We start from the raw sequence: 44,208 nt of genomic DNA, 5'->3' as shown, positions 1-44,208 counted from the left end.
TTGGATGGGCTCCTCAAATCAACGCTTTAGTTAGTCGTCGCGCTGACGTCCGCTCGAGGTATTTCAGCGGCCTGCTAGGGAGGCGAACAGCTGTCTCATGGCATCATGAGTCGAACGATTGATCCGAAACCCATACGAGTTCGGATCGCTCATCCCTTCAGACACCGGTTCCAGCGCCAGCAGATACAACGCTTGCATGGCTCGGTCCAACATGGTCGGAATGCCCAGGGGGCGCTTCTTACCGTTGGCTTTGGGGATGTAGACCCTCCGTAATGGCAGTGGCCTGTACCCCCGGCGCTTCAACCGTCCAATGGCTTCCCACCGGACTTCAGGCGTTTCCCACTTCACGCGGTCGACTCCCGCCGTCCGCGCACCTTGGTTCATCGTCACTCGCCGTACCGCCGATGCCTTGGCGGAGAACGAGCGGGTCAAGGACCTTTGCAGGGCTTTCACCCTGCGCCAATCCCCTTCCTGTGTTGCCTTCGCAATTCGAATCTGCATTACTCGAACATTCCGTTCAATGCGGCGCCAATCGATGTCGCCCCATTTTTGCGGAACGCCGGAAGGCGCAGATTCATCCTCGCGGATAAATGCTTCCATGCTGCCCTCCTATCTTGAGGATCTTCCCAAGATTGAGAGACAACTTGCCCCTTGCGGGACAGGCTGTCCCACAAGGGAAGAAAAGTTTAAACAAGCGAGTTCAGTCAGTCGTCTTGCGACGAGTAGACCAGTTGGAAGTCTGCCCGCTTTCGCGTGGGATGATGTTTCAATCCCTATCCGGACCATTACAGCCCAGCATTCGCTTTTTCCAACCTCCCATACCCGCACAGCCAACAGCGTTCCTTGCGGTTCGCCTGCCTGAGCCAAACGGCGCTCGGGCAGCCATACGGGCTTACCACGTTCCCTACGCATTACACGACTGGGTTAGGGCCTGCCTCTTCGCCGGTGGTCTGTATGACGACGTATCCCGACCACTCAGCGGGATAACCGACCACGTACCGTTTGGTTAATGCCTGTCAGCAGCTTTGGCATCGCAATACTCACGGCGTTTATCAGCAGTTCACATATGTTGCCCATACCAGCCAGCCTGGCTCCTCGACCCCATTGCTGCTCGGAGTCTCTGCGTTCCTGCCTCACGGCCGGGACGCACCCTTACAGGGGCTACGTTGTCAGGAGAGCTTCGCACCCCACCGTTACCAGTGACGCACGTCTCCCTAGGCTACTGCTAGTCGTATAGCAGGTTCGCTGCCCAAGGTCGCCTCTCGGCGGTGCTCGGGTTGAACCATAACGCGTAGAGCTCTACGCTCCGAGACCTCAATTCGTCTCTCATCGGCTCCTGGACAAGCGAGCTCCTGACGGATGGTGAACAGAATCCATTCCGCCCCTAAAGGCAAGGTGATGAAATTGAACGCTCGCATGAGAATGGAGCGCGCAGGAAAACTCGCCCATAGGCGAGCTTGTCCGCCCTTGGGCCGTGGCTGAAGCATTGTTCAGCAGATGGCAGGACCATGTGACAACCGGTACTTTGGCTAACACACAGCGATGTGGACCTTTCCTTTGCCCGTTAAGGCCATTCCCTTATACACAAGTCATGACTCTTCCCGCAGTGCTTGAATCGTGAGCGCGGCGTCCATGGTTCGCTGCATGCCGATCCAGATTGTCTTGGCGCCGGGCTCGCCGTCGCTCTTCCGCCCAAGGAAGCCACCCAGGGAAGCAACCAACCGAATCATCTGATTGAGTGTGACCGGTGTCTTCGGGCGGGCCTTCTTTGCGAGCACGTATGCTCCCCGAATCTCGTCGGCGTCGAAGAATAAGGACGCATCCAGATCCGGACAGGTTCTACCCAGTCGCATCAGGCGGGCAATGCGCCACGCCACCACCATATACAACGCCAAGGCCCGCTCCACACGATCCATGTGCGATAGCTGCAGCGCTTCGACCTTGCAGCCGGTCTTCAGGACATGGAAAAACATCTCCACCTCCCATCGGGCTCGGTACCATTCGACGAGTTCGATGACGGCATCGGCATCCTGCGCTTCTCGGTTGGTCAACAACCGCCAAACCACTGGCTTGAGGCCTGCGGGCGCTCCGATCTCCCTTGCCTCTACACAGGTGATCTCCGCGCCGACCAGACCCGGCAGCTTCACACGTTTTGCGCGTAGCTCCTGTTTGACCTCGCGCGCCTTCTGCCCTGCACGCCCTGGCAAGATAAAGGTGATTTCCCGGAGTACCGGGCTGGCGCCGACGCTATCCCACAACTTGCCGCTCTCAGCAAGGTTGCGGTTGTGTTGGCTGCGGATCAACCAGTCGGCTGGCTGGCCGAGGTCCTGGGCGCGCGCCATCAACTCGGCAATATCACCCTCGCGGTCAGTCACATACACCAGCCGTGTCTGGGGCAATAGCGCGGCTTGCTCCGCAACCCGTTCATACCCTTCAATCCAGCGTACGCTTTCCTTGATCCCGCCGCGGTTGCCATCGGCGTCCTTTGGCTCCCGAGCCCACATCCAGGCATCGATCACCCCAAGCGGTTCACGGTCAGGCGTCACCGCGTAGGTCGGATGCAAAAACATGCCCCGCTGGGCTTCGTAGCTCAGCGGCCCCAACCCCTCCATCTCCTGGCCATTGAAGTTCAACTCGGTCGAATCAGCGATGCACAGCACTACCGGAAACAGCGCGGCTCTGTCCGCCGTGCGTTCCCAATGCGGCTGCATCACGTCCCGCCAATCGATCTGCTCATTGCCGAGAAACCGATATGCCCCAATGGTTTGCGACCAGTCATCGCATGCGCCGGGGATGCTCGCCGTAGGCAGGGCCGCAAACCGCTTGAGCAACTCCTTGGCACGCCGATCCCGCCGCGGATCACCAAGATCCAGACTCTCAAATTCCTCGTCCACCCATGCCCCCGACTCGTTGCTCATTGCTGCGCGAAAATCCAAGAGTAAACGCGAGTCTGGCGAAGTTAACAACCGCTTACCTCGAAATTTCGCAGCCTCAGGCTACATGCTCCGCTGCCGACACGGTCCTACTTGTGTATAAGGGAATGCGTTAAGGCACGATTGGTCAGAGAAGAATTTGTCGGATTTTCACAACATTCGCCAGTGGCTGTCGTCGTGTTCCGACTAAGGTCGATGCCCCAAGAGGGACTACTATTTCACACACGACCGATCCAAAGCTTCAGATCGGTCCACCGCCATTGCATGTGCTGAGCGGTGTTTTAGCGGCCGACCGGAAGGCCTGCCGTCCTCTGGCTACTGCGACCTTAGAATCGAGGCTATTCAAGGTCTGAGGGTTCAGGTTATTTTAAGAGGGCCTGTCCCTCTACACGGAGCGTGCCGTGTCCGCCTTGCGCACCGGCTCCCTCCGATTCCTGCACAGATGATCCCAACGCCACCCCGCACCCTGACCATCGCCGGTTCCGACTCCGGCGGCGGCGCCGGCATCCAGGCCGACCTGAAGACCTTTTCCGCGCTGGGCTGCTTCGGCATGAGCGCCATCACCGCGATCACCGCGCAGAACACGCTGGGCGTGAGCGGCGTGCACGCCATTCCCGCCGACATGGTGGCCGCGCAGATCGATGCCGTGGCCGGCGATATCGGCGTGGACGCGGCCAAGACCGGCATGCTGGGCACCGCCGCCATCGTCGAGGCCGTGGCCGCGGCGGCGGACCGGCACGGCATCCGCAAGCTGGTGGTGGACCCGGTGATGATCTCGACCTCGGGCGCGACGCTGTCCGATGATGCCACCACGCAGGCCATGGTGCGGCTGCTGTTCCCGCGCGCGCTGCTGGTCACGCCCAACCTGCCTGAGGCTTCCTACCTGCTGGGCCGCAAGATCACGCGCCGTGCAGAGATGGAGCAGGCCGCCGCCGAGCTGATCGCGATGGGCTGCCCCGCGGTGCTGCTCAAGGGCGGCCACCTCGAAGACGGCGCCGCTGCCGGCGGCCTGGATGACCTGCTGATGCTGGCCGACGGCAGCGTGCGCGTGTTCACGCATCCGCGTGTCGATACCCGCAACCTGCACGGCACCGGCTGCACGCTGGCCGCCGCGATTGCCGCGCAGCTGGCGCGCGGCGATGCGCTGGAGGCGGCGGTGGGCACGGCGCTGGACTATGTGGCACAGGCCATCGCCGCGGGCGCGGGGCTGCGGCTGGGCGCCGGCAACGGGCCGCTGAACCATTTGTTCGCGCCGCGCGCGCTGGGTTGACAGACATGACGATGCTGGCCGATATCGACCTGCGCAGCGACCCGGCTGCCGCGTTCTACCTCAAGCATGAAGTCGTCGACGTGGTGTTCGCCACCGAGCCCGGCGAGCTGATCAGCCGCGAGGGACCCAACCGCTACCAACCCGGCGATGCACTCATCACCAGCCGCGGCGGCGACCGCTGGTGCGTATCGCGCGACCGCTTCGACCCCAAGTACGAGGCCGTGCCGCCGCTCGCGCACGGCCAGGACGGCGCCTACCGCAACAAGCCGATCCCGGTACTGGCGCGCGAGATGCACGAGGCCTTCAGCATCGCGCGCAGCGCCGGCGGCGACGTGCTGCACGGCAAGCCGGGCGACTGGCTGATGCAATACGCGCCCGGCGACTATGGCATCACCGAGCGCGCAAGATTCGAACAGGTGTATCGGCCGCTGCAGGACTGAGCGGCTGGCCGTTAGGAAGGAATCAGTTGCCGCCGCTGGACAGCGGTACCAGCTTGAACGCGGCCCGCGCCACGCACACCACGGTGCCGGCCGCGTCCTTCACTTCCCCCTCGCAGAATGCGATGCGTGCGCCACGGCGCAGGCAGCGCGCCTCCAGCGTCAGCTCGCCGCGCGCGGCGGCGAGGAAGTGGGTCGACATGTCGATGGTGATCACGCCGGTTTCCGTGGGCGCATGCGAGCGCGCCGCACCGCTCAGCGTGAAGTCCAGCGTCGCCATCAGCGTGCCGCCATGCACATCGCCACGGCTGTTCACCAGCTGCGGGTGCGCCGGCAGGCGCGTGCGGCAATAGCCCTCCTCGATAAGCTCCGGCTGCAGGCCGAAATAGCGCATCAGCGGCACGTCGATGCCGAAGTAGGGCTTCTCGGGCGTGCCGGGGGCGACGGGGACGATTTCGGGGGCGGGCTGGCTGGACATGATGGGGGATTCTGGGTGGTTGGCGGGGAATGCTGCCCAACATCATAACGGCGGGGTCCCGTTCGGTTCCCGCGGCTGGGCGAATGTCGCACAAATCCTGGAAACGCCGCGCGCGCCCTTCAGAGCACCTGCCGCATCGCCACCCGCTGCCGCAGCCCCGCAGCACGCTGCGCCGCCAGCGCATCGGCCAGCAACGGACACAGCTCGTCGTCACGCAGCTGGCGAAACCCGAGCGACGCATAGAACGGCGCATTCCAGGGCAGGTGGGCAAAGGTGGTCAGGTTGAGCGAGTGCGATCCCCCCGCCCGCGCCCAGCCCTGCACCGCCCCTACCAGCGCCCGGCCAATGCCGCGGCGCCCGTGGTCGGGGTGCACATCCATTTCATCGAGATAGGCGTACTCGCCGTTACGGCTGGCCAGCGCAAAGCCGGCCAGTTCCCCATCGCGCTCGGCCACCCACAGGCGCGCTTCGCGCTGCGCGGCGGCCAGCACCGGCTCGGGCGTGCTGACCAGGCGCAGCAGCGCCGGCAGGTCCGCGTCAGGGAAGAGCGCCGCGGCGGCCAGTTCGATATCGGCCAGGCGCGGCAACTCGTCGGCCGCTGCCAGGCGGATGTGCGCAGCAGCAGCCATGGCTGGCTCCGCGCTCAGGCAGCGGGGAACAGGCTGACCAGGTGGGCCACCGCGGCCGGCACGTCATCAGCCTCGGTCACCGCGCGCACCACGGCGGCGCTGCCGACGCCGACGGCAAGCACCTCGCGCATATTGGCCGCGTTGACGCCGCCGATACCCACCAGCGACGGGATCACCGGCTGCATCAGCTTCACGTAGGCGCGGAAGCGGCCCATGCCCTGCGGCTGGGTCGGCATCACCTTGGTGGTGGTCGGGAAGATCGCGCCCAGCGCCAGGTAGCTGGGGCGGATCGCGGCCACGCGCAGCATCTCGGCATAGCCATGGGTGGAGACACCCAGGCGCAGGCCCGAAGCGCGGATCGCATCGAGGTCGGCATCATCCAGGTCTTCCTGGCCAAGGTGGATGCCGTAGATGCCGCTCTGCTCGCCACCGTTGGCCGCGCGATAGTCGATCGCGGCCTGCCAGTGGTCGTTGACGAACAGACGCGAAGACGAGCCCTGCATGGCCTTCGCCGCGCGTGCGATCTCGGCGCGCACCGCGGCCGGGTCGTCGGACTTGAAGCGCAGCTGCACCGTCGGCACGTTCAGCGGCGCCAGGCGCTCGATCCATTCGGCGCTTGGCACCACCACGTACAGGCCCAGCGCGGGGCACGGGGCGAACGGCGCCGCGGCCTGCTCGGGGGCCACCAGGGCGGCGTGCCGCACGTGCGGGAAGCGGGCAAAGTCAGACGGCCAGTCGGCCGAGCCCGGCTCCCAGGCTCGCGCCAGGCACAGCGCGTCGTGCGCGGGGAAATGCAGCGACAGGCTGGCCAGAAGCACCGCGACAAAGGCGGGCGAATGCGGCTGGTCGGTGTCGGCGGCAACGGAGAAGACCCACGTGCCCATCGGCGAGCGCACGGTGTCGATCCACTGGCCACCCTCCCGGTCGGTCTCGATCAGCGTGGCGCCCGCGGCGGCGACGCGCGCGATCGTGCCTGCGTCGGCTTCGCCGTCGAACAGCAGCACGTCGTGGGCGCCGGGTTGCGCGGGCGCGTCGGCCAGGCGCCAGGCCTGCCACGGCTTGTCATCGACGCCGAAGGTCTCGCCATAGTGTTCCAGCACCGCCTGGCGCAGCGGGCCGTCGGCGGGGGCATGCACGGGGCGGCGGGTCATGCGCGCTGCTCCGTGCTGTCGGCGTGCCAGAATGGCATGCCGACGACCGGGGTGCTGGCCTGCGCCACCTCGCGCTCGGGCATCGGCCCGGCCAGGTAGGCGGTGCGGCCGGCCTCAACGGCCTGCGCAAAGGCGCGCGCCATATTGACCGGGTAAGCGGCCTGCGCCACCGCGGTATTGAGCAGCACGCCGTCGTAGCCCCACTCCAGCACCTGCGCCGCGTGCGACGGCAGGCCCAGGCCGGCATCGACGATCAGCGGCGTGTCGGGCAGGCGCTCGCGCAGCACGCGCATCGCGTGCGGGTTGACCGCGCCGCGGCCGGTGCCGATCGGGGCCGCCCATGGCATCAGCGCCTGGCAGCCGACGTCGAGCAGGCGGCGGCACAGCACCAGGTCCTCGGTGCAGTACGGCAGCACCTTGAAGCCTTCCTTGATCAGGGTCTCGGCCACGGCCGGCAGGTTCAGCGTATCGGGCTGCAGCGTGTAGTCATCGCCGATCAGCTCCAGCTTGATCCAGGGCGTCTCGAAGACCTCGCGCGCCATCATCGCGGTGGTGATCACTTCCTGCGCGGTAAAGCAGCCGGCGGTATTGGGCAGCACCGGCACGTCCAGCGCCTTGAGCATCTGCCAGAAGGCCTGGCCGCCCTCGCCGGCGCCCACCGCGCCCTGGCGGCGCAGCGCGACGGTGATCATGGCGGGCCTGGAGGCCTGCACGGCCGCCTCCAGCGTGGCCGGCGACGGATAGCGCGCGGTGCCCAGCAGCAGGCGCGAGCCGAACGACTCGCCATACAGCACGAACGGGTCGCGCAAGGTTTCGGAAGGTTCGAATGTCATGGGTCAGCCTCCCGTCACGGGTTGCACGAGGTCGATGCGGTCGCCGGCCGCAAGCAGGGTGTTGGCGTGGGCGCCGCGCGGCACGAACTGGCCGTTGACCGCCGCGGCAAAGGGGGGCGCGATCTGCGCCGCGCTCACCGCGTCCGCCAGCGTGGCGGAATCGGCAAGGGCGAGCGGTCGGCCGTTGAGCAGGATATCCATGTCTGTCATGCGTTAGTGCAGCAGTCCGCCGGGTGCGGCCATGGTGGTGGTGGCGGGCGCTTCGGTCACGGCCTCGATCATGCCAGGCCAGCGCAGCGCGGCCGGCACCGCATGGGCCGCGGGATCGCCCTTGAGCAGCGCGCCCACCACCGCGCACGCGGCCTCGGTCACCGCCGGCGCAATCAGAAAGCCATGCCGGTACAAGCCGTTGACGCGCACCACGCGCGCGCGCTGGTCCACGCGGATCGCCGGCAGGTGGTCGGGCCGCGTCGGGCGCCGTTGCACGTTCAGCTCCAGCACGCGCGCTTCGCCGAAGGCGGGATGCAGCGAATGCGCCGCCGACAGCAGCTCCAGCGCGGAACGCACGCTCATGGGCGAATCATCCTCGCTTTCCAGCTCGGTGGCACCGATCACGTACAGGTCGTTGGGCTTGGGCGCGATATAGATCGGGTAGCGCGGATGCAGCAGCCGCACCGGCCGGTGCAGCCTGACGTCGGGCGCATGCACGCGCACCACTTCGCCGCGCAGGCCGCGCAGCCCCGGCTGGGTGCCGCCGGGTTGCGCCGGCCAGGACGCGCGCGCGCCCAGGCCGCGGCAGTCCAGCACCACGTCGGCACGGATGCCGAGTTTGGGCAGCGATTCGGCATCGACCTCGCCGGCCTCCCAGACGCAATGCACGCCTTCGCTGACCGCGCACGACAGCAGCGCGCGCAGCGCGCCACGGTTGTCGAGCTGGCCTTCGCCGGCCAGCAGCAGGCCCTGCGGGAAGCGGCCCGCCAGCGCGGGCTCGACTTCGCCCACGCCCTTGCCGTCCAGCGCGCGCAGCCGTTGCGACACCAGTTCGGGCGGCGCCACCGCGCGCACGCGGCTGGTGAACAGCGACATCTCGGCGCGGTCGCGCGCATGCCAGACCACCAGCGTGCCGTCCTCCTGGAAGAAGACCGGCTCAGGCAATTCGGCCAGCCACGCGCGCCACAGGTCGACGCTGGCGATGCCCAGGTCGACGATGCGGCGCTCGGCAATGGCCGATTCCGCCAGCGGCGCCAGCATGGCCGCGGCCACATAGGCGGCCGAGCCCGCGCCGTCCGGACCGGCCCGCTCCACCAGCGCCACGCGGGCGCCGCTGCGTACCAGTTGCCAGGCGGCCAGGCGGCCGGCAAGACCGGCCCCGAGAATGGCGACGTCAAACGACTGCACTGCTGTCATGAGGGGTGTTGTGCCGGACGGGGCGTGCGGCCGCGCCGGCCTCCTTGTTGTCGGTGCCGCCGCGCGAGGCGCTGCGCGACGGCGAAACACGAGCGGGCATGGGTGCGAAGCCACGCCCGTACTGCCTGTCACTGCATCACGAGTAGATCTTGCTGCCCTTCTTCAGGAACTCGATCGACTTTTCTTCCATGCCCTGCTTCGCTTCCTTGGGCAGCGACGCCGCGTAGTCGCGCACTTCCTGCGTGATCTTCATCGAGCAGAACTTCGGCCCGCACATCGAGCAGAAGTGGGCGATCTTGGCGCCTTCGGCCGGCAGCGTGGCGTCGTGGTACGAACGCGCGCGTTCCGGATCCAGGCCCAGGTTGAACTGGTCTTCCCAGCGGAACTCGAAGCGTGCCTTGGACAGCGCGTTGTCGCGCAGCTGCGCGCCCGGCCAGCCCTTGGCAAGGTCCGCGGCGTGCGCGGCGATCTTGTAGGTGATGATGCCCTCGCGCACATCTTCCTTGTCCGGCAGGCCCAGGTGCTCCTTGGGCGTGACGTAGCACAGCATGGCGGTGCCCATCCAGCCGATGTTGGCCGCGCCGATGCCGCTGGTGATGTGGTCGTAGCCGGGGGCGATGTCCGTCACCAGCGGTCCGAGGGTGTAGAACGGCGCTTCATAGCAGTGCTTCAGCTCTTCATCCATATTGGCCTGGATGCGCTGCAGCGGCACGTGGCCCGGGCCTTCGATCATCACCTGCACATCGTGCTCCCACGCCTTGGCGGTGAGCTCGCCCAGCGTGCGCAGCTCGCCGAACTGGGCGTCGTCGTTGGAGTCAGCGATGCAGCCCGGACGCAGGCCGTCGCCGAGGCTGAACGACACGTCATAGGCCTTCATGATTTCGCAGATCTCGTCGAAGTGCGTGTACAGGAAGTTTTCCTTGTGGTGCGCCAGACACCACTTGGCCATGATCGAACCACCGCGCGAGACGATGCCCGTGACGCGGTCGGCGGTCAGCGGCACGTAGCGCAGCAGCACGCCGGCGTGGATGGTGAAGTAGTCGACGCCCTGTTCGGCCTGCTCGATCAGCGTGTCGCGGAACATCTCCCAGGTCAGGTCCTCGGCGATGCCGCCGGTCTTGTCCAGCGCCTGGTAGATCGGCACCGTGCCGATGGGTACCGGCGAGTTGCGCAGGATCCATTCGCGGGTTTCATGGATGTGCTTGCCGGTGGACAGGTCCATGATGGTGTCGGCGCCCCAGCGGATCGACCACACCATCTTTTCCACTTCCTCGGCCAGCGACGAGGTCACCGCCGAGTTGCCCAGGTTGCCGTTGATCTTGACGCGGAAATTGCGCCCGATCGCCATCGGCTCCAGCTCGGTGTGGTTGATGTTGGCGGGAATGATGGCGCGGCCCGAGGCGATTTCCTTGCGCACGAATTCCGGCGTGATGTCTTCCGGACGCAGCGGCAGGCCGGCGCCCAGCGCGTTGCCGGGGTGCTGGCGCAACAGCGCCTTGTATTCGGGCTTGTCGTACAGCGCCTGCAGGTTCAGCGATTCGCGCAGCGCCACGTATTCCATTTCCGGCGTGATGATGCCCTTGCGCGCATAGTGCATCTGCGACACGTTGGCGCCGGCCTTGGCGCGGCGCGGGTTGGTCAGCTGGGCAAAGCGCAGGTGCGCGGTGGCGGGGTCGTTGGCGCGGTCGCGGCCGTATTCCGACGACAGGCCCTTGAGCACTTCGGTATCGCCGCGCTCATCGATCCACTTGGCGCGCAGCGCCGGCAGGCCGGCCTTCAGGTCGATATGCACGTCCGGGTCGCTGTACGGGCCCGAGGTGTCGTACACCGGGATCGGCGGATTGGACATCTCGCCCTTGTCGGTGCGCGTCGACGTTTGCAGGATGGTGCGCAGCGGTACGCGGATATCCGGGCGGCTGCCGGTCAGGTAGGTCTTGCTGGAAGCCGGATAGGCGAATTTCTGGTCGAGGTCGCTTTCGAGCGATTCGAAGGATGCAGCGGGGGCAGTACGGGCCATGGGTGTCGTCCTCTCTCTTGCGGGGGTGGACGAAACCAGGAGCCTTGTGAGCGCTGCCTGGGGCCTGAGGCCGGGGGCGGCGAGTCCCGGAGGGACTGGAGACTTGGTCTTGTGAAACTTCCCACGCCGGTACTAGCCGGATCGGGTTCGAAGGGACTCTCTCAGCCGCACGGCCCATCCGTACGGCACCCCTGTTTCATCCAACGGGGTGAATTTAAGCACAAGCCCCCGGCGGGCGCTAGTGCCAATTGACCTCCATTTGTGGTGCCACAGCTGTGCGCACAGGTATCAAATAACGCATGCTGCAGCGCACGAATCCCACGCAAGGGCATGGCAATGCACTCAAACGCGCGTCACGTGCTCTACCATGCAAGCAGGACGCGTCCACCCTCCAATGCCGCCATGACCGAAGCTGCCACCCACCGCGTATTCAACCAGGTGCCCGATCTCGCGCACTACAACCTGTTTGCCACCGACCCGTCGCTGCGCGGCGCACTGGATCGGCTGGGAGGCGGCTGGCATGCCGCGGCGCTGGGCCAGTTCGGCGCGCGCCTGGGCGAGCCGGAAGTCCAGCAATGGGCAGCCGATGCCAACCGCCACACGCCCGAGCTGCACACGCACAGCCGCACCGGCGAACGCATCGATGCCGTGGACTTCCACCCCAGCTGGCACGCGCTGCTGGGCTTGCTGCGCAGCCAGCAGCTGCAGGCCCTGCCCTTCGCGCAGCCGCGCGCGGGCGCATGGGTGGCGCGCACCGCCGGCTACTTCCTGCAGGCGCAGGTGGAATCCGGCTCGCTGTGCCCGCCCACCATGACCTTCGCCAGCATCCCGGTGCTGCGCAAGGAAACCGCACTGTTTGCCGAGCTGGAGCCGCGGCTCTATGCGACCGAACACGATGCACGCGACCTGCCATGGCGCAGCAAGAGCGCGATCATGATCGGCATGGGCATGACCGAGAAGCAGGGCGGCTCGGACGTGCGCGCCAACACCACCGTGGCGCGCGCGGTGCGGGGCGAAGGCCGCGGCGCGGAATACGCGCTGACCGGGCACAAGTGGTTCTTCTCCGCGCCGATGTGCGATGCGCACCTGGTGGTCGCGCGCATGGGCGCCGAGGACGGCCCGCTGTCGTGCTTCTTCGTGCCGCGCTTTCGCGACGACGGCAGCAAGAACGCGGTGCTGATCCAGCGGCTCAAGGACAAGCTCGGCAACCGCTCCAATTCCAGCAGCGAGGTGGAATTCCGCGACGCCACCGGCATCCTGATCGGCGAGGAAGGCCGCGGCATCCCGACCATCATCGAGATGGCCACCAGCACGCGGCTCGACTGCGTGATCGGCAGCGCCGCGATCCTGCGCGCGGCCTATGTGCAGGCGCTGCACCATGCGCGCCACCGCAGCGCCTTCGGGCGCCTGCTGGCCGACCAGCCGCTGATGCGCAATGTGCTGGCCGACCTGGCGCTGGAATCCGAAGCGGCCACCCTGCTGATGATGGAGCTGGGCCACGCCTTCGAGCACGCTGACGATGATCCGCTCGCGGCGGCATGGAAGCGCGTGGTCACCCCCGCGGCCAAGTTCTGGGTCTGCAAGCGCACGCTGGAAGCCACCGGTGAAGCCATGGAAGTCTGGGGCGGCAACGGCTACGTGGAAGAAGGCCCGATGGCGCGGCTGTACCGGGAGGCGCCGGTCAACTCGATCTGGGAAGGCTCGGGCAACATCATGTGCCTGGACGTGCTGCGCGCGATCCAGCGCAATCCCGACGATGCCGCACGCTTGCTGCAAGACCTGTCGCGCCGCGCCGGCGGCCATCCGGCGGTACGCGCAGAACTGGCATCGCTGCAGGCCATGCTGCACGAGAACCCGGAACTGCTGGAAGCCAATGCACGCCGCTTCGCGCAGGGGCTGGTGTTGACCGCACAGGCCGCGCTGATGCTGGCGCATGCCGATACCGAGAATGCGGAGCTGTTCGTCGCCAGCCGGCTGGGACGGCAGCACGGGCGCGTATTCGGCACCCTGGATACGGATGCCGACGTGCTCAAGCGGGTGTTCTCGCGCGGCTTCGAAGGTTAGGCTTCACGCCTCCATCGATTCCAGCACCCGCAGCATCACCCGCGGCGCATAGCGGATCAGGTCATGCGCGCGCTCGCCGATCATGATGGCGGGCGCATTGAGGTTGCCGCCGACCAGGGTCGGCATCACCGACGCATCGACCACGCGCAAGCCCTCGACGCCGCGCACGCGCAGTTGCGGGTCCACCACCGCCATCGCATCCATGCCCATGCGGCAGGTGCCGACCGGGTGATAGATGGTGTCGGCATGCTCGCGGATCAGCTCGCGCACGGCAGCGTCGTCGCTGCCATCGGCACGCAGTCCGGCGGAGTATAGTTCGCGTCCGCCGAAGCCGGCCAGCTGCGGCTGCGCAAAAATGCTGCGCACGATGCGCACGCCAGCCACCATGTCGTCCAGGTCGCGCGCATCGCTCAGGTATTGCGGGTCGATCAGCGGCGCGCGCCGGATATCGTGCGAAGCCAGCCGCACCTCGCCGCGGCTGCGCGGGCGCAGCACGCAGACATGGCAGGAATAGCCGTGGCCGAAGTTCAGCCGACGCATGTGGTCATCCGCCATGCCGACCACGAAATGCAGCTGCAGGTCGGGCTCGGGCAGATCCGGGCGGCTGCGCAGGAAGCCGCCTGCCTCGGCGAAGTTGCTTGACATCATGCCGGTGCGCTCGCGCCGGTAGCGCAGCATTTCAGACACCAGCCGCGCCAGGCCGCCGAACGACACGCCGAACAATTCAGGCACGGCCACGCGCTTGTGCAGCACGATGTCGAGATGGTCCTGCAGGTTGGCGCCCACGCCAGGCAGGTCATGCACGACGGCGATGCCGTGTTCGCGCAAGTGCGCGGCGGGGCCGACGCCCGACACCATCAGCAGCTGCGGCGAGCCGAATGTGCCCGCGCACACGATCACGTCGCGGCGCGCGCGCAGCAGTTGCCGGCGGCCCTCGCGCACCACCTGCACCCCGGCCGCATGGCGGCCTTCAAAAACGATGCGCAGCGCCTGCGTATCGGTCAGCACCTGCAGGTGCGCGCGGCCGCCGTTGCAGGCCCGGTCGCGCTTGTTGCCACCGTGCAGGTAGGCACGCGCCGCGTTCCAGCGCTCGCCCGCGTGCTGCGTGACCTGGTACCAGCCCACGCCCTCCTGTTCTTCGCCGTTGAAATCGTCGTTGCGCGGGAAGCCCGCCTGCTGCGCTGCCTCGATGAAGCGTTCGGCAAAGGGGTTGGGGGTGCGCAGGTCGCTCACGTGCAACGGGCCGTTGCCGCCGTGCAGCGGGTCGTCGTCGCTGCCGGCCAGGCGTTCATTGCACTCGGCGCGGCGGAAGTACGGCAGCACGTCGTCCCATGACCAGCCGTCGCAGCCGGCGGCGGCCCACGCGTCGTAGTCGGCGGCACGGCCGCGCGTGTAGATCATGGCGTTGATCGAAGAACTGCCGCCCAGCCCGCGCCCGCGCGGCTGGTAGCCGCGGCGGCCGTTCAGGCCCGGCTGTGGCACGGTTTCATAGCCGTAGTTGCGTGCCCCCGCGCGCGGCAGCAGCGCGGCAAGCGCCGCGGGTGTGCGTACCAGCACATGGTGATCGTGGTGCCCGGCCTCGACCAGGGCAATGGTGTCGTCGCCGCTGTCGGCAAGCCGCCCCGCCAGCGCACAGCCCGCCGAGCCCGCGCCGACGATGACGTAGTCAAAGGTGGTTTCCATCTGTCTCCCCGCGAGTCCGCAGGCGGCGCGCGTGCGTGAGCCGGGCCGCGCCAGTGCGTGCGCGCCCTGTCCGTCCAGCGGATGGCAAGCTGTGAGATTCAGTGTAGGCGCTAGCCCGGACGGTGGAGAAGCCCGGTGGTGCAGGCCGCCGGCGCTGCGCAGACGGGCGTTTGAATTGCCCTTCTGGTAGGAAACTTCCATTGCCATGGCTGGCACGCTACCTTATCGTGCGCGGGAACACGCGGACCGCTGCACCGCCACCCGCCGCGATCTGCTTCCACTGTCCCGGCACGTCCCTTGCCCAGGAGCGCAGCAATGCGAGAAGTCCCCGACCTGTCATCCGTCTTTGGCGCCATGCACGCCGCGTCACGGCGCGACCAGCTGCCCGCCTGGGCCGTGCGCGCCGACCGCCTGCAACGCCTGCGCCGGCTGGTGACAGAGAACGAGGCTGCCATTGCCGCCGCCATCCACGCGGACTTCACCAACCGGCCGCGGCAGGAAACCGCGCTGCTGGAGGTATTCCCGAGCCTGGGCGGCATCGACGACGCGCTGCGCCACGGCAAGCGCTGGATGCGCGTGCGCCGCGCCGCCACCGGCTTCTGGTTCCGGCCGGGCCGCTCGCGGCTGGTGCCGCAGCCGCTGGGCGTGGTGGGCATCGTGGTGCCCTGGAACTATCCGCTGTACCTGACGGTAGGGCCGCTGGCCGGCGCGCTGGCGGCGGGCAACCGCGCCATGGTGAAGCTGTCTGAATACACGCCGCGCTTTGCGGCCTTGTTCGCGCAACTGGTGCCGCAGCACTTTGCGCCGGACGAGATCGTGGTGGTCAACGGCGATGCCGAGGTGGCGAGCGCCTTTACCGCGCTGCCCTTCGACCACCTGCTGTTCACCGGCTCGACCGCGGTCGGCCACCATGTGATGCGCGCGGCGGCCGTCAACCTGACCCCGGTGACGCTGGAACTCGGCGGCAAATCGCCGGCGATTATTGGCGCCGGCGCCGACCTGCCACGTGCGGTGGAGCGCATCCTGGTGGGCAAGCTGATGAACGCGGGCCAGACCTGCATCGCGCCAGACTACGTGCTGGTGCCGGAAGACCTGCGCGGGCAGCTGGTGGAGGCGGCACGCCGGTGCGTGGGCCGGCTTTATCCGGACCTGGCGCGCAACGGGGACTACACCAGCATCATCAGCCCGCGCCACTTCGCGCGCCTGGCGGCGCTGGTGGATGAAGCCGCGGCGCAAGGGGCGACCGTGGTGCCGCTGTCCGATGCGCAGCCGGACGCGCAGGCGCGGCGCCTGCCGCCGGTGCTGCTGCTGGATGTGCCCGAAGGCGTCACTGCGATGCGCGAGGAGATCTTCGGGCCGGTGCTGCCCGTGGTGACGTACCGCACCCTGGACGAGGCGGTGGACTACATCAATGCGCGCCCGCGTCCGCTGGCGTTGTACCTGTTCGAGCGCGACCGCGGCGCCATCGGCCATGTGATGAAGCAGACCGTTGCCGGCGGCGTCACGGTCAACGACACGCTGTTCCATATCGCCCAGGACGGCCTGCCCTTCGGCGGGGTCGGCGCCAGCGGCATGGGCGCCTATCACGGCCAGGCGGGTTTCGACACCTTCTCCAAGGTGAAGCCGGTGTTCCACCAGGCCGGCCTGAACGGCGCCGGCCTGCTCAAGCCGCCTTACGGCAAGACCTTCGAAACCATGTTGCGCCTGCTTTTGCGTTGATCAGGACACCAGCATCGGCCGCCCGAGCATGCGCGACAGCACCGCCTCGGGCGAGTGGGTGTGGTCGGAAATCGCCTGCGGCGCGAGGTAGATGGTCTGCTCCATCATCGCCCGTCCGCGCATGGCCGCATGCAGCAGCTGGTCGCTGAAGACGATCCAGGTGGAACCCGGCGGGAAGTGGAATTCCTGCTGCGGCACCCTGGCCTGGTAATCCAGGTCGGCCTTGGCCAGGTCATGCAGCTGCAGCATGCGGTGATCGTATTCCGAGCGCTTGCGCTTGGTGATATGCAGCAGCTTCATCAGCGCCGCCTGCCCCGGCCACATGCCATGGGTCCTGGGCACGAACTTCTGCGCAAAATCGCCGAACGGCTCGCCCACACGCCACACGCGCGCCGCAGCCGGGTCGATATTGTGGAACACGCGCAACAGGCGCTTGCCCAGCATCGGGTTGGACGGGAACGAGTCCACGTGCAGGCGGGTGTCGTCCTTGCGCCAGCTGACCGGGCGCCCGGCGATCTCGCTGGGCCGCAGCGAGGTGCCGGCGCGCGTCATGTGCGGAATGTATTCCGGGAACAGCGTGCGCACCAGCAATTCGCTGTTGTCGGCGTAGCGGCGGATCAGCGTGTACAGGTCCGCCAGGTCCTGCGGGCTGCCCTGGGCGCCGCGCACCGCGGTGTCGTCGGCGCGCAGGTTGATGTTCTTGGACTTGCCGTCGGAATAGCGGCTGTCCAGGAAGCGCTCTTCGCCCGGCTGGAAACGGAAGTTCAGGTTCGGGAAGTACAGCACGGCGCCCTGCTCCAGCTCGCGGCGCAGCGTGGCGCGCTCCTCGGCCGTGACCTGCGGCGCCCAGTCGGTATACGGCTGCGGGCGGATCAGGTTGAGCTGGCCGGCGGCGGCGGGCGGCGGGGTTGAAGTCGAGGGGGCAAGGACAGGCGCTTCGGACATGGCATCCTCTGGAAACGGTCACCAGTGTTTGGGGTCGGCCGCCGGCGTGGCGGCTGGGGATGGCGGGATTTTACTCCCTGCCGCTTGCGGTGGCGCCGGCGTCACGCGGTGACTAAGCCAGGATCAAGTCCGCGTAAAAAAACCCCGCGGGCCCTTGCGGGCCGGCGGGGCTTGCCGTCAGTGCTGCTGGCGCGGGTGACGCTTACAGGCCGGCCGCGGCGCGCAGCGCAGCCGCCTTGTCGGTGGCTTCCCACGAGAATTCCGGCTCTTCGCGCCCGAAGTGGCCGTAGGCGGCGGTCTTCTCGTAGATCGGGCGCAGCAGGTCCAGCATCTGCACGATGCCCTTCGGGCGCAGGTCGAAGTGCTCCTGCACCAGTTCGGCGATCTTGGCGTCGGGGATCTTGCCGGTGCCCTCGGTGTAGACCGTGACGTTGATCGGGCGGGCCACGCCGATGGCATAGCTGACCTGCACCTGGCACTGGCGCGCCAGGCCCGAGGCCACCACGTTCTTGGCCACGTAGCGCGCGGCGTAGGCGGCCGAGCGGTCGACCTTGGACGGATCCTTGCCCGAGAACGCGCCGCCACCGTGCGGCGAAGCGCCGCCGTAGGTATCGACGATGATCTTGCGCCCGGTCAGGCCGCAGTCGCCCTGCGGGCCGCCGATCACGAAGCGCCCGGTCGGGTTCACCAGGTACTTGGTTTCCTTGAGCATCTCGGCCGGCAGCACCGCCTTGATGATGTCCTCGATCACGGCTTCGCGGATCTGGGCCTGGGCGATGTCGGGCGAATGCTGGGTCGACAGCACCACGGTGTCCACGCTGTGCGGCTTGCCGTCGACATAGCGCACCGTGACCTGCGACTTGGCGTCCGGGCGCAGCCAGGGCAGGCGGCCGTCGCGGCGCAGCAGCGACTGGCGCTCGACCAGGCGGTGGGCGTAGTAGATCGGGAACGGCATCAGTTCCGGGGTCTCGTCGCAGGCGTAGCCGAACATCAGGCCCTGGTCGCCGGCACCCTGGTTGAGGTAGTCGTCGGAAGCGCGGTCAACGCCCTGGGCGATGTCGGGCGATTGCTTGTCATAGGCGACCAGCACCGCGCAGCCCTTGTAGTCGATCCCGTACTCGGTATTGTCGTAGCCGATGCGCTTGATGGTGTCGCGCGCGATCTGGATATAGTCGACATTGGCGGTCGTGGTGATTTCCCCAGCCAGCACCACCAGACCGGTGTTGCAAAGCGTCTCAGCTGCCACACGCGCGTACTTGTCCTGGGCCAGGATGGCGTCCAGGACGGCGTCGGAAATCTGGTCGGCGACCTTGTCGGGATGGCCTTCGGAGACGGATTCCGAAGTAAAAAGGAAGTCGTTTGCCACGAACTTATTCTCCAGGTTGGCTATTGCGTGCCAGCCCGTGCGGTTCATGGCGGCGACGCTTTAGCGGTATTTCAGGCAGCCCGATCAGAGCCGCATCGCCCCGCAAGTTGTCAGTTAACTCGGCGATACACGCTATTATACGCGCCTGCCGGGCTCGTTGCAGCGCGCCAACGGTACAGCACGGCACCCGGCCAACCAGCCGGGATACCGTGCCCATATGAATCCCGATGACGGCACGCTGCGCGCGGAACTGAATACCGCCATAGAAAAAACGCTGCCTGCCCGTCTGTCCCCCGGCACGGACCCGCAGCAGACCTGCTTTTCGCGCCTGATGACCTTTTTATTCTGGCTGATCTCCCGTTTTCCCCTGCGGCTGCTGCATGCCGCGGGCGGCGCGCTCGGACTGCTGATCGCGCGCCTGCCTGGCCGCTACGGCCAGCGCCTGCGGGAGAACTTCCGCCAGGCGTTTCCCGACGCCACCGAGGCGATGATCGACGAAGCGGCCCGTTCGGCCGGACGCATGATCATCGAGATGCCTTACTTCTGGAGCCGCAGCAAGATCGGCGCGAAGCTGTATGGCTTTGACGACTACCTGTGGCCCGAGCTGGGCAAGCTGCAGGCGCGCGGCAAGGGCATCATCATCCTGACCCCGCACCTGGGCTGCTTTGAAGTGCTGCCGCAGTCCCACGCGCTGCAGCGCCCGGTCACCGCGCTGTTCAAGCCGCCGCACCAGCCCTGGCTGCGCGACTGGATCGAAAAAATGCGCACCCGCCCCGACATGCACATGGCGCCGGCCACGCCGCGCGGGGTGCGCATGCTGGTCAAGGCACTCAAGCGCGGCCAGGCGGTGGGCATCCTGCCCGACCAGGTGCCCAGCGGCGGCGAGGGCAACTGGGCGCCGTTCTTCGGCAAGCCCGCCTATACGATGGCGCTGGTGCACCGGCTGCAGCAGCTGACCGGCGCGCCGGTGGTGGCGGTCTTTGCCGCGCGCCTGCCGCGCGGCGCCGGCTATCGCGGCCACCTGCGCGTGATCAACGACGGCGGCATGCTGCCGGACGATCCTGCCGCCGCCGCCGCGGTCATCAACCGGACCATCGAGGAACTGGTACGCCTGTGCCCCACGCAGTACCTGTGGGCTTACAACCGCTACAAGCAACCCGCCGGAGCGGGCACCCCGGACGCGCCGGGCACCCCGGGCAACGACACCGAGCCGGCCGCTGATCAATCGATTTCATGAGCCGTGTGTTCACGTGGCTTGGCATCGGCTTGCTGACGGTGCTGGGCAAGCTGCCATATCCGTTCGTCGCGCGCTTCGGCGAGGCGCTGGGAAGCCTGCTCTACCTGGTGCCGAGCGAGCGGCGCCGCGTGGTGCGGGCCAACCTGCGCCTGTGTTTCCCGGACCGCACCGAGGCCGAAATCGACGAGCTGTCGCGACAGAGCTTCCGCATCCTGTTCCGCAGCTTTGCCGAGCGCGGCATCTTCTGGACCGGCAGCGAAGCGCAGATGCGCCGCTGGGTGCAGATCGACGACCAGGCCGACCTGGTGGCGCTGGATGGCACCCCGCATATCCTGGTCACGCTGCACCTGTCGGGCGTGGAAGCCGGCGCGATCCGGCTCACCATCAACCTGCGCGAGCATCTCGGCCGTTCCGGCGCATCGCTCTACACCAGGCAGAAGAACGACCTGTTCGACCACTTCCTGAAGCACGCGCGCGGGCGCTTCGGCGCCAACATGATCTCGCGCAACGACAGCGCGCGCGACATCCTGCGCTGCCTGAAGAAAGGCGAGGCGCTGCAGCTGATCGCCGACATGGATTTCGGCGAGCGCGACTCGGAGTTCGTGCCGTTCTTCGGCGTGCAGGCGCTGACACTGACCTCGGTGTCGCGGCTGGCGCGCCTGACCGGGGCCAAGGTGGTGCCGATCTACACCGAGATGCTGCCTGACTACCAGGGCTATGTGCTGCGCATCCTGCCGCCCTGGGAAGACTACCCCGGCGCAAGCGTCACCGACGACACGCGCCGCATGAATGCCTTCTTCGAGGACTGCATCCGCCCGCGCGTGCCGGAGTACTACTGGGTGCACAAGCGCTTCAAGCACCGCCTGCCGGGCGAGCCCGAGATCTACTGAGCGCGCCGGCACATCCGGCGCCTCGCAGCTACAATTCTCACCATGAAACTCCAGTTCACCAAAATGCACGGCGCGGGCAACGACTTTGTCGTGCTCGACGGCATCCACCAGCAGATCGACCTGACCCCGGCGCAATGGCGTGCGCTGGCCAGCCGGCATTTCGGCGTGGGCGCGGACCAGATCCTGATCGTTGAAAAGCCGTCCCGCCCCGATGTCGACTTCCGCTACCGCATCGTCAATGCCGATGGCAGCGAGGTGGAGCACTGCGGCAACGGCGCGCGCTGCTTTGTGCGCTTTGTCACCGACAAGGGCATGACCGACAAGCGCTCGGTGCGCGTCGAGGTGATGAACGGCATCATTACCCTGACGCTGCAGGACGACGGCCAGGTCACGGTGGACATGGGTGCGCCCGAGCTGGAACCGGCGCGCGTGCCGTTCCGTGCCGAAGGCCTGCCCACCCGCGCGGAAGGCGCGGACACGCTGTACGGCCTGGAGGTCAACGGTCGCACCGAATGGATCTCGGCGGTATCGATGGGCAATCCGCACGCGGTGCAGGTGGTGGACGACGTGGAGAACTTCCCGGTGCTGCAGGACGGCCCGGTGGTGGAGCACCATGCCGCCTTCCCCAACCGCGTCAATGCCGGCTTCATGCAGGTGCAGGACCGCCACACCATCCGGCTGCGTGTCTACGAGCGCGGTGCCGGCGAGACCCTGGCCTGCGGCACCGGCGCCTGCGCGGCCGTGGTGGCCGGCATCCGGCGCGGCCTGCTGGACTCGCCGGTGCGGGTGCATACCCATGGCGGCGAGTTGACCATTGCCTGGGATGGCGGTGTGGAACCGGTGCGCATGACCGGCCCGGCCACCACCGTGTTTGAAGGCAGCATTGACCTGGCAGCCCTGCCGGCCTGACCATAGGGGCTGTGCGCCCCTTTCCACACGCCCCGCATTCCTTGCCGCGGAGCCCCGGCGGGGGCGCCCATTCCCTTGATCTTGCTGGTCAGACCGATGGAGCGCCCATGCCGCTGGACGATTTCCGCATCACCTCGGGCAAGCGTTTTCGCCTTGCCGACTTCGACCCGGGCAGCAAGCCGCTGTCGTGCGGCAAGAAAGAGGAAGACCTTGCCCGCATCATCGAACTGAGCAACGCCCTCGACGCACAGCAGGACATCTTCTACGCCGAGCACCGGCGCAAGCTGCTGGTGGTACTGCAGGGCATGGATACCAGCGGCAAGGACGGCACCGTGCGCGGCGTGTTCCGCAGCTTCGATCCGCTGGGCATCCGCGTGGTGGGCTTCAAGGCCCCGTCCCCGCAGGAACTGGCGCGCGACTACCTGTGGCGCATCCACCTGCAGGTACCGAAGACGGGCGAGATCGTGGTCTTCAATCGCAGCCACTATGAAGACGTGCTGATCACGCGCGTGCACGACTGGATCGACGCCAACGAGTGCGAGCGGCGCTTCCGCCAGATCCGGGACTTCGAGTCGATGCTGACCGAGACCGGCACCACCATCGTCAAGTGCTTCCTGCATATATCCCGCGACGAGCAGAAGGCACGGCTCGAAGCGCGCCTGGCGGACCCGGAGAAACACTGGAAGTTCGACACCACCGACCTTGCCGAGCGCAAGCACTGGAAGGCCTACATGGACGCCTACGAGGCTGCCATCATGGCGACCAGCACGCCCGAATGCCCGTGGTACGTGGTGCCGGCCGACTCCAAGACACACCGCAACCTGATGGTGGCGGAGATCCTGACCAAGGTCTTCGAGGACCTCAAGCCGGCCTACCCGCCGGCCCGGCCGGAACTGGCCACGATCAAGGTCGACTGAGCCGCCCGGCCGCCTCAGCCGCCTCAGCCACCGTTCCCGCGGTGCACGTCGTGCGTGACGAAGGGGTGCTCGCGGCTGGGCATCGCCAGCCATTGCGGGTGGCGCAGGGTCTGGCGGATATCGTCCAGCCCGCTGGTCCAGTGCTCTTGCATGGTGAGCGCGCCGAACTGGTAATCCTTGGCCAGGTTCTCGAACGACTTGTCGCGGTAGATCAGCTGGATCACGTTGCGGCGCGCGTCGCAGGCCTGCTCCGCCGCGCGGCGGTACCAGGCGTTGTCGCGCTTTGATGGCGGCACCAGCGCCATCACCTCGTTGAGCATGCGGCGCAGGTTCTGCTGCTCGCGCATGTAGTCGGTAATGGCCCGCGTGCGGCTGGAATACTGGATGTCCTTCTGGCGCTCGGCCACGTCGACCAGGTCGTGCGGCAGCTTGCCGCGCGCGCTCCACAGGTCGACCTGGAAGATCAGCGCGTCGCGCCGCGGCTGCGCGGTCAGCACCTCGGCCAGCGGTGTGTTCGATACCAGCCCGCCATCCCAGTAGTACTCGCCCCCGATCTCCACAGCCGGAAAGCCCGGCGGCAACGCGCCCGACGCCATGAAATGCTCGGGGCGGAGCTTGTCGCGGGTATTGTCGAAGTACGCGAAATTGCCGGTGCGCACATTGACCGCCCCCACCGAGACGCGCATCAGGTCGGGGCGGTGGTTGATCAGGTCGAAGTCAGCAAAGCGCTCGAGCGTCTCCTTCAGCGGCGTGGTGTCGTAGAAGCTGGCATGGCTCGGGTCCGAGTAGCGCGATATCAGCTCCGGCCAGCTGCGCGGCTGGAAGAAGCCACGCTGGCCTTCCAGCATGGCACGCGCCGCATGCAGGCCATCGAACCAGATCCGCATCGGCTCGGGCCAGCCTTCGGCATGGTCGGCGAACCAGGTGTGCGACAGGCTGGGCAACCACGGCTGCGCGCAGATGTACTCCCAGAAGGCGCACAGTTGTTCCACGCGGCGCTGGGGCGGATTGCCGGCGATGATGGCTGCGTTGAGCGCACCGATGGAGATGCCGGCAACCCAGTTCGGGTAGATGCCGCCCTCGGCAAGGCCCTGGTACACGCCGGCCTGGTAGGCCCCGAGCGCGCCGCCGCCCTGCAACACCAGCGCGCGCACGGCATAGGCCTCGTGCGCGGGCCGGTCCGGGGCCTTGGCAGCCTGGCGCACCGGCTTGCGCGGCCGCACCTGCGCGCCGCGCTCGGCCAGCGACTCGCCATTGCCGGCTGATTCCGCCGTTGTGGATGGCGTTGCCGCCTGCCGCCCTGCCCGTTCCTGCCGCTCTTTTGCCGCCACGCCGCGCTCCCTCCCAGTCTGAAAGTCAGCCGTCCGTCCGCTGTCCGCCGAACGTGCGGAATGAGGGCGCTGGCTGGCAGCACCCCGTTGCCATCAACGGTTTCAGACGCCGTAGCGCTGACGATAGGCCGCCACGGCCTCGCGCGAAGCCCCCAGCGCCGGGTCCTGCGACGCATCCAGGTACGCCAGCAGGTCCTTCAGGCTGGCAATCGCGATCACCGGGATGCCGAATTCGCGCTGCACGTCCTGCACGGCGGAATGGGTGCCGACCTGCTCGGCGGTACCGCTCTTTTCCATGCGGTCCAGTGCGATCAGGACCGCGGCCGGCTCGGCGCCGGCGGCGCGGATCATGTTCACCGATTCGCGCACCGAGGTGCCGGCGGAAATCACGTCATCAATGATGACCACCTTGCCCTGCAGCTTGGCCCCGACCAGCGTGCCGCCTTCGCCATGATCCTTGGCTTCCTTGCGGTTGTAGGCGAAGCCGACGTCACGTCCCATGCCCGCCAGCGCCACCGCGGTGGCCGACGCCAGCGTGATGCCCTTGTAGGCCGGCCCGAACAGCACGTCGAACTGCACGCCCGAGGCCAGCAGCGTTTTGGCATAGAATTGCGCCACCTGGCCCAGCATCGCGCCCTGGTTGAACAGGCCGGCGTTGAAGAAGTAAGGCGATTTGCGGCCGGCCTTGGTGACGAACTCGCCAAACGACAGCACGCCCGCATCGAGCGCAAAGCGGATAAAGGTCTGGCTGAGATCGGCACCCGCGGGCGGTTTCTGCTGCGTCATCATTTCTCTCTGAATTCAAAATTTCCCCGAATGTTACGGATTATCAGCGCCAACCTCAACGGCATCCGCTCCGCGTCGAAGAAGGGCTTTTTCGACTGGATGGGCAAGCAGGACGCAGACATGGTCTGTGTGCAGGAACTGAAGGCGCAGGCCGCCGACATGACGGAAGCGTTCATTGCGCCACATGGCTACCACGGCTATTTCCATTACGCCGAGAAAAAGGGCTACAGCGGCGTGGGCCTTTACACGCGCCATCAGCCCGAGCGCGTGGTCACCGGCTTCGGCATTCCCGAATTCGACAACGAAGGCCGCTATGTGGAAGTGCAGTATCCGCACCTGGCGGTGATCTCGGTGTACGTGCCGTCCGGCTCCAGCGGCGAGGAGCGCCAGCAGGCCAAGTTCCGCTTCATGGAGGCCTTCCTGCCGCACCTGCTGCAACTGAAGGCAAGCGGACGCGAGATCGTGCTGTGCGGTGACGTCAACATCGCGCACAAGGAAATCGACATCAAGAACTGGAAGGGCAACCTGAAGAACTCAGGCTTCCTGCCGGAAGAACGCGCCTGGATCGGCGAACTGTTCGACAGCCACGGCTATGTCGACGTGTTCCGCAAGCTGGACCCGCGCCCCGACCAGTACACCTGGTGGAGCAACCGCGGCCAGGCCTACGCCAAGAACGTCGGCTGGCGCATCGACTACCACCTGGCCACGCCCAAGATCGCCGACACCGCGCACCTGTGCTCGATCTACAAGGACGAGAAGTTCAGCGACCACGCGCCGCTGTCGATCGACTACGACTTCCCGCTCTGAGCACCGCGCTTACGCCGCCCGGATCTCTTCAAGCAGTTCCGGGTGGCGGTCAAGCAGCTTGAGCAGCTTGACCAGCGCCAGCGGCGGCTTGGTCCGGCCGGTTTCATAGCGCGAGAACGCGTTGACACCGCCGCCGAAGATTTCGGCGGCTTCGCGCTGGTCGAGGCGGAGCTTCTTGCGGACGTCAGTGATATAGCACGGATCGACAAGCGAGGCGTTGACCTGCTTGTTGAAGGCGAGCATCGCATCGCTCACCCAGTCGCTGTCGCGAGGAAGCACGCCCTCGCCGCACTTGGGACACCATTGCCCCGGCACATCGCGAATCACGGTTGTTTCACCACGGTACGTATAAGGCATGTCGCGAATCCCCGCCTCGAGATCCGCACCACCGCACACAGGACACTTCATCTGGCCTCTCCTTTGACTGTCTGCGCCGCTGCTACCTCAGCTTGAAGGAAACGACCAGCACCTCATCGGTGACCGTGAGCTTCACATACAAGGCGCCTTGCGGCGTGACAGGCCTGTAGACGTCCTGCCAAACCCGGTGGTCTTCATACGTGGTCATGCTCTTGTAGAAGTCCGCCGGACCAAGCTGCATCAGGATTTCGCGAACACCGCTCCACTGCAGACCCCGACGCATGGGAATAGGCAGCAAACGTCATTTCCATCTTGCCGCCCGCCAACAATGCCTTACGTCCCATAGCTTGTAATGTGCCGTCCCCTTTTCCATGCAAATTAACCTACTTGGTTATATCCTGCAAGCCCGGAACTGTGCCAGATCGCAACAGATCCCATCGGTACAAACCCCTGCGACCAGCCCCCATCCCCGCTACAATGCAGGTTCCCTATCGCATGCGGCAGGGGACGTTTCGCATTTCCCGCACCTCATTGAGTGAGTCAGCCATGGTTTTCAAAGTGTTCGTCGATGGTCAGGAAGGCACCACCGGTCTCCGGCTGCTTGACTATCTTTCCGGCCGTTCCGACGTGGAACTGCTGCGCATTGCCGATGACAAGCGCAAGGACCCGGCCGAACGAGCACGATTCCTGAATGCCGCTGACGTCGCCTTCCTGTGCCTGCCCGACGTGGCCTCGCGCGAGGCGGTGTCGCTGGTGACCAACCCGAACACCTGCGTGATCGACGCCAGCACGGCGTTCCGCACCACCGACAGCTGGGCCTACGGCTTGCCTGAACTGGCACGCGGCCAGCGCGAGAAGATCCGCGACAGCAAGCGCATTGCGGTGCCGGGCTGCCACGCCAGCGCCTTCGTGCTGGCAGTGCGTCCGCTGGTGGACGCCGGTGTGCTGCCGGCCGACTACCCGGTTTCGGCGTTCTCGCTGACCGGCTACAGCGGCGGCGGCAAGTCGATGATTGCCGAGTTCGAAGCCGGCGGTAACCCGAAGCTGGACAGCCCGCGCCCGTACGCGCTGGGCCTGGAACACAAGCACCTGCCAGAGATGCGCGTGCAGGCCGGCCTGGCGCAGGCGCCGGTCTTCAACCCGATCGTCGGCAACTTCCTGAAGGGCCTGGCGGTGACGGTGCCGGTGTTCACGGACCGGCTGGCGCGCAAGGTCAGCCCCGAGCAGATCGTCGAGATCTACCGCAAGCACTATGAAGGCGAGCAGTTCGTGCGCGTGATGCCGTACAACAGCGCCGACAACCTCGACGGCGGCTTCTTCGACGTGCAGGCCAACAACGACACCAACCGTGTCGACCTGTTCGTGTTCGGCAATGCCGAGCGCCTGAACCTGGTGGCCCGCCTGGACAACCTGGGCAAGGGCGCGGCCGGCGCGGCGGTGCAATGCATGAACGTGCATGTGGGCGCCGACGAGGCCACGGGGCTGCGCGCCTGACGCGGCAGCAGGCCCTGAATGAGGAAAAAGCCGGCATTGCCGGCTTTTTTCATTGGCGTCAGCGGACCGCTCAGCGTTGCAGCGGCTTCTGCCGGTCGTCGTCGCCGCTGTCCACCGGCGCGCCGCCCAGATCTGCCATATTGGCGCGGTATGGCGGCAGCCTGTCCACAGTGGTATTGCTCGCGCGCGCATAGAGCGGCAGCACCTCCGGCAGGTGCTTTTCCAGGTCGGCGATGCGGCTGCGCCCGGACGGATGCGTGGACAGGAACTCTGTGCCGGACTGGCTCACCTTGCCCATCTTCTGCCACAGCGACACTGCGGCGCGCGGGTCGTAGCCGGCGCGCGCGGCGATATCCATGCCGATCAGGTCCGCCTCGGACTCATCCGCGCGCGAGAAACGCAGCGTCAGCAGGTGGGCACCGGTGCCCAGCGCCATATTGCCAAGGTTGCCGAAGCCGAACAGCTGCGAGATCACGTTGGCGCCGAGGTTGGTGATCTCTGACTTGGCGGCGCGCTCGCGCGCATGCTCCTGCAGCGCGTGGGCGATCTCGTGGCCCATCGCCATGGCGATCTCGTCGTCGGTCAGCTTGAGCTGGTCGAGCAACCCGGTATAGAAGGCGATCTTGCCGCCCGGCATGCAGAACGCATTGACCTGCCTGGAGCCGATCAGGTTGATCTCCCACTGCCACTGCCGCGCGCGCTCGTTCCAGCGTGCGGTCTGGGGCAGCAGCCGCTTGCCGATCGTGCGCAGGCGCACCAGCTGCGGGTTGTCGGCGGCGGCCAGTGCATGCTTGGCGATGGCTTCCTGCTTGAGCTGCTCGTATTCCTGCGCGGCCTGCTGCTCGATGGCCTCGACCGGCACGATTTTGCGCACGGCCGAGCCGCTGCGGTCCAGCCGGATGCCGCCAGGCTCGCTGTCCTGCGCCTGGGCGGGCAGGCACCAGGCCATGGGCGCCGCCACCGCGGCCAGCGCCAGCGCGCGGACCAGCCGGTCACGGGTGGGACGCTGAACACCTTGCAGGCGGCGGAGCATTTGCGGTTCCTTGGACGCAGTGGAAGACCAGGCAGGCGGATCGGTGATCCGCGGCAACGATGCCGTGCCGCATGTGGCGGGCAGGCAAACAGGTGATGCAATAATACACGGCGCCCGCGCAGCCGCGCGGCGCTTCACGCCGGCCCGTTCATGACCTTCCAGACCTATCTCGATATCTTCCGCAACCGCCGCATCGGCGCCATGCTGGCGCTGGGCTTCGCCTCCGGGCTGCCGCTGGCGCTGACCTCCGGCACCTTGCAGGCATGGATGACGGTCGAGGGGCTGGACATCAAGACCATCGGCTTCTTCTCGCTGGTGGGCCAGGCCTATATCTTCAAGTTCCTGTGGGCGCCGCTGATGGACCGCTACACGCCGCCGCTGCTGGGGCGCCGGCGCGGCTGGCTGCTGGTGACGCAGCTGGGGCTGGTGCTGGGCATCGCCGGCATGGCCTTCTGCCCGCCGCGCGAGGCGCTGTGGATGCTGGCGGCACTGGCCACGCTGGTAGCCTTCCTGTCGGCGTCGCAGGACATCGTCTTCGACGCCTACAGCACCGACGTGCTGCGCCCGCCCGAGCGCGGCGCCGGCGCCGCGGTGAAGGTGCTGGGCTACCGGCTGGCGATGCTGGTCTCGGGCGGCCTGGCCTTGTGGCTGGCCGACCGCGTGCTGGGCTGGCAGCAGACCTACCTGCTGATGGCGGCACTGATGGGCGTGGGCATCGTCACGCTGCTGTGGGCGCCGGAACCGGACGTGCCCGCGCGCGCGCCGCGCTCGCTGGAAGAGGCGGTGGTAGGGCCGCTGCGCGACTTCTTTGGCCGCCAGGGCGCGTGGTGGCTGCTGCTGCTGATCGTGCTGTACAAGCTCGGCGACGCCTTTGCCGGCAGCCTGTCGACCACCTTCCTGATCCGCGGCGTGGGCTTCTCGGCGGGCGAGGTGGGCATCGTCAACAAGACCCTGGGGCTGGCTGCCACCATCATCGGCGCGCTGTTCGGCGGCACCCTGATGGTGCGCCTGGGGCTGTACCGCTCGCTGATGCTGTTCGGCGTGCTGCAGGCGGTGTCGAACCTGGGCTACTGGATCCTGGCGGTGACGCCGCCGCACCTGTGGAGCATGGGGACGGCCATTGCGATCGAGAACCTGTGCGGGGGCATGGGCACGGCGGCCTTCGTGGCGTTGCTGATGACGCTCTGCAACCGCTCGTTCTCGGCCACGCAGTACGCGCTGCTGTCGGCGCTGGCGTCGGTGGGCCGGGTCTATGTGGGGCCGTCCTCGGGCTATATGGTCGAGGCCTGGGGCTGGGCGCCGTTCTACCTGGGCACCGTGGTGGTGGCGCTGCCCGGCGTGATGCTGCTCTGGGCCATGCGCCACACCGTGCATCGCTACGAGGCCCAGGCGCGCGAAGCGATCGCCTGAGCCCGCGTTTACCTCACTCCTTGTAGTAGACGATCTGGTGCGAGCTGACGATCAGCTCGCCGCCGGCGCTCCATAGCTGCGCGCGCTGGTCGAAGAAGCCCTGCCTGAACACCTGCGCCTGCGCGCTGGCCAGCACGTGGCTGTCGCCCAGCGCGGCCAGCGTGTCGGCATCGGCATGGAAATAGGTGGTCATCGACACCGTGCCGGCCGGCACGAAGCCCGCGCGCTTGAGGAAGATGCGCGGGTAGAAGCTGTCGGCCCAGGCCGCCACCGCGGCAAAGTCCGGCGTGCGCGCCGGCGCGTCGCGCAGCCAGAACTGCGTCAGGCTGTCCGGATGCTCGGTGCCGGGCTCCGTGGCCGGCTTGGCGCCGCGCACCGGGCGCATGTCATAGGACTTGAGCCAGCGCACCGGCGCAAACCCGGTCATGGCCGGGAGGGTGTCGGCCGCTGGCACCTCCGGCATCGGCGCCTCGGCGCAGGCCCAGGTCTCGCGGCGCACCGCAAACATGGCGGTGGCGGTGGTGGCCACGGCATCGCCCTGGCGCAGCTCAAGCGTCCAGTGCTGGGTCGAGCGGTTGGTGCGCACCGGGCGCGCCTCGATCTCGAACGGGCCCTCGGCGATCGGCCCGGCAAAGTTGACCGTCAGCGAGACCGGGTCGCCCAGGCGCTGCGGATGGTCCAGCGCCGCCCGCAGCAGCGTGGCGGCGGTGATGCCGCCGAACGGGCCGATCATGTTCCAGTACTCGGGCGTGGTGCGGCCCAGGAAGCGGTGCTCGCCGGCCGGCTCCAGCGCCAGCGCGTCGTCAAAGGGATGGAGCGGGCTGGCGGCGGTGGCCGCCTGGGTCTGGGGCGCAGTGGACATGGCTGGTGTGGGTTGGTGACTCGCAGGGAATAGCACGATCGTTCGATCCTCTGCCTACACTAACCGTAGTCAGCGTTCGGGTCAAGACGGCAGTCCTCCAGCCGCTGGCACCGTGGCGCCCGCATCAGCCTTGCGCCCGCCGCCGCAGCGGCAGGCTCCAGCCCAGCTGGTTGGCGACCACGCCCAGCAGCACCAGCGCCATGCCGGCGATCTGCAGCGGCCCCAGCACCACGCCGAACACCATCACGTCGATCACGATCGCCACCAGCGGATAGATGAAGGACAGCGTGGCGATCGACACCACGGTAAGGCGCTGGAAGGCGCCATACAGTAGCGTGTACATCACGCCCGTATGCACCAGCCCCAGCGGCAGCAGCGCGGCCCAGGTGCCGGTGCCATAGCTGCCCGCAGCAGGATGCGCCAGTGGTGCCAGCATCAACACGCCCAGCACCATCTGCAGCCCGGCAATCTGGCCTGGCGGGATGGCCTGCAGCCGGCGCGTGGCCAGGGTCGTCACCGCATACAGCAGTGCGGCCAGCAGGCCCAGGCCGATGCCGGCCAGCATCGCCGTGCCAGTGGCGCCATGCTCCAGCCCGGTGATCAGCATCACCCCGGCAAAGGCCAGCACCAGCCATGGCAGCCGCGCGAACGGGAACGGCTCGCGCTGGATCACCGAGGTTAGCAGCAGCAGGAAGAACGGCTGGGTGTGGTAGACCACCGTGGCAATGGCGATGCCGCTGTACGCATACGCCGAGAACAGCGCCAGCCAGTTGAGCACCAGCGTGACGCCGCCCAGCGCCAGCCAGCCAAGCTGTGCGCGGCTCATCCGCACCCAGCCGCGCTGCAGCGTCAGCACGCCCAGCAGCGCCGCGCCGCCGAACAGGCAGCGGAAGAAGACCACATCGAGCGGCGGTTGGCCGCTGGTGACCACGAACCAGCCGATGGTGCCAGACAGCAGCATGGCCGCGACCATGCGCCAGGCGCCGCCTGGCAAGGGTTGTTGCGAGGGCATGACGGACTCCGGTCAGACAATGTCCGCATTGTTCCATCATGCAATCTGCTCAACAATCCCGTCATCGATCAATTAATATTTGATCTGAAGTCAAAGGATGGGGACACACAATGCCGGATATGCCACTTAATGCGATGGCCGTGTTTGCTCGCGTGGTCGAGTGCGGCAGCTTCTCGGCCGCCGCGCTCGACCTGGGCATGACCCCATCGGCGGTCAGCCGGCACGTCTCCCGCCTGGAAGCCACGCTCGGTGCCAGCCTGCTGCAGCGGACCACGCGCGCCTTTGCGCTGACTGAGCTGGGCCAGTCGGTCTACGCCGCCTGCGCCCGCATGACCGCCGCCGCGCGCGAGGTCACCGCGCTCGCCGGCGAGCACGGCGGCACGCCGCACGGCGTGCTGCGCGTGAGCGCGCCGGTCTCGTTCGGGCAGGCCTGGCTGGCGCCGCGGCTGCCGGCGCTGCTGGCCAAATACCCGGGGCTGGACCTGCAGCTGACGCTGGCCGACCGCATGGTCGACCTGGTCGAGGAAGGGATGGACGTGGCCGTACGCATCGCGCGCGAACTGGCGCCCGGGCTGGCCGCACGCCCGCTGCGCGAGGTGCGCTACCGGCTGGTGGCCTCGCCCGGCTACCTGGCCCGCCACGGCACGCCGGCCACGCCCGCCGACCTGCCCGCCGCACGCTGCCTGTACCTGGGCTACGGCAACTTCGGCGAGCGCTGGACCATGCGCCACCACGCCGGCGGCGAGAAAGTGGAGGTGCGCATCCCGCCGCGCCTGACGCTGAACAACAGCCTGGCGATCATGAGCATGGTGGAACGCGATGCCGGCATCGGGCTGGTGCCGGACTTCTCATTGGGCGATGCCCTGGACCAGGGCCGGGTCGTCACCGTGCTGGCCGACTGGGACATCCTCGAGCCCTATATCGGCACGGCCTACGCGGTCTACACGCCCACGCGGCATGTACCGCCCAAGGTGCGCGCCTTTGTCGATCACCTGGCAGCCACGGCCGCCGACGCGCCAGCCTGATCAGGCCGCGCAAACCCGGTACACCGCCAGGCTGCCGCGCCAGTTGCCGCCCCAGTTGACGGTCACGCCCTCGTGCATCACCACGCGGTCGATCACGCGCAGGCCGACCTTGGGCGCCAGCGCCTCGAAGTCGCTGATGGTCAGCACACGCACGTTGGGCGTGTTGTACCACTGGTAGGGCAACGATTCCGACACCGGCATGCGCCCGCGGAACACCGACAGCCGGTGCGGCCAGTAGCCGAAGTTCGGGAACGACACGATGCACTCGCGCCCCACCCGCAGCGTGTCGCGCAGCACCTGCGCGGTGTTGTGGATGGTCTGCAGCGTCTGCGACAGGATCACCGTGTCGAAGCTCTTGTCCTCGAACAGCGCCAGGCCGCCTTCCAGGTTCTGCTGGATGACATGCACGCCCTTCTGCGCGCACGCCAGCACGCCTTCGTCGCGGATCTCGATGCCGTAGGCCTGCACGTCGAGCTCGTCCTGCAGCACGCGCAGCAGGCTGCCATCGCCGCAGCCCAGATCGAGCACGGTGGAGTTGGGTTCGATCCAGCGCGCGATCGCGCGGAAGTCGGGGCGCAGCGCCAGGATATTGGGATTGGCCAGGGCGTTCATGCGCCGATCTCCTCTGCGATGCGGTCGTAGTAGGCGCGCATCAGGTTGTGATAGCGCGGGTCGTCGAGCAGGAAGGCATCGTGGCCGTGCGGCGCGTCGATCTCGGCGTACGAGACCGGGCGCTTGTTGTCCAGCAGCGCCTTGACCAGCTCGCGGCTGCGGCTGGGCGCAAAGCGCCAGTCGGTGCCGAAGCTCGCCACCAGGAAGCTGGCCTGGGTCTGCGCCATCGCGCGCGTCAGGTCGCCGCCGAAGGCCAGCGCCGGGTCGAAGTAGTCGAGCGCGCGCGTGATCAGCAGGTAGGTGTTGGCGTCGAAGTACTCGGCGAACTTGTCGCCCTGGTAGCGCAGATAGCTCTCCACCTGGAACTCGACATCGAAAGAGAAGCGGATGTCGTCGGTCTTCAGCTCGCGGCCGAATTTCTCGGCCATGTCCTCGTCCGACAGGTAGGTGATATGGCCGATCATGCGCGCCACGCGCAGGCCACGCTTGGGCTTGACGCCATGCGCGTAGTAGTTGCCGCCGTGGAAATCGGGATCGGACAGGATCGCGCTGCGCGCGACCTCGTTGAAGGCGATGTTCTGCGCCGACAGCTTGGGCGTGGACGCGACCACGATGCAGTGGCGCAGCCGGTCCGGGTACATCAGGCTCCAGGCCACCGCCTGCATGCCGCCGAGGCTCCCGCCCATCACCGCTGCGAACTGCGTGATGCCGAACGCGTCGGCCACGCGCGCCTGCGCATTGACCCAGTCTTCCACCGTCACCACCGGGAACGCCGCGCCGTAGGGCGCGCCGGTAGCCGGGTTCAGGCTCATCGGCCCGGTCGAGCCGAAGCACGAACCCAGGTTGTTGACGCCGATGACGAAGAAGCGATTGGTATCGAGCGGCTTGCCGGGCCCGACCATGTTGTCCCACCAGCCCACGTCGCGCGGGTCTTCGGCATAGACGCCGGCCACATGGTGCGAGGCATTGAGCGCATGGCACACCAGCACCGCGTTGGAGCGGGCCGCATTGAGCGTGCCGTAGGTCTCGACCATCAGGTCGTAGCCGGCAATGGACGAGCCGTTGCGCAGCTTCAGCGGCTCGGCAAAGTGCATGCGCTGCGGCGCAACCACGCCGACCGAATCGGGCGGCAGGTCGAACGCGGCAGGCGCGGCGGTCGGCAGGGCGACATCAGTCATGGAATCCGGCCCGTGGCGAACGGGCATAAAAAAACCCGACCGGCATTTGCGTATGAAGCGTCGCAGCCAAGTCGGGATTCACTGGAGTCCTTGCGGGATTCCGCGTGCCGGCGCCATCCACTACCGTGGTGGCATGGGGCGCCGACCCAACCTCTTTAGCCGCATTTATAGTGGCAACCCGGAACTTGGTCCCTTGGCTGCCGCGCGCCCGCAAGCCAGTCATCAAATCGGCGCGACCGGGCAATTATAGAGCAATCGGCCCGGCGTGTTGTTTTCAACCCAGCAAGACCCGCAGGTGCGCCTCGGCATGGTCCGACGGCGACTTGCGGAAGCCGCTCTTGGCATAGCGGTGCCACTGGCCCTGCACCGCCGCCATGATCAGCGCCGCGCGCGCCGGGATGTCGGCATCCGCCGGGAACGCGGCCTGCGTCACCGCCATCTTCAGGCACTGGCGCAGCGAGGCCTCGATGCGGTCCACCACCTGGTTGATGCGCTCTTGCAGGCGTTCGTGCTCACCCACCAGTGCCTCGCCGGTCAGCACGCGCGTCATGCCCGGGTTCTTCTCGGCAAACGACAGCAGCATGCGCACGATGGCGTGCGCCTGGCGCAGGCCGTGCTCTTCCTTGTCGGTGATCTGGTTGATCAGGCCAAACACGGTCTGCTCGATAAAGCCGATCAGGCCCTCGTACATCTGCGCCTTGCTGGCGAAATGGCGGTACAGCGCCGCCTCGGACACGCTCAGGCGCGCAGCCAGCGCGGCCGTTGTGATCTTCTCCCCGCGCGGGTGCTCCAGCATGGTGGCCAGCGTCTGCAGGATCTGCACGCGGCGCTCGCCCGGGCGCGGGCGCTTGCGCGCCGGCGTGGCTGGCGGCTGGCCCCCGTCCTGCGCATCCTGCGCACTGCCTGAAATGACCGCCTCCGGCTCGCGCCCGTTGCTTTGCGTCATGACCCGATTCTCCGCATTCGTCGTTGGAGTTGATGCATCGATTGTACTTTTATGTCCACATAGGCCGGCCGGTTCGGCACGCGGGCGCGCACGCGCCGCACGTTGTCGGGCTGCGCCTGCGGTGCCTGGGTCTCCGCGGCCACCAGCGTCACCGACTGCTCCTGCGCGGCGTGGCCGACATGGCGCCGGTCCTCTGCCTCCAGCGTCGAGCGTACCGCGGCATCGCGCCGGCTGCCGTCGTCGCGCACCGCGGGCACCTCATGCGGGCGCGATGGCGCGACCGTGCGCAGGTAGCCCGTCACCCAGGCGGTGCGGATGCCGGTGCCGGCATAGCGCTTGAGGTGCGACACGGTGTCTTCCACCAGCACCGCACGATGCGGGGCAATCCCGGTCTGCACCAGCAGCCGGCGCAGCATGCGGCGGTCCGGCTTGGGCCGCAGGTGGCCATGCACCCACATCTGCTCGATTGCCACCACGCGCTCGAAGCAATGCCGTATGCCCGCTATCTCCAGCACCGCCCGCGCATAGTCCTGCGGCGCGTTGGTCACCAGGATCTTGCGCCCCGGCAGGCGCCGCAGGTGCGCGGCCAGCCCGCGCCGCACCCGCACCATGTCGGCCAGCGCCGGGAATTCATGTGCGGCGCGCAGGAAGTCAGCCGGGTCCACGCCATGGTGCCGGATCATGCCGAGCAGCGTGGCGCCGTAGCGCTGCCAGTAGTCCACGCGCACGCGGCTGGCGGTGGCCTCGTCGCAGCCGAGCACGCGCGCCACGTAGTCGGTCATCAGCCGGTTGATGGCCGGGAAGATCGCGTGCGAGGCGTCGTGCAGGGTGTTGTCGAGATCGAACAGCCAGACCGTATCGCCCGAGGTATTGCCCGCGGGGCGGCGGCAGAGGCGAGCGCGGACACGGCGCGGAGAAGGAAGACTGGAAGGCACGCCGGGCAACTCGGAGGGTGATGGGATGGCCGGGGCGGCCGGCCGCTGCCGGCACCGCCCCGAGGCTCCGCTCAGTGCGAGCGGATCATGGTGCCGAAGGCCTGCTCGGTCAGGATTTCCAGCAGCAGCGAATGCTCGATGCGGCCGTCGATGATGTGCACCGAATGCACGCCGCTCTTGGCTGCATCCAGCGCCGACGAGATCTTCGGCAGCATGCCGCCCGAGATGGTGCCGTCGGCGAACAGCTCTTCAATCTCGCGTGCGGACAGGTCGGTCAGCAGGTTGCCCTTCTTGTCCATCACACCCGGGATGTTGGTCATCATCACCAGCTTCTCGGCCTTCAGGATCTCGGCCATCTTGCCGGCAACCACGTCGGCATTGATGTTGTAGGCCTGGCCGTCGTCGGAGAAGCCGATCGGCGATATCACCGGGATGAAGGCGTCGTCCTGCAGCGCCTTGACCACCGCGGGGTTGATCGCCTCGATGTCGCCCACATAGCCGATATCGATGAAGGCGCCCGGGTTCTCGCGGTCCGGCATCTGCAGGCGCTTGGCGCGGATCAGGCCGCCGTCCTTGCCGGTCAGGCCCACGGCCTGGCCGCCGTACTGGTTGATCAGCATCACGATGTCCTGCTGGACTTCACCGCCCAGCACCCACTCGACCACTTCCATGGTCTCTTCGTCGGTGACGCGCATGCCCTGCACAAAGGTGCCGACCTTGCCGACCTTCTTCAGCGCCTCATCGATCTGCGGGCCGCCGCCGTGCACCACCACCGGGTTCATGCCGACCAGCTTGAGCAGGATCACGTCGCGCGCGAAGCCGTGCTTGAGCTTCTCTTCGGTCATGGCATTGCCGCCGTACTTGACCACGATGGTCTTGCCGTGGAACTTGCGGATATACGGCAGGGCCTCGGCGAGGATCTCGGCTTTCAGCGCGGGAGCAATGGCGGCCACCGTGGTTGCGGCAGGCCCGGGGTTGTCGGCGTTCATGGGGGACATCCGTGAGAATCAACAGGTATGATGGCTAATCGGCCACGTAGCCAGGGATAACCAACGGGGATCGCCCGAAAGTGCGCCATCCGGCCATGGCAGGCGCCGATTTTACAAGAAACCGCGCGGGGCGCGAGTCAACCGGCCGAACGTGGTCCCGCGAACTGCCTGCAAGCGCCCCACGGCGCACCAACGCGTTCCGTCCGCGCAACAACGTGCCGCCACCTCAGCCGTTTGGCTTGCGCCGCGGCTCAGCGTTCCCCAGCCTTGACCATCATGCCCGCCGCCAGCCGCCTCTTGCCAGCCCGGATCCCCAGCTTCCCGCCAGCGCCGGAAGGCCAGCCATGAGCGACGCCTCGGCCGTGCTGACCGGCCAGCTGCGCCCGGTCGAACATTGCAGCCACTGCGGCGCGGGCTTTGTCTGCGGCTACGTGGCGGGGCTGCCCGAGTGCTGGTGCGCCAGCCAGCCGCTGCTGCCCGCGCGGCGCATCGTGCCGGGCCAGCATTGCCTGTGTCCGGCCTGCCTGGCGGAGCGCCGGCAAGCCGCTCAGGAGCCCGCTCAGGAACCCGATTCTGCCGCCGGCTGAGACGCGGGCCCGGATGCCGTCGCGCTGCCCCACTGCATCACCAGCATCCCCGCCACGATCAGCGCCGCGCCCGCCAGCCGCGTCGGCGTCAGCGCGCGCTCCGCAAAGCCGGCCAGCCCGAACTGGTCCACCAGCAGCGCGGCCAGCACCTGGCCCGCCACCACCGCGGCGATAAAGCCGGCGGCGCCCAGCCTTGGCGCCATCATCAGCGCGGCCGAGATATAGAACACCCCCAGCACCCCGCCGATCCAGAGCCAGCCCGGCGCGCGCGCCAGTGCCGACGGCACCGGCAGCGGCACGCGCATCAGCCACAGCACGGGCAGCAGCGCCGCCAGGCTGACCAGCAGCGACACCAGCGTGGCCGACAGCGGATGCCCGAGCGTGCGCCCGAGGGTGGCATTGGCGCCTGCCTGGAAAGGGATCGCCGCGCCGGCCAGCACGGCCGTACCAAGCGGCAGCCAGAGTGAAACCGGGAGGGAAAACGGCAACTGGGTGCCTGACATGAAGCGCTCCATAGGGCAAGATGCGATGCCAGCAGTTTGAAATATCGCAATGCGAATTTCCAATTCTGCTTTCGTACGTTTAATATTCGCCGAATGAATAGCCTACGCGGAATCGACCTCAACCTGCTGGTGGTGCTCGAAGCACTGCTGGCCGAGCGCCATATCTCCCGCGCCGCGCTGCGGCTGCACCTGAGCCAGCCGGCGGTCAGCCACGCGCTCGGGCGGCTGCGGCAGCTGCTCGACGATCCCATCCTGGTGCGCGGCAAGGGCGGCCTGGTGCTGAGCGCGCGCGCCCATGAGCTGTCCGGCCCGCTCGCCGAGGCGCTGGCGCAGGTGCGCATCCTGCTGGGGCCCAGCGGCTTCCAGCCGGCCACCGCGCGGCGCAGCTTCCGGCTGGCCATGTCCGACTACGGCGCGCTGGTGGTGTTGCCGCGGCTGCTGCGCGCGGTGCGCAAGGCCGCGCCCAATATCGACCTGGTGGTGTCGCAGGCCAGCCGCGAAGGCATGACCGCCCAGGTGGCCGATGGCGAGATCGACATGGCGCTGGGCGTGTTCACCCACCAGCCGGAAGGCGTGAAATCCGCGGAGCTGTTCTGCGAGAGCTATGCCTGCGCGGTGGATGCCGCCACCGTGCGCGATACCGGCCGGCTCGACCAGGTGGCCTACCTGGCGCGCTCGCACGTGCTGGTGGCCACCCACAGCGAACGCATGGACGCGATCGACACCGCGGTGGCCAAGCTGGGGGGACGGCGCAAGATCGCCTGCGTGGTGCCGCACTGGAGCGTGGCGCCGGCGCTGATCGCCGGGACCAACCTGGTGCTGACCACGGCGCGGCGCAGCCTGGCCGCGCTGGAGGAAGACCCGCGCTACGCCGTGTTCGCGCCGCCGTTTGCGCTGGACGACTTCACCTTCAGCATGATCTGGCACGAGCGCACCGAAGCCGATCCCGCCCACACCTGGCTGCGCGAGCGCGTGCTGGCCGCGGCGGCCAGTCAGGAATCGGAAGAGCCGATCAGCTTGCGCGGCTGACGGCGCACCCCCGGCTTGGCTGGCGCCGGGGGCTGGGCCTCACGGCGCTGCGCGGGAACAGCAGGCGGCCTGGCGGGGCGCGTGTCCCCGCGAAAGACCAGCTTCTGACGGGTGCCGTGCTGCTTGTTGGCCATGATGGGTGGATGGCTGGATGGCTGGATGGACGGGGCCGGGCCCGTCAGGCGCTCAGTGCTTGTGTTCGCCGTGGCCGCCGCTCGCGCTGGCGGCAGCGGGCACCATGTCGCGCACTTCGGCCGTGACCTTTTGCTCGATCACCTTGCCGCCCTGCTCGATCTTCAGCGTGATGGGCACAGTGTCGCCCTTCTTGAGCTGCGACTTCAGGCCCATCAGCATCACGTGGTAACCGCCCGGCTTCAGTTCGACGTCCTGCATCCTGGGCAGGTCCAGCGACTTGACCTGGCGCATGCGCATCACGTTGCCTTCCATCTTCATCTCGTGCAGCTCGGCCACGGCCACCGGCGACGATACGCCGACCAGCTTCGCGTCGTCGTGCGCATGCAGCACCATGAAGGCGCCGGAGGCAGTCTGGGTCGGCACCGTGCCGCGCACCCAGGCGTTGCTGACATCGACCTGGGCCAGCGCGGCGCCGGACGCCAGCACGGCTGCGAGTGCGACCGATGCGGCCAGCGTGGCCGGGCGGAATTTGGCTTGCATGAAAGGCTCTCCTGAAAGCAGACATTAGACCATGGCGATGCCCGCCCGTGCATGCCCCAGGCAACCCCGCCGGGCGGCGCACAGCCGGCTAGTCTGGCACCCCGCCCGGCGCGGCGCCAATGCGGCAAGGTGTCGCACGCACCGGTGCCCCGCGGCCGCATTGATACACTCGCGCCATGACCACCGCCGCAGCCGTGACCCGCTTGCCCGACCTCCCCTTCCTGTCGCCACTGCCGGCGGGCACCTCCGCCCGCCATGGCCAGGTGACGCTGCGCCGGCTGTTCTGGCTGCGCTGGGCACTGCTGGCGGGACAGGCGCTGACGGTGCTGAGCTGCGAGCCCATCGCCGGCATCCGCCTGCCCTACGGGCCGCTGCTGGTGGTGTTCGGCCTGCAGGCGCTGTTCAACCTGCTGACCGGCCTGCGCCTGCGCCAGCACACGCGGCGCAACAGCGCCCCCGGCGAGGCCGAGCTGATGGGCCAGCTGCTGGTGGACCTAACCGCGCTGTCGGCCATCCTGTTCTACACCGGCGGCGCGACCAACCCCTTTGTCTCGTTCTACCTGCCGGGGCTGGCCATTGCCGCCGCCATCCTGCCGTGGCGCCAGGTGATCGCGCTGGCGCTGTACGCGCTCGTCTGCTACACGCTGCTGCTGTTCGAATATGTGCCGCTGGACCTGCACAACCCGGACAACGCGGTGAACTACCACCTGGCCGGCATGTGGCTGAACTTCGTCGCCAGCGCGGTGATGATCGCGCTGTTCGTGGCGCGCCTGTCTGGCGTGCTGCGCCAGCGCGAGGCGCAGCTGAACCTGGCGCGCGAGCAGCTGCTGCGCGAGGCGCGCGTGGAAGACCTGAACGGCCAGGCCGCCGCGGTCGCGCATGAGATCGGCACGCCGCTGGCCACGCTGGCGGTCATCGCCGGCGAGCTGCGTGCCGATGCCTCCGACGCGGGCCGCGGCACCTCCGCAATCAACGGTTACCTGCCCGACCTGCGGACCATGGAACAGCAGCTGGCGCTGTGCCGCACCACGCTCGCGCGCCTGCGCGAAGACCCGGCCACGCTCGCGCCGCAGCGCATCGACGGCTGGCTGCCGGCCTTTGCCGAGCGCTGGCAACTGCGCCACCCCAACGCCAGCCTGCAGGCCAGTGCCACGCCGGGCGCCGGCGCGCAGGCGGTGGAAACCGCGCGCGTGGGCCAGATCCTGACCATCCTGCTGGACAACGCCGCGCGCAGCCAGCAAGCCGCGAGCCGCAGCCAGGAGCCGCTGCAGCTGCAGATCGCCATGGCGCCCGGCAATACCGCGCCGTGGCTGTCGTTCCGCATCGCCGACCACGGCGACGGCATTCCCGAGATGCTGCGCGGCCAACTGGGCGAAACCCCGGTGGCCAGCCAGCATGGCGGCCAGGGCATCGGCCTGTACCTGGCGCAAAGCGCCGCCCGGCAGATGGGCGGTGAGCTGGCCTGGCATGACCGCGCCGGCGGCGGCACCGTTGCCGAGCTGCGCCTGCCCGCGCTGTCCACCCTTCCCGCATCCGCCGCCACCGCCGCCACGGCACCACGAATCCCATGACCGACACCCTCACCCCGGTACCCGAAGCCACCGCACCGGCTGGCACGCCCTTCCTGGTCATCGACGACGACGAAGTCTTTGCCGGCACCCTGGCACGCGCGCTCACGCGACGCGGCTATGCCGTGCAGGTGGCGCACGACGGCCGCACCGCACTGGCGCTCGCATCACGCATCGAGTTTGCCTATGTCACGCTGGACCTGCACCTGGAGCCGCCGCCGGATGCCGGCAACACCGTGCCCGCCGAATCGGGCCTGCAGCTGGTGTCGCCGCTGCGCCAGGCATTGCCGGACGCACGCATCCTGATCCTGACCGGCTACGCCAGCATCGCCACCGCGGTGGCGGCGGTCAAGCAAGGCGCGGACGAATACCTGGCCAAGCCGGCCAATGTCGATTCGATCCTGACCGCGCTGATGGCGGGCGTGTCTGAAGAGGCGGCGCAGGCCGCGCTGGAAGAACCGGTGCCGCTGTCGGTGGCGCGGCTGGAATGGGAGCATATCCAGCGCGTGCTGGCCGAGCATGACGGCAATATCTCCGCCACGGCACGGGCGCTGAACATGCACCGGCGCACTTTGCAGCGCAAGCTGGGCAAGCGGCCGGTGTCGCGGTAATTGTCGCGGCTATAAGCGAAAAGGCCGCGCCTGTGCGCGGCCTTTCACATGCCCCGGGGACAAGCGCCATCCGGGTTACAGGCGCAGCTGGACATAGTCCCAGTCCAGGCCCTCGGCGCTGTCCTGTGGCGTGCTGCCTTGTGCGATGCGCATGGCATCGCCGGCATGGCGGTCCGCCAGCGTGAACAGCGCGCCCGAGTCCAGCGCCAGCGCCGCCGCCGCGGCAGCGGCCGCACCGACCGTGCCCGATTGCGCGGCTTCGGCAGCCGGAATGGCCGGACGCACACACAGGAACGCGGTCGCAGCCGCCAGTGCGGCCAGCAGTCCGCCCGTGGCGAGCACTACCCGCCGGGTCTTGTAGTTGACCATCTGATTTCTCCTGCCAGTGAGTTGATGGGGATGCGGTGGCTCCCGCACCGGTCAATCGACCGTCAAGGTACGCAAGGGTCGCATCGGCCGGCAGGGGTGCGCCAGCGGGCTTACCAATGCTTACGATGGTTACCGGGGTGTGGCAGGTGGAAACGCATGGACATGAAATACGTCCCGTACGGGTGATGTCGCGCTTGGCAGGCGTGGGCTGTTTCGCCGGCGTAGCCGGCGAAACAGCCACGCCCGTCAAGGACGACAACCAACCGCATGGCCACAAGCCAAAAATCACAAGCCCCGAATACCCAATCGGCATAGGGGGCAGCCGTCACTGGCTGCGCCCCTGCCACACCACCCGGCATGCGGGTCCGCACCGGGCGGTTCGAGAGGTTGAGGTTAAGTGAGACGGGGCATGCCCAGTCGATCGAAGTAGGCAATGGTCAGCACCCGTTGCAGCGCACCATTACTGTTGCGCCACCAGCGACGGCTATTCGCCGCCACCCGTTTGGCAGTCTCAGGATCCGCGTCCAGGGCCCGCAGTGCCCGGTAGATAGTAGAGCCACGTCGCCACTGCTTGAGCTGTATCGCCCGCAGCCGATGACGTATCCATTGGTCCAACTCTCGCCAGATCTTGGGCGTTTGCGCCAACCGGAAGTAGGCCTTCCAGCCCAGAACGTAGGGCCGCAGCCGATCCACCACTGTCTGCAGACTGCGCCCGCCTGAGCGGCGGGTCAGTTTGCGGATGCGTTGCTTGAACGTCAGCAGCGGCTTGACTGCCACTTTGCGCTTGACCACACCCCCTGCGGCCACCCAGAAGCTGTAGCCGAGGAACTTGCGGCCAAGCGCGCTCGCCACCGCGCTCTTTGCCTCGTTGACCTTCAGGCGCAGATCGCCATACAGCCGCCGCAATAGCGCCATCACACGCTCGCCCGCCCGCCGACTGCGCACATACACGTTCGCATCATCGGCGTAGCGCACGAAGCAATGACCGCGACGCTCCAACGCCTTGTCCACCTCATCGAGCAGTGCGTTGGCCAGCAGCGGCGAGAGTACGCCGCTTACAACGTTGCATACTTTTCACTCCGTCGTCTGAATCATTCGAATTTTCGCTCTCAAAAGCCCCAGGCTGGGGGTCAATCCTGAACACAACGACGATTTCATCCTTGTGGATTTCGACGCGCTTGACCAGACCCAATACGATCCTGCG

42 protein-coding genes, 3 pseudogenes and 1 riboswitch are annotated in these 44,208 nt (G+C 67.5%); of the genes and pseudogenes, 16 read left to right on the top strand and 29 right to left on the bottom strand.

Features of this window, described 5'->3' with window-relative positions; genetic code table 11:
• Nucleotides 1-72 precede the first annotated feature (72 nt).
• Nucleotides 73-600: pseudogene (locus tag AC07UK_RS36585) on the bottom strand (reverse transcriptase N-terminal domain-containing protein); the annotation flags it as partial.
• 989 nt (nucleotides 601-1,589) lie between these two features.
• Nucleotides 1,590-2,918 (bottom strand): IS4 family transposase, encoded by a 1,329-nt coding sequence (locus AC07UK_RS36580; protein ID WP_435385415.1) that lies wholly within the window; start codon nucleotides 2,916-2,918, stop codon nucleotides 1,590-1,592.
• Nucleotides 2,919-3,375: 457 nt separating this feature from the next.
• Here AC07UK_RS36580 and thiD point away from each other — a divergent pair, with 457 nt between their 5' ends.
• The gene (thiD, locus tag AC07UK_RS36575) at nucleotides 3,376-4,203 is read left to right on the top strand and encodes a bifunctional hydroxymethylpyrimidine kinase/phosphomethylpyrimidine kinase (protein WP_436220658.1); all 828 of its coding nucleotides are present in this window, start codon (nucleotides 3,376-3,378) and stop codon (nucleotides 4,201-4,203) included.
• A gap of 5 nt (nucleotides 4,204-4,208) precedes the next feature.
• Nucleotides 4,209-4,643 carry a PGDYG domain-containing protein gene (locus tag AC07UK_RS36570; protein WP_436220657.1) on the top strand — a complete coding sequence of 145 codons (435 nt, stop codon included), beginning with the start codon at nucleotides 4,209-4,211 and terminating at the stop codon, nucleotides 4,641-4,643.
• A 22-nt stretch (nucleotides 4,644-4,665) separates the two neighbouring features.
• Here AC07UK_RS36570 and AC07UK_RS36565 read toward each other — a convergent pair whose 3' ends face one another.
• The 7 genes from AC07UK_RS36565 to thiC form a co-directional block, all read right to left on the bottom strand.
• A complete protein-coding gene (locus tag AC07UK_RS36565) occupies nucleotides 4,666-5,118 on the bottom strand; it encodes a PaaI family thioesterase (RefSeq protein WP_494688008.1) in 453 nt (150 codons plus the stop codon).
• Between the two features lie 119 nt (nucleotides 5,119-5,237).
• The gene (locus tag AC07UK_RS36560) at nucleotides 5,238-5,747 is read right to left on the bottom strand and encodes a GNAT family N-acetyltransferase (protein WP_494688009.1); all 510 of its coding nucleotides are present in this window, start codon (nucleotides 5,745-5,747) and stop codon (nucleotides 5,238-5,240) included.
• Nucleotides 5,748-5,761: 14 nt separating this feature from the next.
• Nucleotides 5,762-6,898 carry a thiamine phosphate synthase gene (locus AC07UK_RS36555; protein ID WP_494688010.1) on the bottom strand — a complete coding sequence of 379 codons (1,137 nt, stop codon included), beginning with the start codon at nucleotides 6,896-6,898 and terminating at the stop codon, nucleotides 5,762-5,764.
• Nucleotides 6,895-7,731 carry a thiazole synthase gene (locus AC07UK_RS36550; protein WP_010813326.1) on the bottom strand — a complete coding sequence of 279 codons (837 nt, stop codon included), beginning with the start codon at nucleotides 7,729-7,731 and terminating at the stop codon, nucleotides 6,895-6,897. The genes AC07UK_RS36555 and AC07UK_RS36550 overlap by 4 nt, the downstream gene beginning before the upstream one ends.
• A 3-nt stretch (nucleotides 7,732-7,734) precedes the next feature.
• Nucleotides 7,735-7,932: a sulfur carrier protein ThiS gene (gene thiS, locus AC07UK_RS36545; protein WP_114131108.1), complete on the bottom strand. Its 198-nt coding sequence runs from the start codon at nucleotides 7,930-7,932 to the stop codon at nucleotides 7,735-7,737.
• A 12-nt stretch (nucleotides 7,933-7,944) separates the two neighbouring features.
• Entirely contained in the window at nucleotides 7,945-9,138 is a 1,194-nt protein-coding gene (locus tag AC07UK_RS36540) for an FAD-dependent oxidoreductase (RefSeq protein WP_436220653.1), read from the bottom strand.
• 136 nt (nucleotides 9,139-9,274) lie between these two features.
• The gene (thiC, locus tag AC07UK_RS36535) at nucleotides 9,275-11,155 is read right to left on the bottom strand and encodes a phosphomethylpyrimidine synthase ThiC (RefSeq protein WP_035820575.1); all 1,881 of its coding nucleotides are present in this window, start codon (nucleotides 11,153-11,155) and stop codon (nucleotides 9,275-9,277) included.
• Between the two features lie 101 nt (nucleotides 11,156-11,256).
• A riboswitch (TPP riboswitch) is annotated at nucleotides 11,257-11,358 on the bottom strand.
• Between the two features lie 199 nt (nucleotides 11,359-11,557).
• On the opposite strand from thiC, the gene AC07UK_RS36530 reads away from it, so the two are divergent.
• Nucleotides 11,558-13,219, top strand: coding sequence for an acyl-CoA dehydrogenase family protein (locus AC07UK_RS36530; protein ID WP_494688011.1), 1,662 nt, complete (start codon nucleotides 11,558-11,560; stop codon nucleotides 13,217-13,219).
• A 3-nt stretch (nucleotides 13,220-13,222) separates the two neighbouring features.
• Here the strand turns inward: AC07UK_RS36530 and AC07UK_RS36525 are convergent, their stop codons facing one another.
• The gene (locus AC07UK_RS36525; RefSeq protein ID WP_494688012.1) at nucleotides 13,223-14,902 is read right to left on the bottom strand and encodes a GMC family oxidoreductase; all 1,680 of its coding nucleotides are present in this window, start codon (nucleotides 14,900-14,902) and stop codon (nucleotides 13,223-13,225) included.
• 315 nt (nucleotides 14,903-15,217) lie between these two features.
• Between AC07UK_RS36525 and AC07UK_RS36520 the strand changes: the two genes are divergently transcribed.
• Nucleotides 15,218-16,621, top strand: coding sequence for a coniferyl aldehyde dehydrogenase (locus AC07UK_RS36520; RefSeq protein WP_494688013.1), 1,404 nt, complete (start codon nucleotides 15,218-15,220; stop codon nucleotides 16,619-16,621).
• Here AC07UK_RS36520 and kdoO read toward each other — a convergent pair whose 3' ends face one another.
• Both kdoO and metK read right to left on the bottom strand, forming a co-directional pair.
• Nucleotides 16,622-17,566, bottom strand: a complete 945-nt coding sequence (gene kdoO / locus AC07UK_RS36515; RefSeq protein ID WP_494688014.1) for a Kdo hydroxylase KdoO — start codon at nucleotides 17,564-17,566, stop codon at nucleotides 16,622-16,624.
• 202 nt (nucleotides 17,567-17,768) lie between these two features.
• Entirely contained in the window at nucleotides 17,769-18,932 is a 1,164-nt protein-coding gene (gene metK / locus AC07UK_RS36510; RefSeq protein WP_114131137.1) for a methionine adenosyltransferase, read from the bottom strand.
• Between the two features lie 331 nt (nucleotides 18,933-19,263).
• On the opposite strand from metK, the gene AC07UK_RS36505 reads away from it, so the two are divergent.
• From AC07UK_RS36505 to AC07UK_RS36490, 4 genes are all read left to right on the top strand, one after another.
• Nucleotides 19,264-20,169 carry a lysophospholipid acyltransferase family protein gene (locus AC07UK_RS36505; RefSeq protein ID WP_494688029.1) on the top strand — a complete coding sequence of 302 codons (906 nt, stop codon included), beginning with the start codon at nucleotides 19,264-19,266 and terminating at the stop codon, nucleotides 20,167-20,169.
• Nucleotides 20,166-21,059 (top strand): lipid A biosynthesis lauroyl acyltransferase, encoded by an 894-nt coding sequence (locus tag AC07UK_RS36500; RefSeq protein WP_494688015.1) that lies wholly within the window; start codon nucleotides 20,166-20,168, stop codon nucleotides 21,057-21,059. The genes AC07UK_RS36505 and AC07UK_RS36500 overlap by 4 nt, the downstream gene beginning before the upstream one ends.
• Before the next feature lie 42 nt (nucleotides 21,060-21,101).
• Entirely contained in the window at nucleotides 21,102-21,968 is an 867-nt protein-coding gene (gene dapF, locus AC07UK_RS36495) for a diaminopimelate epimerase (RefSeq protein WP_494688016.1), read from the top strand.
• 107 nt (nucleotides 21,969-22,075) lie between these two features.
• Complete coding sequence (locus AC07UK_RS36490) at nucleotides 22,076-22,885, top strand: polyphosphate kinase 2 family protein (protein ID WP_436220646.1); 810 nt, start codon at nucleotides 22,076-22,078, stop codon at nucleotides 22,883-22,885.
• Nucleotides 22,886-22,908: 23 nt separating this feature from the next.
• On the opposite strand, the gene AC07UK_RS36485 is transcribed toward AC07UK_RS36490, so the two are convergent.
• Both AC07UK_RS36485 and pyrE read right to left on the bottom strand, forming a co-directional pair.
• On the bottom strand, nucleotides 22,909-24,216 hold the full coding sequence (locus AC07UK_RS36485; RefSeq protein ID WP_494688017.1) for a patatin-like phospholipase family protein: 1,308 nt from the start codon (nucleotides 24,214-24,216) through the stop codon (nucleotides 22,909-22,911).
• 102 nt (nucleotides 24,217-24,318) lie between these two features.
• Nucleotides 24,319-25,005, bottom strand: coding sequence for an orotate phosphoribosyltransferase (pyrE, locus tag AC07UK_RS36480; RefSeq protein WP_013955303.1), 687 nt, complete (start codon nucleotides 25,003-25,005; stop codon nucleotides 24,319-24,321).
• Nucleotides 25,006-25,032: 27 nt separating this feature from the next.
• On the opposite strand from pyrE, the gene AC07UK_RS36475 reads away from it, so the two are divergent.
• A complete protein-coding gene (locus AC07UK_RS36475) occupies nucleotides 25,033-25,809 on the top strand; it encodes an exodeoxyribonuclease III (RefSeq protein WP_494688018.1) in 777 nt (258 codons plus the stop codon).
• Nucleotides 25,810-25,818: 9 nt separating this feature from the next.
• On the opposite strand, the gene AC07UK_RS36470 is transcribed toward AC07UK_RS36475, so the two are convergent.
• Together AC07UK_RS36470 and AC07UK_RS36465 are read right to left on the bottom strand one after the other, a co-directional pair.
• On the bottom strand, nucleotides 25,819-26,217 hold the full coding sequence (locus AC07UK_RS36470; protein WP_494688019.1) for a type II TA system antitoxin MqsA family protein: 399 nt from the start codon (nucleotides 26,215-26,217) through the stop codon (nucleotides 25,819-25,821).
• 31 nt (nucleotides 26,218-26,248) lie between these two features.
• On the bottom strand, nucleotides 26,249-26,449 hold the full coding sequence (locus AC07UK_RS36465; RefSeq protein WP_494688020.1) for a type II toxin-antitoxin system MqsR family toxin: 201 nt from the start codon (nucleotides 26,447-26,449) through the stop codon (nucleotides 26,249-26,251).
• 263 nt (nucleotides 26,450-26,712) lie between these two features.
• Between AC07UK_RS36465 and argC the strand changes: the two genes are divergently transcribed.
• Entirely contained in the window at nucleotides 26,713-27,660 is a 948-nt protein-coding gene (gene argC / locus AC07UK_RS36460; protein WP_114131095.1) for an N-acetyl-gamma-glutamyl-phosphate reductase, read from the top strand.
• A gap of 70 nt (nucleotides 27,661-27,730) precedes the next feature.
• On the opposite strand, the gene AC07UK_RS36455 is transcribed toward argC, so the two are convergent.
• Nucleotides 27,731-28,693, bottom strand: a complete 963-nt coding sequence (locus tag AC07UK_RS36455) for a M48 family metallopeptidase (RefSeq protein WP_479943899.1) — start codon at nucleotides 28,691-28,693, stop codon at nucleotides 27,731-27,733.
• Between the two features lie 150 nt (nucleotides 28,694-28,843).
• Here AC07UK_RS36455 and AC07UK_RS36450 point away from each other — a divergent pair, with 150 nt between their 5' ends.
• Nucleotides 28,844-30,103, top strand: a complete 1,260-nt coding sequence (locus tag AC07UK_RS36450; RefSeq protein WP_494688021.1) for a muropeptide transporter — start codon at nucleotides 28,844-28,846, stop codon at nucleotides 30,101-30,103.
• A 13-nt stretch (nucleotides 30,104-30,116) separates the two neighbouring features.
• Here the strand turns inward: AC07UK_RS36450 and AC07UK_RS36445 are convergent, their stop codons facing one another.
• Nucleotides 30,117-30,965 (bottom strand): acyl-CoA thioesterase, encoded by an 849-nt coding sequence (locus tag AC07UK_RS36445; protein ID WP_494688022.1) that lies wholly within the window; start codon nucleotides 30,963-30,965, stop codon nucleotides 30,117-30,119.
• 124 nt (nucleotides 30,966-31,089) lie between these two features.
• The gene (locus tag AC07UK_RS36440) at nucleotides 31,090-31,977 is read right to left on the bottom strand and encodes a DMT family transporter (protein ID WP_494688023.1); all 888 of its coding nucleotides are present in this window, start codon (nucleotides 31,975-31,977) and stop codon (nucleotides 31,090-31,092) included.
• Between the two features lie 110 nt (nucleotides 31,978-32,087).
• Here AC07UK_RS36440 and AC07UK_RS36435 point away from each other — a divergent pair, with 110 nt between their 5' ends.
• Complete coding sequence (locus tag AC07UK_RS36435) at nucleotides 32,088-33,002, top strand: LysR family transcriptional regulator (RefSeq protein WP_013955296.1); 915 nt, start codon at nucleotides 32,088-32,090, stop codon at nucleotides 33,000-33,002.
• Here the strand turns inward: AC07UK_RS36435 and metW are convergent, their stop codons facing one another.
• The 5 genes from metW to argB form a co-directional block, all read right to left on the bottom strand.
• Nucleotides 33,003-33,614, bottom strand: a complete 612-nt coding sequence (gene metW / locus AC07UK_RS36430) for a methionine biosynthesis protein MetW (RefSeq protein ID WP_013955295.1) — start codon at nucleotides 33,612-33,614, stop codon at nucleotides 33,003-33,005.
• Nucleotides 33,611-34,792: a homoserine O-succinyltransferase MetX gene (gene metX, locus AC07UK_RS36425; protein WP_494688024.1), complete on the bottom strand. Its 1,182-nt coding sequence runs from the start codon at nucleotides 34,790-34,792 to the stop codon at nucleotides 33,611-33,613. The genes metW and metX overlap by 4 nt, the downstream gene beginning before the upstream one ends.
• 274 nt (nucleotides 34,793-35,066) lie before the next feature.
• Nucleotides 35,067-35,738 carry a nucleoid occlusion factor SlmA gene (gene slmA / locus AC07UK_RS36420; protein ID WP_011614401.1) on the bottom strand — a complete coding sequence of 224 codons (672 nt, stop codon included), beginning with the start codon at nucleotides 35,736-35,738 and terminating at the stop codon, nucleotides 35,067-35,069.
• A complete protein-coding gene (locus AC07UK_RS36415) occupies nucleotides 35,735-36,673 on the bottom strand; it encodes a pyrimidine 5'-nucleotidase (RefSeq protein WP_494688025.1) in 939 nt (312 codons plus the stop codon). Before AC07UK_RS36415 ends, slmA begins: the two co-directional genes overlap by 4 nt.
• A gap of 71 nt (nucleotides 36,674-36,744) precedes the next feature.
• Nucleotides 36,745-37,662: an acetylglutamate kinase gene (gene argB, locus AC07UK_RS36410; RefSeq protein WP_010813296.1), complete on the bottom strand. Its 918-nt coding sequence runs from the start codon at nucleotides 37,660-37,662 to the stop codon at nucleotides 36,745-36,747.
• Between the two features lie 344 nt (nucleotides 37,663-38,006).
• Between argB and AC07UK_RS36405 the strand changes: the two genes are divergently transcribed.
• Entirely contained in the window at nucleotides 38,007-38,249 is a 243-nt protein-coding gene (locus AC07UK_RS36405) for a cysteine-rich CWC family protein (protein ID WP_153954908.1), read from the top strand.
• On the opposite strand, the gene AC07UK_RS36400 is transcribed toward AC07UK_RS36405, so the two are convergent.
• Nucleotides 38,222-38,752 (bottom strand): DMT family transporter, encoded by a 531-nt coding sequence (locus AC07UK_RS36400; RefSeq protein WP_494688026.1) that lies wholly within the window; start codon nucleotides 38,750-38,752, stop codon nucleotides 38,222-38,224. The genes AC07UK_RS36405 and AC07UK_RS36400 overlap by 28 nt on opposite strands.
• Before the next feature lie 93 nt (nucleotides 38,753-38,845).
• On the opposite strand from AC07UK_RS36400, the gene AC07UK_RS36395 reads away from it, so the two are divergent.
• A complete protein-coding gene (locus tag AC07UK_RS36395; protein ID WP_013955288.1) occupies nucleotides 38,846-39,781 on the top strand; it encodes a LysR family transcriptional regulator in 936 nt (311 codons plus the stop codon).
• 186 nt (nucleotides 39,782-39,967) lie between these two features.
• Here AC07UK_RS36395 and AC07UK_RS36390 read toward each other — a convergent pair whose 3' ends face one another.
• Nucleotides 39,968-40,456, bottom strand: coding sequence for a copper chaperone PCu(A)C (locus AC07UK_RS36390; RefSeq protein WP_436220633.1), 489 nt, complete (start codon nucleotides 40,454-40,456; stop codon nucleotides 39,968-39,970).
• Between the two features lie 176 nt (nucleotides 40,457-40,632).
• Between AC07UK_RS36390 and AC07UK_RS36385 the strand changes: the two genes are divergently transcribed.
• The gene (locus AC07UK_RS36385; protein ID WP_494688027.1) at nucleotides 40,633-42,027 is read left to right on the top strand and encodes an ATP-binding protein; all 1,395 of its coding nucleotides are present in this window, start codon (nucleotides 40,633-40,635) and stop codon (nucleotides 42,025-42,027) included.
• Nucleotides 42,024-42,635: a response regulator transcription factor gene (locus tag AC07UK_RS36380; RefSeq protein ID WP_494688028.1), complete on the top strand. Its 612-nt coding sequence runs from the start codon at nucleotides 42,024-42,026 to the stop codon at nucleotides 42,633-42,635. Before AC07UK_RS36385 ends, AC07UK_RS36380 begins: the two co-directional genes overlap by 4 nt.
• A gap of 75 nt (nucleotides 42,636-42,710) precedes the next feature.
• Here AC07UK_RS36380 and AC07UK_RS36375 read toward each other — a convergent pair whose 3' ends face one another.
• The 3 genes and pseudogenes from AC07UK_RS36375 to AC07UK_RS36365 form a co-directional block, all read right to left on the bottom strand.
• On the bottom strand, nucleotides 42,711-43,004 hold the full coding sequence (locus AC07UK_RS36375) for a hypothetical protein (protein ID WP_436220631.1): 294 nt from the start codon (nucleotides 43,002-43,004) through the stop codon (nucleotides 42,711-42,713).
• Nucleotides 43,005-43,397: 393 nt separating this feature from the next.
• Nucleotides 43,398-44,057: pseudogene (locus tag AC07UK_RS36370) on the bottom strand (group II intron maturase-specific domain-containing protein); the annotation flags it as partial.
• Nucleotides 44,017-44,208 (bottom strand): annotated as a pseudogene (locus AC07UK_RS36365) (recombinase family protein); the annotation flags it as partial. The pseudogenes AC07UK_RS36365 and AC07UK_RS36370, both read right to left, overlap by 41 nt.

This window comes from Cupriavidus sp. GW821-FHT07C08 (genome assembly GCF_059419025.1).
This window is presented reverse-complemented; position numbering and strand designations above follow the sequence as displayed.

What these genes read in the sequence shown, in the direction of transcription:
- AC07UK_RS36580 (WP_435385415.1), bottom strand. Translation starts at nt 2,918, where the DNA reads ATGAGCAACGAGTCGGGGGCATGGGTGGACGAGGAATTTGAGAGTCTG.
- thiD (WP_436220658.1), top strand. Translation starts at nt 3,376, where the DNA reads ATGATCCCAACGCCACCCCGCACCCTGACCATCGCCGGTTCCGACTCC.
- AC07UK_RS36570 (WP_436220657.1), top strand. Translation starts at nt 4,209, where the DNA reads ATGACGATGCTGGCCGATATCGACCTGCGCAGCGACCCGGCTGCCGCG.
- AC07UK_RS36565 (WP_494688008.1), bottom strand. Translation starts at nt 5,118, where the DNA reads ATGTCCAGCCAGCCCGCCCCCGAAATCGTCCCCGTCGCCCCCGGCACG.
- AC07UK_RS36560 (WP_494688009.1), bottom strand. Translation starts at nt 5,747, where the DNA reads ATGGCTGCTGCTGCGCACATCCGCCTGGCAGCGGCCGACGAGTTGCCG.
- AC07UK_RS36555 (WP_494688010.1), bottom strand. Translation starts at nt 6,898, where the DNA reads ATGACCCGCCGCCCCGTGCATGCCCCCGCCGACGGCCCGCTGCGCCAG.
- AC07UK_RS36550 (WP_010813326.1), bottom strand. Translation starts at nt 7,731, where the DNA reads ATGACATTCGAACCTTCCGAAACCTTGCGCGACCCGTTCGTGCTGTAT.
- thiS (WP_114131108.1), bottom strand. Translation starts at nt 7,932, where the DNA reads ATGGATATCCTGCTCAACGGCCGACCGCTCGCCCTTGCCGATTCCGCC.
- AC07UK_RS36540 (WP_436220653.1), bottom strand. Translation starts at nt 9,138, where the DNA reads ATGACAGCAGTGCAGTCGTTTGACGTCGCCATTCTCGGGGCCGGTCTT.
- thiC (WP_035820575.1), bottom strand. Translation starts at nt 11,155, where the DNA reads ATGGCCCGTACTGCCCCCGCTGCATCCTTCGAATCGCTCGAAAGCGAC.
- AC07UK_RS36530 (WP_494688011.1), top strand. Translation starts at nt 11,558, where the DNA reads ATGACCGAAGCTGCCACCCACCGCGTATTCAACCAGGTGCCCGATCTC.
- AC07UK_RS36525 (WP_494688012.1), bottom strand. Translation starts at nt 14,902, where the DNA reads ATGGAAACCACCTTTGACTACGTCATCGTCGGCGCGGGCTCGGCGGGC.
- AC07UK_RS36520 (WP_494688013.1), top strand. Translation starts at nt 15,218, where the DNA reads ATGCGAGAAGTCCCCGACCTGTCATCCGTCTTTGGCGCCATGCACGCC.
- kdoO (WP_494688014.1), bottom strand. Translation starts at nt 17,566, where the DNA reads ATGTCCGAAGCGCCTGTCCTTGCCCCCTCGACTTCAACCCCGCCGCCC.
- AC07UK_RS36505 (WP_494688029.1), top strand. Translation starts at nt 19,264, where the DNA reads ATGACCTTTTTATTCTGGCTGATCTCCCGTTTTCCCCTGCGGCTGCTG.
- AC07UK_RS36500 (WP_494688015.1), top strand. Translation starts at nt 20,166, where the DNA reads ATGAGCCGTGTGTTCACGTGGCTTGGCATCGGCTTGCTGACGGTGCTG.
- dapF (WP_494688016.1), top strand. Translation starts at nt 21,102, where the DNA reads ATGAAACTCCAGTTCACCAAAATGCACGGCGCGGGCAACGACTTTGTC.
- AC07UK_RS36490 (WP_436220646.1), top strand. Translation starts at nt 22,076, where the DNA reads ATGCCGCTGGACGATTTCCGCATCACCTCGGGCAAGCGTTTTCGCCTT.
- pyrE (WP_013955303.1), bottom strand. Translation starts at nt 25,005, where the DNA reads ATGATGACGCAGCAGAAACCGCCCGCGGGTGCCGATCTCAGCCAGACC.
- AC07UK_RS36475 (WP_494688018.1), top strand. Translation starts at nt 25,033, where the DNA reads ATGTTACGGATTATCAGCGCCAACCTCAACGGCATCCGCTCCGCGTCG.
- AC07UK_RS36470 (WP_494688019.1), bottom strand. Translation starts at nt 26,217, where the DNA reads ATGAAGTGTCCTGTGTGCGGTGGTGCGGATCTCGAGGCGGGGATTCGC.
- AC07UK_RS36465 (WP_494688020.1), bottom strand. Translation starts at nt 26,449, where the DNA reads ATGCGTCGGGGTCTGCAGTGGAGCGGTGTTCGCGAAATCCTGATGCAG.
- argC (WP_114131095.1), top strand. Translation starts at nt 26,713, where the DNA reads ATGGTTTTCAAAGTGTTCGTCGATGGTCAGGAAGGCACCACCGGTCTC.
- AC07UK_RS36455 (WP_479943899.1), bottom strand. Translation starts at nt 28,693, where the DNA reads ATGCTCCGCCGCCTGCAAGGTGTTCAGCGTCCCACCCGTGACCGGCTG.
- AC07UK_RS36450 (WP_494688021.1), top strand. Translation starts at nt 28,844, where the DNA reads ATGACCTTCCAGACCTATCTCGATATCTTCCGCAACCGCCGCATCGGC.
- AC07UK_RS36445 (WP_494688022.1), bottom strand. Translation starts at nt 30,965, where the DNA reads ATGTCCACTGCGCCCCAGACCCAGGCGGCCACCGCCGCCAGCCCGCTC.
- AC07UK_RS36440 (WP_494688023.1), bottom strand. Translation starts at nt 31,977, where the DNA reads ATGCCCTCGCAACAACCCTTGCCAGGCGGCGCCTGGCGCATGGTCGCG.
- AC07UK_RS36435 (WP_013955296.1), top strand. Translation starts at nt 32,088, where the DNA reads ATGCCGGATATGCCACTTAATGCGATGGCCGTGTTTGCTCGCGTGGTC.
- metW (WP_013955295.1), bottom strand. Translation starts at nt 33,614, where the DNA reads ATGAACGCCCTGGCCAATCCCAATATCCTGGCGCTGCGCCCCGACTTC.
- metX (WP_494688024.1), bottom strand. Translation starts at nt 34,792, where the DNA reads ATGACTGATGTCGCCCTGCCGACCGCCGCGCCTGCCGCGTTCGACCTG.
- slmA (WP_011614401.1), bottom strand. Translation starts at nt 35,738, where the DNA reads ATGACGCAAAGCAACGGGCGCGAGCCGGAGGCGGTCATTTCAGGCAGT.
- argB (WP_010813296.1), bottom strand. Translation starts at nt 37,662, where the DNA reads ATGAACGCCGACAACCCCGGGCCTGCCGCAACCACGGTGGCCGCCATT.
- AC07UK_RS36405 (WP_153954908.1), top strand. Translation starts at nt 38,007, where the DNA reads ATGAGCGACGCCTCGGCCGTGCTGACCGGCCAGCTGCGCCCGGTCGAA.
- AC07UK_RS36400 (WP_494688026.1), bottom strand. Translation starts at nt 38,752, where the DNA reads ATGTCAGGCACCCAGTTGCCGTTTTCCCTCCCGGTTTCACTCTGGCTG.
- AC07UK_RS36395 (WP_013955288.1), top strand. Translation starts at nt 38,846, where the DNA reads ATGAATAGCCTACGCGGAATCGACCTCAACCTGCTGGTGGTGCTCGAA.
- AC07UK_RS36390 (WP_436220633.1), bottom strand. Translation starts at nt 40,456, where the DNA reads ATGCAAGCCAAATTCCGCCCGGCCACGCTGGCCGCATCGGTCGCACTC.
- AC07UK_RS36385 (WP_494688027.1), top strand. Translation starts at nt 40,633, where the DNA reads ATGACCACCGCCGCAGCCGTGACCCGCTTGCCCGACCTCCCCTTCCTG.
- AC07UK_RS36380 (WP_494688028.1), top strand. Translation starts at nt 42,024, where the DNA reads ATGACCGACACCCTCACCCCGGTACCCGAAGCCACCGCACCGGCTGGC.
- AC07UK_RS36375 (WP_436220631.1), bottom strand. Translation starts at nt 43,004, where the DNA reads ATGGTCAACTACAAGACCCGGCGGGTAGTGCTCGCCACGGGCGGACTG.